The organism is Mesorhizobium sp. M0816, assembly GCF_040320005.1.
Taxonomy (GTDB): Bacteria; Pseudomonadota; Alphaproteobacteria; order Rhizobiales; family Rhizobiaceae; genus Mesorhizobium.
Genome location: NZ_JAMYOT010000035.1, coordinates 1 through 49,774, shown reverse-complemented (window position 1 = coordinate 49,774; position 49,774 = coordinate 1). Strand labels below are relative to the sequence as shown.

General features: G+C 59.2%; 42 protein-coding genes and 6 pseudogenes. 11 read left to right on the top strand and 37 right to left on the bottom strand.

Annotation, left to right across the window (positions count from 1 at the left end; all coding sequences use genetic code 11):
• The 4 genes and pseudogenes from NKI17_RS31785 to NKI17_RS31770 all read left to right on the top strand — a co-directional run.
• The coding region (locus tag NKI17_RS31785; protein WP_352907369.1) for a TCP-1/cpn60 chaperonin family protein at window positions 1-602 on the top strand (602 nt) is incomplete at its 5' end.
• 459 nt (window positions 603-1,061) lie between these two features.
• The gene (locus tag NKI17_RS31780; protein ID WP_352642819.1) at window positions 1,062-1,373 is read left to right on the top strand and encodes an ABC transporter permease family protein; all 312 of its coding nucleotides are present in this window, start codon (window positions 1,062-1,064) and stop codon (window positions 1,371-1,373) included.
• A 677-nt stretch (window positions 1,374-2,050) separates the two neighbouring features.
• A pseudogene (locus NKI17_RS31775) lies at window positions 2,051-3,130 on the top strand (HPP family protein); the annotation flags it as partial.
• 413 nt (window positions 3,131-3,543) lie between these two features.
• A pseudogene (locus NKI17_RS31770) lies at window positions 3,544-3,678 on the top strand (biotin synthase BioB); the annotation flags it as partial.
• A 202-nt stretch (window positions 3,679-3,880) separates the two neighbouring features.
• Here NKI17_RS31770 and NKI17_RS31765 read toward each other — a convergent pair.
• The 9 genes and pseudogenes from NKI17_RS31765 to pdxR all read right to left on the bottom strand — a co-directional run bounded on the left by NKI17_RS31765 (window position 3,881) and on the right by pdxR (window position 12,495).
• Entirely contained in the window at window positions 3,881-4,573 is a 693-nt protein-coding gene (locus NKI17_RS31765; protein ID WP_352694549.1) for a B3/B4 domain-containing protein, read from the bottom strand.
• A gap of 150 nt (window positions 4,574-4,723) precedes the next feature.
• A pseudogene (locus tag NKI17_RS31760) lies at window positions 4,724-5,860 on the bottom strand (trans-sulfuration enzyme family protein).
• Window positions 5,861-5,864: 4 nt separating this feature from the next.
• Complete coding sequence (locus NKI17_RS31755) at window positions 5,865-6,071, bottom strand: hypothetical protein (protein ID WP_352579569.1); 207 nt, start codon at window positions 6,069-6,071, stop codon at window positions 5,865-5,867.
• Between the two features lie 118 nt (window positions 6,072-6,189).
• A complete protein-coding gene (locus NKI17_RS31750) occupies window positions 6,190-6,726 on the bottom strand; it encodes an ester cyclase (RefSeq protein ID WP_352579568.1) in 537 nt (178 codons plus the stop codon).
• On the bottom strand, window positions 6,723-6,845 hold the full coding sequence (locus tag NKI17_RS31745) for a hypothetical protein (protein ID WP_352579567.1): 123 nt from the start codon (window positions 6,843-6,845) through the stop codon (window positions 6,723-6,725). The genes NKI17_RS31750 and NKI17_RS31745 overlap by 4 nt, the downstream gene beginning before the upstream one ends.
• Before the next feature lie 99 nt (window positions 6,846-6,944).
• Complete coding sequence (locus NKI17_RS31740; RefSeq protein WP_352579566.1) at window positions 6,945-9,338, bottom strand: thiamine pyrophosphate-binding protein; 2,394 nt, start codon at window positions 9,336-9,338, stop codon at window positions 6,945-6,947.
• A gap of 53 nt (window positions 9,339-9,391) precedes the next feature.
• The gene (locus NKI17_RS31735; protein WP_352907368.1) at window positions 9,392-10,342 is read right to left on the bottom strand and encodes a PDR/VanB family oxidoreductase; all 951 of its coding nucleotides are present in this window, start codon (window positions 10,340-10,342) and stop codon (window positions 9,392-9,394) included.
• A 6-nt stretch (window positions 10,343-10,348) separates the two neighbouring features.
• A complete protein-coding gene (locus tag NKI17_RS31730) occupies window positions 10,349-10,840 on the bottom strand; it encodes an MOSC domain-containing protein (protein WP_352579575.1) in 492 nt (163 codons plus the stop codon).
• A 158-nt stretch (window positions 10,841-10,998) separates the two neighbouring features.
• Window positions 10,999-12,495: a MocR-like pyridoxine biosynthesis transcription factor PdxR gene (gene pdxR / locus NKI17_RS31725; protein ID WP_502894674.1), complete on the bottom strand. Its 1,497-nt coding sequence runs from the start codon at window positions 12,493-12,495 to the stop codon at window positions 10,999-11,001.
• Window positions 12,496-12,578: 83 nt separating this feature from the next.
• On the opposite strand from pdxR, the gene NKI17_RS31720 reads away from it, so the two are divergent.
• From NKI17_RS31720 to NKI17_RS31710, 3 genes are all read left to right on the top strand, one after another.
• Window positions 12,579-13,811, top strand: a complete 1,233-nt coding sequence (locus NKI17_RS31720; RefSeq protein WP_352907367.1) for a trans-sulfuration enzyme family protein — start codon at window positions 12,579-12,581, stop codon at window positions 13,809-13,811.
• Window positions 13,812-13,863: 52 nt separating this feature from the next.
• The gene (locus NKI17_RS31715) at window positions 13,864-14,766 is read left to right on the top strand and encodes a dihydrodipicolinate synthase family protein (protein WP_352785598.1); all 903 of its coding nucleotides are present in this window, start codon (window positions 13,864-13,866) and stop codon (window positions 14,764-14,766) included.
• Between the two features lie 125 nt (window positions 14,767-14,891).
• The gene (locus NKI17_RS31710; RefSeq protein ID WP_352785596.1) at window positions 14,892-15,110 is read left to right on the top strand and encodes an FMN-binding negative transcriptional regulator; all 219 of its coding nucleotides are present in this window, start codon (window positions 14,892-14,894) and stop codon (window positions 15,108-15,110) included.
• 391 nt (window positions 15,111-15,501) lie between these two features.
• On the opposite strand, the gene NKI17_RS37170 is transcribed toward NKI17_RS31710, so the two are convergent.
• Window positions 15,502-15,657, bottom strand: a complete 156-nt coding sequence (locus NKI17_RS37170; protein ID WP_502894676.1) for a recombinase family protein — start codon at window positions 15,655-15,657, stop codon at window positions 15,502-15,504.
• Window positions 15,658-15,690: 33 nt separating this feature from the next.
• Here NKI17_RS37170 and NKI17_RS31700 point away from each other — a divergent pair.
• Window positions 15,691-16,179: pseudogene (locus tag NKI17_RS31700) on the top strand (Tn3 family transposase); the annotation flags it as partial.
• Here NKI17_RS31700 and NKI17_RS37165 read toward each other — a convergent pair.
• Window positions 16,172-16,510: pseudogene (locus tag NKI17_RS37165) on the bottom strand (Tn3 family transposase); the annotation flags it as partial. The pseudogenes NKI17_RS31700 and NKI17_RS37165 overlap by 8 nt on opposite strands.
• A 1,501-nt stretch (window positions 16,511-18,011) precedes the next feature.
• On the opposite strand from NKI17_RS37165, the gene NKI17_RS31685 reads away from it, so the two are divergent.
• Window positions 18,012-18,785 (top strand): MurR/RpiR family transcriptional regulator, encoded by a 774-nt coding sequence (locus tag NKI17_RS31685; RefSeq protein WP_352529055.1) that lies wholly within the window; start codon window positions 18,012-18,014, stop codon window positions 18,783-18,785.
• Between the two features lie 128 nt (window positions 18,786-18,913).
• On the opposite strand, the gene NKI17_RS31680 is transcribed toward NKI17_RS31685, so the two are convergent.
• From NKI17_RS31680 to NKI17_RS31635, 9 genes are all read right to left on the bottom strand, one after another.
• Window positions 18,914-19,252, bottom strand: a complete 339-nt coding sequence (locus tag NKI17_RS31680; RefSeq protein WP_352624969.1) for an IS1096 element passenger TnpR family protein — start codon at window positions 19,250-19,252, stop codon at window positions 18,914-18,916.
• A 101-nt stretch (window positions 19,253-19,353) separates the two neighbouring features.
• Window positions 19,354-20,637 (bottom strand): IS66 family transposase, encoded by a 1,284-nt coding sequence (gene tnpC, locus NKI17_RS31675; protein WP_352624957.1) that lies wholly within the window; start codon window positions 20,635-20,637, stop codon window positions 19,354-19,356.
• A 1,367-nt stretch (window positions 20,638-22,004) separates the two neighbouring features.
• Window positions 22,005-22,598: a hypothetical protein gene (locus NKI17_RS31665; RefSeq protein WP_352624959.1), complete on the bottom strand. Its 594-nt coding sequence runs from the start codon at window positions 22,596-22,598 to the stop codon at window positions 22,005-22,007.
• Window positions 22,595-23,275 (bottom strand): methyltransferase, encoded by a 681-nt coding sequence (locus NKI17_RS31660; RefSeq protein WP_352529059.1) that lies wholly within the window; start codon window positions 23,273-23,275, stop codon window positions 22,595-22,597. Before NKI17_RS31660 ends, NKI17_RS31665 begins: the two co-directional genes overlap by 4 nt.
• Window positions 23,272-24,099 (bottom strand): nucleoside-diphosphate kinase, encoded by an 828-nt coding sequence (locus tag NKI17_RS31655; protein ID WP_352785592.1) that lies wholly within the window; start codon window positions 24,097-24,099, stop codon window positions 23,272-23,274. Before NKI17_RS31655 ends, NKI17_RS31660 begins: the two co-directional genes overlap by 4 nt.
• Complete coding sequence (locus NKI17_RS31650) at window positions 24,099-24,854, bottom strand: amino acid kinase family protein (RefSeq protein WP_352529063.1); 756 nt, start codon at window positions 24,852-24,854, stop codon at window positions 24,099-24,101. Before NKI17_RS31650 ends, NKI17_RS31655 begins: the two co-directional genes overlap by 1 nt.
• A 36-nt stretch (window positions 24,855-24,890) precedes the next feature.
• Window positions 24,891-26,159: a DegT/DnrJ/EryC1/StrS family aminotransferase gene (locus NKI17_RS31645; RefSeq protein WP_352529065.1), complete on the bottom strand. Its 1,269-nt coding sequence runs from the start codon at window positions 26,157-26,159 to the stop codon at window positions 24,891-24,893.
• A 465-nt stretch (window positions 26,160-26,624) separates the two neighbouring features.
• Window positions 26,625-27,131, bottom strand: a complete 507-nt coding sequence (locus NKI17_RS31640; RefSeq protein WP_352624963.1) for a transposase — start codon at window positions 27,129-27,131, stop codon at window positions 26,625-26,627.
• A gap of 40 nt (window positions 27,132-27,171) precedes the next feature.
• Complete coding sequence (locus tag NKI17_RS31635; protein ID WP_352907364.1) at window positions 27,172-27,552, bottom strand: hypothetical protein; 381 nt, start codon at window positions 27,550-27,552, stop codon at window positions 27,172-27,174.
• A 521-nt stretch (window positions 27,553-28,073) separates the two neighbouring features.
• Here NKI17_RS31635 and NKI17_RS31630 point away from each other — a divergent pair.
• Window positions 28,074-28,931 carry a sulfotransferase domain-containing protein gene (locus NKI17_RS31630; RefSeq protein WP_352529071.1) on the top strand — a complete coding sequence of 286 codons (858 nt, stop codon included), beginning with the start codon at window positions 28,074-28,076 and terminating at the stop codon, window positions 28,929-28,931.
• 413 nt (window positions 28,932-29,344) lie between these two features.
• Here the strand turns inward: NKI17_RS31630 and NKI17_RS37160 are convergent.
• The 14 genes and pseudogenes from NKI17_RS37160 to NKI17_RS31550 form a co-directional block, all read right to left on the bottom strand.
• A pseudogene (locus tag NKI17_RS37160) lies at window positions 29,345-30,289 on the bottom strand (IS630 family transposase).
• A 626-nt stretch (window positions 30,290-30,915) separates the two neighbouring features.
• A complete protein-coding gene (locus NKI17_RS31610; protein ID WP_352625358.1) occupies window positions 30,916-31,626 on the bottom strand; it encodes an HAD-IA family hydrolase in 711 nt (236 codons plus the stop codon).
• A complete protein-coding gene (locus NKI17_RS31605) occupies window positions 31,623-32,432 on the bottom strand; it encodes a phosphodiesterase (RefSeq protein ID WP_352625356.1) in 810 nt (269 codons plus the stop codon). Before NKI17_RS31605 ends, NKI17_RS31610 begins: the two co-directional genes overlap by 4 nt.
• Before the next feature lie 60 nt (window positions 32,433-32,492).
• Window positions 32,493-33,749, bottom strand: coding sequence for an ABC transporter substrate-binding protein (locus NKI17_RS31600; protein WP_352625354.1), 1,257 nt, complete (start codon window positions 33,747-33,749; stop codon window positions 32,493-32,495).
• Window positions 33,750-33,789: 40 nt separating this feature from the next.
• On the bottom strand, window positions 33,790-34,623 hold the full coding sequence (locus NKI17_RS31595; protein ID WP_352579683.1) for a carbohydrate ABC transporter permease: 834 nt from the start codon (window positions 34,621-34,623) through the stop codon (window positions 33,790-33,792).
• Between the two features lie 2 nt (window positions 34,624-34,625).
• Entirely contained in the window at window positions 34,626-35,576 is a 951-nt protein-coding gene (locus NKI17_RS31590; RefSeq protein ID WP_352579678.1) for a carbohydrate ABC transporter permease, read from the bottom strand.
• 1 nt (window position 35,577) lies between these two features.
• Window positions 35,578-36,726 (bottom strand): ABC transporter ATP-binding protein, encoded by a 1,149-nt coding sequence (locus tag NKI17_RS31585; protein ID WP_352625353.1) that lies wholly within the window; start codon window positions 36,724-36,726, stop codon window positions 35,578-35,580.
• Between the two features lie 75 nt (window positions 36,727-36,801).
• Window positions 36,802-37,641: a MurR/RpiR family transcriptional regulator gene (locus NKI17_RS31580; RefSeq protein ID WP_352579676.1), complete on the bottom strand. Its 840-nt coding sequence runs from the start codon at window positions 37,639-37,641 to the stop codon at window positions 36,802-36,804.
• Between the two features lie 135 nt (window positions 37,642-37,776).
• Window positions 37,777-39,255, bottom strand: a complete 1,479-nt coding sequence (locus NKI17_RS31575) for a sulfatase family protein (protein WP_352579675.1) — start codon at window positions 39,253-39,255, stop codon at window positions 37,777-37,779.
• A gap of 80 nt (window positions 39,256-39,335) precedes the next feature.
• Window positions 39,336-40,637 carry an ABC transporter substrate-binding protein gene (locus NKI17_RS31570; RefSeq protein ID WP_352625352.1) on the bottom strand — a complete coding sequence of 434 codons (1,302 nt, stop codon included), beginning with the start codon at window positions 40,635-40,637 and terminating at the stop codon, window positions 39,336-39,338.
• 24 nt (window positions 40,638-40,661) lie between these two features.
• On the bottom strand, window positions 40,662-41,486 hold the full coding sequence (locus NKI17_RS31565) for a carbohydrate ABC transporter permease (RefSeq protein ID WP_352625350.1): 825 nt from the start codon (window positions 41,484-41,486) through the stop codon (window positions 40,662-40,664).
• Between the two features lie 2 nt (window positions 41,487-41,488).
• A complete protein-coding gene (locus tag NKI17_RS31560) occupies window positions 41,489-42,367 on the bottom strand; it encodes a carbohydrate ABC transporter permease (protein WP_352579672.1) in 879 nt (292 codons plus the stop codon).
• A 138-nt stretch (window positions 42,368-42,505) separates the two neighbouring features.
• Complete coding sequence (locus NKI17_RS31555) at window positions 42,506-43,519, bottom strand: SIS domain-containing protein (protein WP_352625349.1); 1,014 nt, start codon at window positions 43,517-43,519, stop codon at window positions 42,506-42,508.
• Entirely contained in the window at window positions 43,516-44,526 is a 1,011-nt protein-coding gene (locus NKI17_RS31550) for an N-acetylglucosamine kinase (protein ID WP_352625347.1), read from the bottom strand. The genes NKI17_RS31555 and NKI17_RS31550 overlap by 4 nt, the downstream gene beginning before the upstream one ends.
• Window positions 44,527-44,719: 193 nt before the next feature.
• Here NKI17_RS31550 and NKI17_RS31545 point away from each other — a divergent pair, with 193 nt between their 5' ends.
• A complete protein-coding gene (locus NKI17_RS31545; protein WP_352625345.1) occupies window positions 44,720-45,547 on the top strand; it encodes a MurR/RpiR family transcriptional regulator in 828 nt (275 codons plus the stop codon).
• Here NKI17_RS31545 and NKI17_RS31540 read toward each other — a convergent pair.
• The 3 genes from NKI17_RS31540 to NKI17_RS31530 all read right to left on the bottom strand — a co-directional run.
• Window positions 45,544-46,761, bottom strand: coding sequence for a D-arabinono-1,4-lactone oxidase (locus tag NKI17_RS31540; protein WP_352530989.1), 1,218 nt, complete (start codon window positions 46,759-46,761; stop codon window positions 45,544-45,546). The genes NKI17_RS31545 and NKI17_RS31540 overlap by 4 nt on opposite strands.
• Before the next feature lie 1,331 nt (window positions 46,762-48,092).
• On the bottom strand, window positions 48,093-48,875 hold the full coding sequence (locus NKI17_RS31535; RefSeq protein ID WP_352530991.1) for a metallophosphoesterase: 783 nt from the start codon (window positions 48,873-48,875) through the stop codon (window positions 48,093-48,095).
• Between the two features lie 390 nt (window positions 48,876-49,265).
• Window positions 49,266-49,774: IS66 family transposase (locus NKI17_RS31530; RefSeq protein ID WP_352907362.1), on the bottom strand; the 509-nt coding region annotated here is incomplete at its 5' end.

The window sequence follows — 49,774 nt, the reverse complement described above, 5'->3', positions numbered from 1 at the left end:
AGATCGAGGAGACCACCTCGGACTACGACAAGGAGAAGCTGCAGGAACGTCTCGCCAAGCTGGCGGGCGGCGTTGCCGTCATCCGCGTCGGCGGTGCGACCGAGATCGAAGTCAAGGAAAAGAAGGACCGCGTCGATGACGCCCTCAACGCGACCCGTGCGGCCGTCGAAGAAGGCATCGTGCCCGGCGGCGGCGTCGCCCTGCTGCGCGCTTCGCTGGCCATCACCGTCACCGGCGCCAACTCCGACCAGACCGCCGGCATCGCCATCGTGCGTCGCGCGCTGCAGGCTCCGGCTCGCCAGATCGCCGCCAACGCCGGTGCGGAAGCATCGATCGTTGCCGGCAAGATCCTTGAGAACAAGGGCGCGACGTTCGGCTTCAACGCCCAGACCGGCGAATATGGCGACATGATCGCCATGGGTATCGTCGATCCGGTCAAGGTGGTGCGCACGGCTCTGCAGGACGCGGCCTCGGTCGCCGGCCTGCTGGTCACCACCGAAGCGATGATCGCGGAGGCTCCGAAGAAGGAGTCGGCTGGCGGCGGCATGCCGGCTGGTATGCCCGGCGGTGGCATGGGCGGCATGGGCGGTATGGATTTCTAATCCAGCTATCAACCTACAGATACGGAAAAGGGTGGCAGCAATGCCGCCCTTTTTTGTGTGCCGAGAATGATCGACAGCTTTAGACGTGCAAGTCCTCTTACCCAGCCTGATGGCGGCGAAGGGTTAGCGAAGCGCAACGCGTCGTCGTAAGGGGGGTCTGGCCGTGTCCTTTCGTTCAGCCGCTGGTCGAAACTCACGATGATCGTGCTGCCTTCCGCCGTACCGTCGATCTTTACAGGGCTGCGAGAAGGCCTTCAACGGCTGGCAGACCCTGGTTGCGGTAGAACTCATCGCATCGTTCGAAGGGCTCCGATACCTGATGGCCTATGGTCGTCAGCTCTTTCAATTGGAACCTCGTTCTTTCGGCCATGATCGTGGTCGGCCTGACCGGATTGGTGATCCACGGCCTGCTCACGCTTGCCTGAAACCATCTGCAACGCTGGCGTCCGGAGACCCACGATGAGCCTGATCACGATTGCAGGTCGGGATAGGCTGTCGCACGGCGCTTCCATCGCACCGCCGCCCTTCCGCTCCATCGGCCGACATCTGCGGCCGCTTGCGGTGCCGATGGCGATGCTCGCGATTTGGGAGTTGCTCGCCCATGCCGGCGCTGCTGACCCACGTTTTCTACCGCGGCTGGGAGAGGTGGCGGCCCGCGGCATGGCAGAGTTCAGCCGAGGTGGCCTCGGCTCCAATCTTCTGGCGAGCCTGGAACGTGACCTGATCGGTTTCGTGTGTGGCAGTGTGGCGGAATCGCGCTTGGTCTGGTGATCGGATTTTCCCGCCTCATCGAACGCCTGAGAGGCTCATGGTCGCGGTTGTATTACCGCTATTACGTGACCTGATCACGTTGACGATGCCAGCACCTTCATTGGCCACTTTCTGGACCATGTACGTCACATCAGGCTCCTCCGCCCGATCGACACGAGCCGGCTCTGTAACCAAGCCGCCGTCATATGGCGGTTCCACGACGGCACTGGCGGCAGTCGTCTTCTCAGCGGCTACAGGTGGACGTTTCAGCATGACGCAAACGAATCCGATGGTGGCAAGGACAGGCAGACCAAGCACCGCGTAGAAGCCGTACTCCGCTGGAGTGCGCCTCGGAAGTGGAGCGACAACGGCCTGATTTGTCTTGCCGTGCCGACATTGTCAGCACGCTTTTCGAAGCCTCTGAATTTCTTAGTGTCCATCCCAGCTCGACTTCCGACCATCCCCATTTCCGGCTGCCCGCGGCACGGCAGCCCTTGGCCTCTAGCTGCGCTCGAGCGGATCAGCGTGCCGTCCGCCTCCTCTGGCTGATCAAAATGTCTGCACCCATTTGGCAATGGCCGCTTCGCGCAAAAGTTTTCCCCCGTGAGCCGACTTTCCGAATTGGCTTAACTTCCAAATCTGTGGCTTTGCCTGCATTGCGGAGCGCGGAGTTCCGACCACTCGCCCAAGGGTATGCCATGGCGTTTCGTCTCTTTGTTCCGATCCTTGCCGGTGCAACCCTGCGCGAGCGGCTGCTCGCCTGTATGGGGGCCATGATCGGCATCGCATTGACTGGCGTGATCAGTGCGCTGGCGAACGGGTCTGGCCCACATGTCGCACTGCTGGTTGCTCCAATGGGAGCATCGGCCGTGCTGCTCTTTGCCGTACCTTCAAGCCCGCTGGCGCAACCTTGGTCGATTATCGGTGGCAATACGATTTCGGCGCTGGTCGGGGTGATCGTGGCGCATTTCGTGCATGAACCCGTCCTTGCTACCGGCATTGCGGTGGCGCTGGCCATCGCCGCCATGTCGTTCACGCGCTGCCTGCATCCGCCGGGTGGCGCCGCCGCCTTAACCGCGGTGTTCGGCGGACCGGCCGTCTTCAGCTCGGGCTTGCTGTTTCCCTTCGTTCCGGTAGCGCTGAACTCGATCGTGCTGGTCGCACTCGGCTACGGCATCCATAAACTGTCGCGGCGCAACTATCCGCATGTGGCGCCCCCCGCCCTTAAAAGCGTGCATGGAACCATCGATCCGCCGGCGCGGGAGCGGGTCGGCTTCCAGCCCGAGGATATCGATGCCGCGCTCGGCGCGCTGGAGGAAACCTTCGATATCGACCGCAACGATCTTGAGCGGCTGCTACGGCAGGTCGAGTTGCAGGCGATGGTGCGCTCCCACCGGACCCTGCTGTGCGAGGACATCATGTCGCGCGATGTGATTTCGGTCGATGAACATGCGCCTGCCGACCAGGCGCGTCATTTGCTGCTCGATCACAACATCCGGACGCTGCCGGTGACCGACGCCGGGGGCGGGCTGGTCGGTGTAGTTGGCCTGCGCGAGCTGACGAAGGCGACCGACACGGTGAGGGCTGTGATGTCGAAGGCTGGCACCGCCTCTCCCGATACGCCGGCGATGAGCCTGCTGCCGGTGCTCACCGACGGCCGCAGCCATGCCGTGGTCATCGTCGATGCCGAGCGACGCATTATTGGGCTGATCACCCAGACCGACCTGCTGGCGGCGGCAGCGCGCGTGCACATGGCCGACACAACGCTGGCAGCGGCACAAAATAGTTCCGCTGCTCAATCCGGGAACCCGATGGGGCGCCGGGATAGCGGTATTAAGTGCGGCCTTCCGCCTAAGACAATTCCTTTTTACGAGTAGATCAACCCTGAAACGCGACCGCGTGCTCAGGCATCTGGTTCACGTAGGCCAAGTACGACTGCAACAACGGAACACTCTTCAACCTTGCCGGTGGCCAGAGCCAGTCCGCTATGTCGACCAAAGGCGCGGACTACAAGTGGGTCAAGTGTCCTTTCCGATCGTCGTCACAGCAAACACCCTTACGGCAGAACCGGAGGAACAGCATGGACATGCAAACAGCCAGTTCAATGCAGACATCGCCACAGCCTCAATCCCCTGACCCTGGAGCGTGGACCCTGGAGCGTGGACCCTGGAGAAGGCTCAGGCCCTTCACGATGCCCCTTCAAAATCTCCTCTTCCTTGCGCAAACCGTGCACCGCCAGAATTTCGATCCCAACAAGGTCCAGCTCAGCCGGCTTCTCAGCATCAAGACAGGCGGCTGCCCGGAGGATTGCGGCTATTGCAGCCAGCGTATCAGAGGGCATCGCGATAAAAGTACGCCAAACAACGCTAAGGGAGAACAAACGGTGATCTGATTTCGTTCGACGCTCGTTTTCGAGAGCCGCTCTGGGTCGTTCGCAATCAACTGTGTAGGCCAGCGGAGCGAGCAAGGAGCGCCAGATCTGGACAGGGCTGAGTGGGGTGTTTTTCCCGAAAGGTGGGGGCCATGCCCTAAGGGACACGAGATGTAGTGGACTCGTCGATCCGCGCGGTTTCGATTCGCGCACCCGGGCACAACGCTTGGATAAGTCCCATCAGACGCTCTCCGGTGGCCGTCATCTGTTTAGCTGACATTGGGCCGAGGGCTTCCAGCACGAGCCACATGGCGCGGGTATTGACCGTGACCATGGTGCGCCGCCCCTGCCGCCAGTTCCAGCGGCGGCACGTGACACCGCCATCATCGCACCAGATGACTTCGCCCGGTTCGGGATGCTCGGTTACCATTTCACCTTGCTGGATCGTGTCGAATGGCTCCGCTCCCTTCGCAATTAAAAGTCTCGGGACACCCTGGTAAAGATCGAGATCCTCCCCGCCAACCGGAACGCCATACAACACGCTGACGGCATTGTAGGCATCAACCAGTGGGGATATCCGCGGGAGAGAGCCATCTTTCCGCACACGCTTGAGAAGCGCGGCGGCCGAGCACGGCGATCGATTGGCTTTTGTGCCGAAAGCCGCGTAGGCAACGGCCCACGCCGCAAGATGCGCGTCCCTTTGGGCGTCATCGCGAAGCGCGGCCTGTTCCGCCGCCGCAATCGTGTCGTTCAACGCCTGTGCATCCGGCACGTCGATTTCAGCGTTCCGTACCACAATGCTGATCAGATGAAAATCCGGGTAGCGGGCCTTGATCTCGGGGGCAATCAATGGGCGGGAAAGACATGGGATGCTCTTTTCTCATGGGGAGGCTTTGCGCTGGCGGTCGTTCGGGAGATGTATGAAGAAGGGTGCTTGTCGAGCGTCCAGATCTTCTGGCATCGGCGTGGTGCATGCCGCACCATGCGCTGGATAATTCCATCATTCGGCCGTGGACAAGGCCTGGTAGAGATCGACGATTATGTCTTGCGGGTGCTCGAGCCCGACCGAGATGCGCAGCAACCCCGCCGGAGCAATCGACTTTGGTCCTTCTACAGAGGCCCGATGCTCCATCAGCGAATGCGTGCCTCCAAGGCTCGTGGCCCGCACCACAAGATTGAGCCGCCCAGCGACCGTCATGGCTGCCTCGGCGCCGCCTCGAACGATGAAGGAAAGCATGGCACCGTAGCCAGACATCTGCCGCCCGGCCAACTCATGGCCCGGGTCATCGGGCAGGTCCGGAAAGAGAACACTTTCGACTGCCGGATGTTTGCCCAGCGTTTCGGCGACTTTCTGGGCGCCGTCACAGTGGGCTCGCATGCGAACCGGCAAAGACTGCAGCCCACGAAGTGCCAGCCAGCAGTCGAAGGGAGCCGCGACGCTTCCCTTGTGCCGCTGGATCATGCGCAGGGGGCGTTCCAGAGACGCGGCGTCCGGCAAGACGACGACCCCAGCCATCATATCGGAATGGCCACCTATGTATTTCGTTGCCGAATGCATCACGGCATCGGCCTCCAATTCGAACGGGCGCTGGAGGACGGGCGTCGCCCAGGTGTTGTCAACCACCGCAATCGCACCGGCCTCGTGCGCTTTGTCGCAAGCCGCCCGGATATCCACGACACGGATGAGCGGGTTCGAGGGGGTCTCGATCCACACGAGGCCCGTGGGGGCGGCACCCACGGCCGTGCGCAGCGCGTCCAGGTCGCGCATGTCGACGGCGACGAAGTCGAACCGGCTTCCGATATCGGTTTCGTCAATCAGCGATCGGATGCCGAAATACATGTCGTCCGGCACGACAATACGATTGCCCTTGCGGGGGTGCGCCTCGAACACCGCCGTAATGGCGGCCATGCCAGACTAGAAGGCGACAGCGGCGTGACCTCCTTCAAGCGCGGCCATCGCCGTTTCGAACGCGTTCCGCGTCGGGTTGGCATCCCTGATATATTCATAGCTCGACGGGTAGCCACCGTCCGCACTCCGTTCGAAGGTCGTACTGGGATGGAAGGGGATCGTGACGGCGCCGGTGAAAGGATCGACACCCCGACCCGCATCGCTTTGGTTTCCAGTTGCATGGAGCACCTCCTTAGGTGGATCTGAGAAGGAAGACGGCAGGAATGGCCAAAAGCAGACCGATTCCCTGTGTCATTGAAGGCCGCTCGCGCAGGACCTTAATGGCCAGCACGATCATCGCGACCGGATAGCGAGGCGACGGCCGCGGTTTCGGCCAATCCTCGGTGGCGAAAGCCACCATCAGCAACAGGTTTGCAATTCCATCGAGAAGGCTGGCCACGGCGGCAATGCTGAGGCCGCGCGGGCAAGACGCGTGGCTTCGGCACCCCGGGCGGCGACACCGCCAAGAAAGTCGCCCGCACCGAATGCGACGGCAGCGAGACCTGCAGCCATCACTCTCATGCGTGGAACACCGCAGGATGCGTGGGGCAAATCGCGGATGCGTGTCCACCCGCCCCATTGCGGGCCGTGGTTCCTGCTGAACGGCAATTGCTCCACAGACGATGAGCCGGCGCATCTTCATCGATCCCTGGGTTTGATGACGCGGTTGAAGGGTCCGCCCCGGTCGACGCCGCGCGGAACTCCGGTTGCTCGTGCGCGATGCCGTCGATCCGGCTGATCAGCCCGTGAATGTCGCCCAGCACCCAGAGGTCTCTCACCTTGCCGTCCTCGAATGTGAAGATCGGCATGCCGTACCACCACACGTGCCGACCGGTGGGCGCGCGACCGAACAGCGGACGGCGATGGATTCCGTGGAAGCGGAGCTTCGCCGAGACCCGATTTCCTTCCTCGATCATTTCCAGGATGTCGGATGTGTAGTGATCGAGAGAGCTTGTCACCCATCTGACATAGTCAGCGAACCCACTGTGCCCCACGAGAACCGGGCCGAGCGACCCGCGGAAAGTGAACCCCTCATGAAAGATTGCCGGGATCAAGTCGACGGCCGCGTGATCCCAATGTCCTTGTAGAACACCCGGACGATCTCCTTCTGCGGGCTGAGCTCGATGTCATCGAACGTCATCACCTTCTCGTGCTCATCGGGCGCGATACTCATGAATGCCTCCTTTTGCCGCTGGATATCGAGCGTTCGAACCGGAACGCCTGTGGAACCAGCCGATCCGCTACCGGCCACGGACCATCCGGTAGCTCATGGTCAGGGCAGCGCCTTCCGGTAGCGAATAGCCGGTCCCGCACTGACCGCCTGTGCCGCATGTACGATGGCGTTGGTGTCTAGGCCGTGGTGACGGTAGAGGTCCGCAATCGTGCCGGTCTGACCAAAGTGCTCGACCCCAAGCGCCTTGACGCGATGCCCGTTCACGCCGCCGATCCACGCAAGCGTCGCCGGGTGACCATCAATTGCGGTAACGATCCCGCAATCTCGCGACAGCGGCGCCAGCATCCGCTCGACGTGGCTAAGGGCGCCGGTCATTCCGCGCTGGCGGGCACGCTCCGCTGCCTGCCAGCCCGCGTTCAGCCGGTCGGCTGACGTGATTGCCATCAGCCCGACGTCGCGCCGGTCCTCTGCCAGAAGCCCCGTCGCTGCAATCGCCTCCGGCGCGACAACGCCTTGATAAGCGATCACCACGCTGGCGTTCGGCCCAGGCGGTCGCAGCCAATAGGCGCCATTGACGATATCCCGTGCCAGGTCCGGCCTCATGTCGCGGAGCGGCTGCTCGAGCGGCCGGGTGGACAAGCGCAGATAGACCGACCCTCCGGTCTGATCACGCAGCCATGTCGTCTCGTCCGGATCTCCTTCGCCGTTGCGCTGCATGTAATCGAACGCGAAGCGCATGATCACGGACAGCTCGTCGACGAAGGCCGGTTCGAAGGCGCAAAGCCCATCCTGCGCCATGCCGATCAGCGGGGTGCCGATCGATTGGTGCGCCCCGCCCTCCGGCGCCAGCGTCACGCCGGAGGGCGTGGCGACCAGCATGAAACGCGCGTCCTGGTAGCAGGCATAATTCAGTTGATCGGCGGAACGATAGATGAACGGGTCGTAGACCGTCCCGATCGGCAGCAGACGGACGCCGTTGATCGAATGCGATAGTCCGAGCGCCCCGAGCATGATCATCAGGTTTGACTCTGCGATCCCGAGTTCCAGGTGCTGCCCCTTCGGTCCGAACTCCCAACTGTAGGTGGAGGGGATGCGTTCGGCCTTGAAGGTGTCGGCCATGGTCTCGCGGGCAAAAAGGCCGCGCCGGTTGACCCAGCCCCCGAGATTGGTCGAGACCGTCACATCGGGCGAGGTGGTGACAATGCGTTCGGCAAGTGGACTCTGCTCGCGAGCGATGTCGGTCAGAATCTGACCGAAGCCCATCTGGGTCGACAGCGGCTTGCCGGGCTGTCCCGGCAACGGAAGGGTTGCGGGCACCGGCACTGACGGCGCTGACAACCGCCGACGCCCCTCACCGAAGAACGGCACCTTGGCGAGGAAGGCGTCAAGCTCCGCTTCCGGCAGGGTGGCGGCGGCCCATTTGTCCCACTCCTCACCCGGCTTGACGGCCATTTGCCGGCGGAAACCTTCCATGTGCGCAGGCGTCATCTGTCCCGCATGGTTGTCCTTGTGTCCGGCAAGCGGCAGACCGTAGCCCTTGATGGTGTAGCAGATGAAGCAGACGGGCCGGTCATGGCTGGAAGCCGCTTCGAAGGCTTCGAGGAGGCTCGGCATGTCATGCCCGCCAAGGTTCGTCATGAGTGCCTGCAACGCGTCGTCGGAGCGGCGTTCAATCAGGGCGGCGACCGGCCCCTGATCTCCGATCTCGTCGAGGAGCCGCTTGCGCCAGGCAGCACCCCCTTGGAAGGTCAGCACCGCATAGAGCTGGTTGGGACACCGCTCGATCCACTCACGCAGCTTCTCGCCCCCCGGCTCAGTGAAGGCTGCCTCTTGCTGCGCACCATGGCGCAGGATCATCACATCCCAGCCGAAATTGCGGAAAATCTGCTCGAACCGCTGCCAGAGGCCCTCCCGGATCACGGCGTCGAGCGACTGGCGGTTGTAGTCCACGATCCACCAGCAGTTCCGTAGCCCGTGCTTCCAGCCCTCGATCAGGGCTTCGTAGATGTTGCCCTCGTCCATTTCGGCATCGCCGATCAGGCTGATCATCCGACCCTCGGGGCGGCCCTTCATCCAGCCATGGGCCGAGACGTAGTCCTGCACCAGCGAGGAAAACAGCGTCTGCGCGACGCCGAGACCCACCGACCCGGTCGAGAAATCGACATCGTCGATGTCTTTGGTCCGCGAAGGGTAGCTTTGGGCGCCCTTGTAGCCGCGAAAGTTCATGAGCTTTTCACGGGTCTGGTTGCCGGCGAGATACTGGAGTGCGTGGAAGATCGGCGCCGCGTGAGGTTTGACCGCCACCCGGTCCTGCGGGCGCAGCACCGATCCGTAGAGTGCAGTCATGATCGTGCTCAGGGAGGCTGAAGAAGCCTGATGGCCGCCGACCTTGATCTCATCTCCCTCGCGGACGTGGTTGGCGTGGTGGATAGTCCAGGCTGCGAGCCAGGAAGCGCAGCGCTCGATCTCGTTCAAATATGCAAGTTTCGTCATTATTCACTTCCCCGAAAATCAGCGGTCGGACCGATGCCTCCCAGAGTAGATCGTCAAAGATCGAGCTTCAGCACGCCCGTCGCGCGTGACACGCAGGGGATGAAGCGATGGCCGCGTGCGTCTTTGGACAGGACGGAATCCCGATGGATCGGCTGTCCACTAAGCATAACGCATTCGCAGGTCCCGCAAACCCCCTTCTCGCATGAGGCCAGTAAGGGCACCCCGGCGGCGCGCAGAGCCGCGAGCGCCGTGGTCTGCGCCAAAACCTCAACCATCCTGCCCTCACGGAGTTCTATGACGAATGGTTCCGGTGGTGCGCCATCAAAGTCGGGAGGCTGGAAAGTTTCGAAATGAACCGTGCCCTCAGGCCAGTGTTCAGCCGCCCGCCCCACGGCGGCCATGAATCCGGGCGGTCCGCAATAGTAAACCTGTGCCTCGGCCGAACGGTTCGCCAGCAGCGCGGCGATGTCCTGCCGGGTCGCCGTCTCGTCGTCGAAATGGAGCCGAACATTGCCGCCAGGAAGATCGCCCTCGATCACCGGCAAGAGTGGCGTGAGCGCCCGGCTGCGGGTGAAATAGTGCAACTCGAAGGGCTTGGCCTGCCGGGTGAGCGCGCGCGCCATGGCCAGAACCGGGGTGATCCCGATCCCCCCTGCCAGCAGCAAAGTCGGCCCCTCGCCTGGCTTGAGCGCAAAATGGTTGCGTGGCGCGGAGACAGGCAGTGTGGAGCCGACGGCAATGGTTTCGTGGATCCACGCCGAGCCGCCACGGCCGTCATTCTCGCGCTTCACCGCGATGGTGTAGCGGCTGAGCTCGGTCGGGTCGCCGCAAAGAGAATACTGACGCACCTTCCGTTCAGGCAGATGGACATCGACGTGAGAACCCGCCTCGAACGGCGGCAGCACAGGTTTGCGCGGGTGTTTGAGGCCGATGACCAGTACTTCCCCCGGCTCCTTGCGGACAGCGGTCACGGTCAGCTTCATGACGATGCGGGGCGAGGCCATGGCGTTTCACTCGTCGATGGGCAAGATCAGATCACCGGGGCGGATCACGCCCCCGACCTCGATTGCGCAGTTCAGGCCGGAGCGGTTCAGAAGCCCGTCGTAGAGACCCGGAAGCCCCAGCAACTCCTCGATATACTTGCACGGGACATTCATCCGGGCGGCTCTAAGGATCGTTTCCCCGACCCGGAAGCGTTTGCCGACAAGATGGCCTAGCGGAGCGCCTCGTGTCGTCAGATTGCGCCGGTGATCTTCGGGCGCCAGCTTGGCCTTGAAGCCCGGTATCCTGGGTTCGCCCTGCGCGATGGCTTCCAGAACTTCAGCTTCGATCAGCGTCACCTCGCGAACGTCGGGACGCGCCGAATAGGTCCCCGCCCCCAGGTAGTAGCGATCTCCGACAATGCCTTGGCCGGCAATAAGCTGCGCCTCCGCTAGCTCCTCCATTTCATAGGAGGCAGCAGGCGCGATATGGATATGAAGCAGCTTTCCTAGCCAGGTCATCATCGCTCTCGGAAATTTGTCTCGTGGAAACCTGCTGCAAAACTGGCCTGATCAACAGCGCCAGTTGCATGGCGTTTTCCCGGTCCAGTTGGCTGTTGCAAAGAAATACGGGGCCCCCTCGGACCGTTTTCAGCGCCTGCTTTCGACCTCCCCCTGTCTCAGTTGTTCCGCGCCGGCATCGCGTCTTGCACCTGCTTGACAACCTCTCGCAGGACCTCAACGCCCTTCCCGATCTGCCTAATGCTCAAGGCGGCATATCCCATGACAAGACCGACGCGATCCGCGCGGCCTTCGTCCGATGGCTGTTCGTATAGCGGCGAGATCAGGTGTAGCCCCAAGCCCGCACGTCGGGCGGCTTCGACCAGTGCCGGTTCCTGCGATCGTGGCAGGTCTTTGAACCAAACGGCGACGTGCAGTCCGGCATCTGCTCCCTGGACAGCGATGCGATCGCCGAAGCTGTGCCGCAAGGCGCCCAACAACGTCTCCCGACGCTCGCCGTTCAGCCTGCGCACACGCCGCACATGGCTTTCGTAGCCGCCACTCTCGATCAAACAGGCCAGAGCCTCCTGTTCAGCCACCGGCGAATGCCGGTCCGCGAATTGTTTGGCGGTTGCGAAGACCTCCTGCAATTCCGTCGGGACGACGAGATAGCCGATACGCAGCATCGGCGAGAGCGTTTTGGAGATCGTGCCGAGGTAGATGACAGCCCCGTGGTCCTCAAGACTGTGCAGCGGAGGGACCGGATTGATATCGTAGCGATATTCGCTGTCGTAGTCGTCCTCGATCACATAGGCGTTGTTGTGCCGCGCCCATTCCAGAAGCTGATGGCGGCGCGCGATCGGCATGACGCCGCCCAGCGGAAACTGATGCGATGGCGTGACATAGGCCAGTCGCGCCCCGATCCCCGCCAGCAACTCCGTCTTCATCCCGTCCTCGTCGACGGTGACCGGGATGGGCGAGGCACCCGTACTGGCAAAGACCTGACGCGCCATCCTATAGCACGGGTCCTCGATGACAAAGCGGTCGGCGGGATCGAGAAGCAGGCGCGCGCACAGGTCGAGGCCCTGCTGCGAACCGTTGACGATGATGATCTGCTCGAGGTCGCAGCTCAGGGTTCGGGCGCGCCAGAGATAGCCCTGGAGCGCCTGGCGCAGCCGGCGCGAGCCGCGCGGATCCTCATAGGCAAGACGCAACGGGCGCTGCCCCATCGCCTCGTTCATCGCACGTTTCCAGACCAATGCGGGGAAGTCTGACGGCGCCAGGTCGCCATAGCGGAAATCGACCTTCAGCCCAGTCGGCAGATAATCCGGCCAGGGCGGCGTAACGCGCAGTCGGCCCCCATAGGCGGACAGAAGAACCGGGCCGACCCGTTTCGCAGGCGTGCGGCTTGTCCCAGGACCGATCAACGAAGATGCAACGCGGGGTCGTGCGCCTTGACGGACGTCGATGAAACCTTCCGCAGCCAGTTGCTCATAGGCGACCGTCACCGTCGTTCGCGAAACCCCAAGGTCATTTGCGAGGCCTCGGGAGGACGGCAGCTGACTGCCGGTTTCGTAGACACTTCCGAGGATCTGCTCGCGAAGAGCCTCGTAGATCTGGCGTGCACCCATCGCGTGCGTGCGACCTGCAGAACCGGCACTTGAAGACTGGACCATTTCATTCATCGCCAACTGGATATTTCACATTGGCCAGTTTGCCGGCAATCTTTCGGAAACCCAAGAAAGATCTTAGAGGCCGAATGACCCGCTCCTATCAATCCGAGACCGATGCTCTCACGCGGTCGCTCAACGACACCGGTCCCGGATTCGCCACTCGGGCGATCCATCATGGCTACGATCCCGCCGGCTTTTCCAATGCCGTTCAGCCGCCAGTCTTCTTGACCTCGACCTATGGATTCGAAAGCGTGGCAGCGAACGAGGCCGCCGCCGCGCTTGGCGGAAGGCTCTATGCGCGCGAATACAATCCGACGACGGAGATCCTCGAACAACGGCTTGCCAATCTGGAAGGAGCCGAGGCAGGTCTGGTCGTTGCCTCGGGGATGGCGGCTTTCGGGACGCTGATCCTGTCGCTCCTGTCCCAAGGCGATGAACTCATCGTCCACAGGACGCTTTATGTGAACACGCTTGCCATGGTCGAACAGGCGGTCCCCCGCTTCGGCATCAAGGTCGTCGCGGTCGACCTGTCCGATCCTCACAATCTCGATGCCGCGATTGCCGAGCGGACCCGGCTTGTTTTCTTCGAGACGCCGGTGAATCCGCTGAGCCGCATCCTCGACATCGCTGCCATTGCCGAGCGCGCCCACGCGCGCGGTGTAAAGGTTGCAGTCGACAGCACCTTCGCCTCCCCCGCGCTCCAGCGGCCGCTCGAACATGGGGCAGACCTCGTGCTCCACTCGCTGACCAAATACATCAATGGGCACGGCGATGCCCTTGGCGGGGCGATTCTCGGCGACGCGCAAACGCTCCGCACGCTGCACGAAACGGGCCTGCGCTACATCACCGGCGCAGCGCTCTCGCCCATGTCAGCCTTCCTGATCCTGCGCGGTCTGAAGACGCTCACGCTGCGCATGGAACGGCACAGCGCCACTGCCCTTGCGGTGGCTCAGGCGCTCGAGGCGCACCCGGCGGTGGCATGGGTGAGTTATCCCTTCCTCGACTCGCACCCTGATCAGGTGACGGCGCGAAAGCAGATGTCCCAAGGGTCCGGCATGTTGGCCTTTGGCCTCCACGCTGGGTTCGAGGGCGCGCGCCGGATGATGGACCGGCTCAACCTGATCACCCGGGCTGTCAGCCTCGGCGATGCCGACAGTCTCATCTATCATCCGGCAAGCCTGACCCGTGCTCGTCAGCCGATCCGCAAGGATGCGCATCTGGCCGATGGAGTCGGCGAGGACCTCATGCGTCTCTCGGTGGGCCTTGAAGACGCCGATGACCTGATCGCCGACCTGCGGCGGGCTCTGGACGCCTTGTGATGACCTGTCGTCCGGCCAGTCCTGCGCTCACGCACAAACCTGGAGCCTTGCCATGGCATTCCTGAGCGGTCTTTCCGCGTTTCCCATCACGCCCGCCGATCGTGACGGCCGCGTCGATACCGTTGCTCTGCGCAGGCTGATTGCTCGGCTTGGCGCCGCTCAGGTCGACTCCATCGGTCTTCTCGGCAGCACCGGCACCTACATGTATCTGTCGCGCGAGGAACGGCGACGGACGCTCGCCGAGACCTTGGACGAAATCGCCGGGCGAACGCCGGTCGTGGTGGGTGTGGGCGCGTTGCGCACCGATGAAGCAGTGAGGTTCGCGCAGGACGCCAAGGCCCTTGGAGCTGCCGCGGGGCTGCTTGCGGCCGCCTCCTACACCCCGCTCACTGAGGACGAGGTGTTCGAACATTTCTCGACGGTGGCGTGCGAGAGCGGCCTGCCGATCGTCGTCTACGACAATCCAGGAACGACGCATTTCCATTTCACCCCAGCACTCATCAGCCGCCTGGCAAAGGTGGGTGGGATTGTCGCTATCAAGAATCCGACAGACAAGGGCGATGCGATCAAGAGCCATCTGGCCGACCAGAGGCGCACTGTGCCGGAAGGGTTCTCGATCGGCTACAGCGGCGACTGGAACGCTGCAGAGGCCATGATCGCCGGCGCCGACACATGGTACAGCGTCCTCGCCGGCATCCTGCCCGAGGTCTGCGTGAAGATCGTCACGGCGGCGCAACAGGGCGATGCGGCCGAAGCGCGACGGATCGATGCCACGCTTGCGCCGCTCTGGAGCCTCTTCAAGGAGTTCTCGAGCCTTCGCGTCGTCTATGCACTTGCCGAATTGCTCGACATTTGCCGTGCCGACCCCCCGCGTCCCATCCTGCCTCTGCCCTCAGCAGCGAAGCGCCAGATCGCCGCCGCGTTGGAACGCTTGCCATCGGATGCCAGCCGGTGAACAGCGAACCCGGCGGCCAGTGAAAGGAACTGTCATGTATTTACCCGCTCATTTCGATGAACCGAGCCGAGAAGTCCTTTACGAACTGATCGAGAACAACGCACTCGGCGTTCTGATAACCATGGCTGGAGCGGTCTCGACGCCGATCTCCCTTCGAACTCGACACGTCACAGGGGGAAAACGGTACCCTTCGCTGCCACGTCGCACGCAACAATCCAGTTTGGCAGGACGTGGCGACCGGCGATGAGGTGCTCGTGGTGTTCCGCGCCGCCGACGCCTACATTTCGCCGCGGTGGTATCCGAGCAAGCAGGAGTTCCACAAGCAGGTGCCGACCTGGAACTAGGCTGAAGAGCGTGGCCCATCGCACTTTGATGAATGTCAGCAAAGCTTGCCCTACTGGATGGTACTGCGAAAAGCCGAGCGAACGATAAGCGCCTGGCACACGAAATTGCACGCCGCCTTCCAGAGACCGGTCCAGCCGACCCAGCAACGTCAGCCTTCCAGGCGTAGCGGTCGGCCCAATTGAGCAGTCAACGACGAAAACGGGTCACGCTTTGCCCTTGAAGTTCCCAGAGCGAGAGTTTGCAAAGCGTCGGAAGTGATCACTGCGCTGGCCGACTGATGCCCAGTCGCCTCATTTCGGCGATAGACGGTCGATCGGCCGAGACCCAGTGCCTCGCAGCTTCGGTCGGCGACATGTTGGCCTTGATCAGCTTGATGGCGGCCTCGACCTTTTACATGTCGAGCGGTTGCCGACCGGGTTGTCTCCCTTTCGCCCGTGCTGCAGCCACGCCATCTTTCGTGCGCTCGGAAATCAGCCGTCGCTCGAAATGAGCGATCGCACCGAATACACGGAACACGAGCTCGCCTGCGGCTGAGGATGTATCGATCTTCTCTTCCAGACTGAGCAGGTTGATCTGGCGTTCGCCTCGACGCTGATCGAGGCCTTGGAATTCAAAGGCGGGCGGAGAAGCGCCCGCACGATCGCCGGAATCCGTATGCTCCGCGAACTGAAGAGATCGGGCAAACGCGATGTTCCGCCCGATGCGCCGATGCCGTTCAAGAAGGACTGGCGCAAGCTGGTGATCGGCCCGGATGGCAAGATCAATCGCCGGCTCTATGAAACGGCAATGTTTGCCCATTTGCGCAACAAGCTGCGTTCTGGGGACGTGTGGGTGGAACGGTCTTCCGCGTACCGTCGTTTCGACAGCTATCTCCTGCCCGAGCCGGTGGCCGCACCGATCGTTTCGAAACTTGGGTTGCCGTCAGCCGCCGACGAATGGCTCGATCGGCGCGGCCGGAAGCTCGATTGGCGGCTGAAAAAGTTTGCGCACCGCCTCAAGCGGAACAAGCTCGACGGCGTGCGCCTGGTTGAAGATCGCTTGCAGATTTCTCCTGCCAAAACCACGGCTCTTCGCGGACGTAGGCATCCTGCGTCCAGACGAGTTGGTCGCAGGTGACTCCTTGACTTGCGGCAGCCATGCGGGACAGGCCGAGATTCGTGGCATCGGCAAGGATGGTGGCCAACAGTGCGCTCTCGTTGGGACAGTTTTCGCCGGTGCGCAGATTGGTGAACGCCGTCATGAAGCCTGTTTCGCGGGCGACTTCGTGCAGAAGTTCGGTGATGCGAATGCGTGGCATCATGGCCGAGCCGGTCGGCGAGCGCTTCGGCGTCGGCGGGACCGTGGTTTTGGCAGGAGAAATCTGCAAGCGATCTTCAACCAGGCGCACGCCGTCGAGCTTGTTCCGCCGGGCAGCCGATGCGTCTCAAGGAACTGGCTGTCGCATTCGGCAAGGCAACGTCGCGGTGCTCGGCGGCGTCTCGTCGGCCTTCATGCTGCTCGCATGGGCCCCCTTTTCGATGTGGGAAGTCGCGGGTCGCCTGTTGATCCAGGCCGGCGCCACGGCCCTGCACAAGGCCAAACCGGCGTGCTGCTTGGCGGTCAGTTGAATAGGTGTTCTCCCAGTTGCGCGGTACGAACCTGGTTCTGCGGAATCGGGCGGTGTGATCTTCAAGCAGCTCAAGCGGCTCGGCGCATGCTGCGACTGGTCGCGCGAGCAGAGGCAGAAGACGCTCAGCCATGCTCAACGATATGCCATTGCGGGACCGCTCGGCGATACCGGCAATTCAAGCGGTCGCGTGCCGCAGGCCTCCATCCCTCAACTGGGCTCATCAAGGGAAGCACAGCCGCCGCACGCCGGTGGCGGCGGGGCGATCTTGGGCGCCTCGGCGCTGCAGCCAGGTCGTTCAACAACAGTTTGCGTAGGTGCCGATAGGGCGTCCTCTTTACTCCGAAGATGCATCCCTTATCGAGGGTCTCAGGGCGGCACTCGTCGACCGGGGGAACAAAGAGGTAAGACGATCCGACTGTTTCGCCGCGTGGGCGGAGAAGAATTCGTCCTGGTGTTGCCAAACACATTAGCTGCTGCAGCGGAGCTGATCATCGCAAGGATGCTCAACTGTGTTCGCAACTCACGGCCGCTCAGGGAGAAGTTAGAATTTGGATACACCTTCTCGGCTGGAGTCGCTACTGCTCGCGCGGGCGACACCACCACCGAGATATGCTGGCTCGGGCTGATACGGCTCTCTATTCCGCCAAGATGGCGGGGCGCAATCGCATCCATCTTGCAGCTTGAACCAATCTGCGCCGATACTGCGTTACATAGGTGAAGAACGCCAAGGTGGGTTCGTCTTCGTAGCCGTGGGAGTGGCTCAGACCCAGTCAATCGTAAGAGTGCACAAGACCTAAAGCGCTAGGACCAACGGAGGGCTCAGCGGAGCAGGTTGGCCCCCGAAAGGTGCGACTCCGGCCTCGTCCGGGGGACTTGCGCCGCTGGAGAATGCGATGTTTGGTCGATCTGGCTGCCACACAGCGGGCCACCTTGGCTGGCTTACACAAACTTTGCCATCAGGTCGGCATGAACCTGTGCTCCAGCTGGAATGCGTGTACCAGAAATTCGCGGACACCGATGGAGAATCCGGTTTTTGGGTCGGAACGCCGTTGTCGTCGGAATCCGCACTGACATCTAAAGCGTGGTGCTCGGAATGGCTGCCGCCGCGAACGAAGCAGGCCGGAAATCCGGCATCGAACTTGTCTTTGATCTGCGTCAATGCACCTGCAGCAGACTCGAGTTATTCAGGGGATTTCCCTTGCCTTCGGGTAGGGGAGTTGAGTTCCAATTGAATCGAACACCTTAGGACAGTATGCAAGAGCCCCGACGGACACAGCAATCACTGCTAGACATGATCCATGATGTAATCAATACGGCTCCGAATGCGCTCGCACGTATAGCTCTGTATATTGAGCAAGATCCGAAGGCTGTTCTAACGATGTCCATCGCCGACCTAGCGCACGACACCGCAACTGGGCCTGCTTCAATAATAAGATTTTGCCGAAGGCTGGGACTCTCGGGATTCCGCGAGTTTAAGATTGCGCTCAGCGGCGACATTGAGCGGGTAACGCTGATTGAGCTGGCTGAACGCGCCGCACCAGAAGATATAGACGTAGCACCGGGGGTCGCCGCTCTCAGTACTGCTTTACAAAGCTCAATTGCCGCGTCCGCTCGAGGTTTTGACGATCTTCAAATTACTGGGCTTGCCAACCGCGTCCGAGCGGCCCGTCGCGTCGAAGTGTTTGGCGCGGGGCCGTCTTCAGTCTGCGCTGATATTTTGGCCATGCGGCTGATCTGGCTAGGGTTCCCCGCGCATTCCTCGGGGTCCGCCACCATGTCTCACGCTCTTGCGCGGAGACTTGGCTCGTCGGGCCTTGCTCTTGGCGTTTCCTCGCTTGGCCACACTGAGGAAACCAGGGCTTTTCTGGCAATTGCGCGCAAAACCGGAGCATATACGATTGCCATTACGACCCGCGCGGACTGCCCGATCGCTCAGACTGCCGACGAGGCGGTCTTGTTTACCTCGGCTGGAGCTTGGCCACAGTCCGGGTCGGCGATGCATGTTCCGCCTGTAGTATTGCTGAGCGAATATCTCTGCCAGTGTCTGCAGGTGAGGGAAGTTTGAACGCCTGACTAGGCTAATCCGGCCAGTTTCGACGCCATACCCGAATCTCACCTTGGGCACGTGCTCGAGCCAGAGGCGGCGAAGTAATTACCCACGCCCTTGCCCTCTCGATGCGGCACGGTGCGTCGTCACTCGTCGTCGATGTCCGGGTACTGCGGGGGAGCCTTGCCGATCTTGCTGACGATCCTCGGGTAATTGGCATCGGGCTGCGCCTGCCCTGTTCCAATAACTTCAACGCGGAAGCGCCACTCGTCACCGTAGTCGTACAAGAAGGTCATTGCCGAGCCCACCTTCTGGAAGGCTATGGTGACGCGCGTGCCCTTCACGCTGCGAGAGCCGCTCCCCTCTATGTCGGCGAAGAGTTCGAACCGCTGGGGCGAGTCGAACAGCTTTCCCGTCAGTTTTGAACAGAAGCCGTAGGCGTGGTCCATGTCGAAGCCAAAAGCCGCTACGATGGCTTCGGCCAGATCCGCTAGCGTGCTCTAACTTGACACCTCGATGTCCCGATAAAGCCGTGCCCGAAGAGAGGCTCGGAAGATCAAGGTCGCGGGCTCAGTCATGGCGAATTTCAGGCGCTGACGGTTTGAAGGATGATTTTGAAGGGGTTCGTGCCTGGCGCGAGACGAGCCGTGTCGACGACGGTTCGAATGTCGGCTTCGCCCTTTGCGGCCCACATGGCGCGATAGCCGTTGGTGATCTTGCGTTGAACGACGGCGGGTCTCAGCGCGCGTTCGCAGGCGTTGTTCGTCGCGTCGACCATTCCTGGCCATTGGGCAAAGGTCAAAAGTTGATCGCGAGCTCGCCTGAACTTGTTTTGGATATCGCGGGCCAGATCGCACGACGTTGTGGTGGCGAAGATATCGTCCAGACTTCGCTCCAGGGCGCGACGTTTACCGGCGACGGTCGAGGCGGCGAAGGTTTCGATACCGTCGGCTAGGGCGAAGGCTCTCTGCAGCCAACGCTTGAGCCGTGAGGGCAGCATGTCCTCACTTGCCTCGTCCGCATAGGCGACGTCGCGGGCGAGATGCGCCAGGCAGGTCTGATGCGCATCTGCATGACCTTGTTGCGCGGCATAGCGATTGGAACACCAGACGTCGGGCCGATGGCCGTCCATCAGGGTCCGGACCACGACGGCGCCGCGCGTTGGCGCCGCTTGATGAACAACCGCTTCGGCGCAGCGAAACACCCAGTGGTAGGCGTTGCTTCCTTCGATCCGCACGCCGGTCTCATCGGAGGCGATGACCTTGGCCCGGCGCAACGTCGCGACCGCCTTGTCGCACTCGGCCGCGAAGGCGCCCTGCGCACGGCGCAACATGTTCATCAGTCCGCCCTGGCTGATGGTGAGACCGAAAAGGTTCGCGAACGCGCCCTGCAGCCGCTCGTAGGACAGGGCCTGGAAAGTCTTGAGATAGGTCGCTACGGCGTGCACGCGTGGCCCGAACGGCGTCCCCTTCGCCGCATCTGGCACAGCCGCGACGACCAGTGTGCCGCAGGACGGGCAACGGACTGCCAGACGCCGATGGCGCTCAATCAAAGGCCTGATCGCGGGAAGCTCAATCTTGTCGTGCTCGCTGACGGTTTCGGCAGCAATATCGCTCGACAGGCTGGCGCGGCAGCAAGGGCATTGGTCGGGATGATGATCGATGATGCGATCGGCATCCTCAAGTATGGCGCGGCTGTGACCTTTATGACCCGCCTTGGCGCCGCCAGGCTTTGCCCTGTCCCGACGCTCCTTGCGATCGCTCGACGGTGGCTTGGACGACGTGCGTGATGTCTTCTCTGGCCGCTGCATCCGCAGCACCAGATCGATCAACTCTTCCTTCGTCAGACGCTGCAAATCAGTGCGATCCATAACCGCATAGATTCAGGGATTCTTGCCCCTGACAAGGGCGTGGGTAATTACGCGGCGAACATGAACCGCCGCGTTTCCTGCGAAGGTCGAGCCGCGCCACCTGGTGCTTGCTGCCAGCCCCCAGCACCGGAGATGAGATCAGGCAAGGGGGACGAGCGTGAGTAAACTCGACGAGCACCCGCCGCAACAGACATTTTAGCCTATTTGGCAAGCCACGGCCTAGCCGGAACGGTGCTGGGTCCAGACGGTATCATCAGCGCAATAGCTCGAGGATGCGAAGCGACCACTTTGTTGATCGTGCCGTGGCTCGAAAGAGGGTGTCAACTGCTGTCGGGCCTTTTCGATTGCCGGCAATCTGCGCATTTCGCAAAAGCCGGACAGGGGTGGGGTACACTCCAGGGCTGTGTCCGGGAATTGCCGAAACACGCAGGCAATCTGCACTATGGGTCGGCGAGTCAAGCAGCGGGGATTGGTCAAGCCCCGTCGTCATGACGCGGATCAAAAGACGATTTTGAGCTGATTCCGAGTTCGCGGGAGCGGTTGCGCAGGACCGACTACGCTTCTCATCCTGTTGGAGGTTCTTTACGAAGCCCTGTCCGAGCAGTCCTCGAAAACAGATGTGCAGCCGCATGGTATTGAGCCTTTTGCGATTCCTTTCTAACCTGGGCCTGATTTGCCCCGCAGATGCGCACATCGCCTCGAGCGGGGGCTTGCGGACCTTAATCGGGACCTCGTCTTGGAGACGATGTTTCCTCTCCGCTTAGCCCGCGTGTCGAAGGAAATTCTCGACTTCCGATTCTTACTTCCGGAGCCCGATGTGATGGTGAAATACCCAGACGTTGAACCAGGCCTTAAAGAGGAAGTCCCTTGGTCCGACAGCCTGACCACCTACGATCGGGAGCACTTCAGGACCTATCTAAGGTTTGTCGATGCATCTGCCGACAACGCCAGCTATGAGGAGAGATGGCTTAGATCATCCTCGGCATCGATCCGGTGGAAGAACCGGAGCGCGCGCGGAAAGCCGCGCGAAGCAATCTCGAGAGAGCGAACTGGATGGCGACCGCAGGTTACAGGGAATTGTTCGCCGACTGAGCCGAACAGGCGGCAACACCCTGCTCTTGTCAACGGCAGATATGATCACGCGTAAGGGGAAGAGGCGACGCAAAAGGGAGCGCCCCAATCTGGCGAAGCCGGAAGCTTGCGGAAAGCCGGAAAGCCAATGAATGGTTCGGTGAGCGACATGATGGATGAAGGTTCCGCTATCGGATCAAGCCGTGGACGAAGTTCTCTCGTCCGTCAGGAGTTCTGTCAGAGCGGCCGAGCAGACCTCATGTGCCGACCTTTAGGTTCACATGTATAGTCTTAGTCTAGTCTAAGAAAGATCGTTCCGTGACTGGCCAAATGTGGTCAGATATCCATCTGTGCGGGCAAGAAGATTGGATTTGACCCGTGTCCTGCGAGCCCTGGACTAGCGCGGAAATAATAGCAACCAATTTGTCCCGGCTGATTTCGGGAGCCATTAAGGCGGAATGATCCAGGAGTGCAAGCAGATCATCCCGATGCTTCGAATGATGGCCCTCCAAGTACATCTCAATCTTTCGCGCGATGACGTCCGCGAAGCTCGCCCGTGTCCCAAGAAGCGGATCATTAACTAACGCCGTTGGTCGTTCCTCTTCGAGAACCCAATTCAGCGCCAAGGTCCCGTTCGACCTCAAAAACACGATCTCCAACTCCGCGCCGGCAGGTCGCTGTGAAGCGATGGAGAACCCGGCGTACGCCAGAGCCCTTGTATCCTTGTCCACAGCTTCCGTAAATGCGTCCAAATTGACATGATGAATGTCAACATCACTCGGCACACGATGGATGAATTGCGAAAGGACGCTGCTGCCGGCCACCCAACTATCTTTGCACCGATTGGGCGAAATAGCGACAAATCCAGTGTGCATCAGGTCGGAAATCATATCCTTATATCCTTCTTGGATATTGAGAACAGCCTGTAAACTACCTTCACGTGGGGATAGGTTCCGGACCGCAGCATCACAGTTGTGAGATCATTCGAAGCCGCAATGTGTTCAAGGAGATCGTCACGGGCATTAGTCCCGAATCCTAGAACGATACGACCTGTTTTTGTAAGGAAATTTGGGCCTTCCGACAAAAAGCGCTTGAGCAAATTATACCCTGGATCAATCGCGCCACATTCGATGTCATCCACATACTTGTAGTCTTCTGCAGCGAAGTTCGACGGGTAATTCCAAAATACAATGTCGAATCTCCTGCGACGGGGGATGTTTGTGAATAGATCGCTTTCGATAGCTTCCACGTTCTTGATGCCGTTTCTTTTCGCATTCTCCAATGTGTTCGCGACCGCCCTCTGGTTGATGTCGCAAGCTACTAACGACCGCGCACCACTTTTTGCCAACAGAAGGCCGGGAAGACCGAAGCCGCAGCCGATTTCCAATATGGTCTTCCCGGCGAATGGGGGGAAATTCTCGCTGATCCAACGCCAACCCTCGAAACTCTCAGGAGGAAAAACCCCTTCCAGTACGATCAGATCAAGCCCGAATTCCTGCAAATGGCGCGGAAAGTTGCCTTGTTGGCTTGTCCGAAGCATTGTCCTGATACTATCGAGTTCGCTCATATGTGCTCCCCCAGATGGATACGGTAGTCGTCGCTACCTGATTCAGGCTCGACGGCATCGACGGTTCGCTTCAGCAGGGAATGCCAAAGAGGCATTGAAAACAGACCGGCCTCAAGAACGAGGCGATCCCAAGATGAGCGGACAGACGCATGCTGAACAATACCTTCTAGACCGGCTCGATCCCCCTGAAGGTACCGGTGGACGGCCGTTGTCAGGCCCCTCTTTGATGCGAGTAGGAGTGCTTTGCCGTAACTTGATCTCGCGTGAGCAAAGGCGCTACCATCACCCCCATTGTCCGGCATCGGCACAGATCCCCTGTCGCCAAGAACGTGTAACAACATCTGGAAAGATGAATGGGCGATTTGGCCGGTATCGAGGGAATTCCAAGCGGCTACTTCGTTGCCCAAGAATTGGCGCCGAAGTATTGTCAGCTCGGCCTGCATTACTTCTGGACTGTCGCTCACATGGAGGAGGTTCGTCACGGGATTGTCGCAAAAAAAGAGACTCCGTACGGTGCCGCTTCTAGCATGGGCCGGCTGTGTATTACCCTTTAGTCCTTGCGATAGGTGCAGCGCATTAGGTCCGCTCCAGATTGTGGCGCAAACCGGACGCATGTCGAACAAGTCCAGCACCAATGGCCAATGGTTCCCGCCGGTGGAATGTGTCAGGGTATAAAACGCATCGATCGATCTACGATTGTGGATTGAAAAGAATCGCTCCGCGAGTTCCAAGCCGGTTCGCCTGCGAATAAACTCGTCGAGCAGCCACGTGATTCCGGAGCGAGCGACTTCTGGGCCATAAACTAGTAGTGCCGTGGAGGGCATCATGCCGCCCCCCCCAGATCCTCGGTTCCGATATAGGCTTTCCTGCTTCCGACGGTGATATTGGTCGCTTTAACGCGCTTCCCTTCGAGCCAATCGGAGAGACGAGAAGAATGACGAGCGTTAATCACCACGCCGGGGAGGCGTTTCTGTGCCATGAACTGGACCGCGCACGCGTCAACCGACGTGTGGCCGAGAAGGACAAGATCTTGAGCAGCGATCTGCTCTATAAGTGCAGCGGGATCTTCGGTTGCTCCACCACGATACACGCCGTCAACATCTGTCAAAATCACCAGCCGTGGTGCCCCGGTGAGCCAAGCGACCCACGCGGCAACGGCGTCGGATGTAACATCCCAACTCCATTCCACTGGATCAGCTGCAAACAGCAAACGGGAAGGTAGCAGGACTGGAATCTTTCCGACTCTCGCGAGAGTTCGGCACTCACCTAGGCTGGCCGATGGAACAAGCTTGGAAGAGAAGGCGGCGTCCGCAAGCAAATACCCCGTTTGGTCCTGTGCTAGCGCACACGCATGATGCGCCGTAGACGACTCCAATGGCTTGGCCGCATCAATCATTTCAATTGCTTTGTCTGGGATGCCGCCGCCCGGAACAAGTAGTATTCGATGGCCGTCACCGGCGAGACGCTCAAGTTCAGCCAGTGCAAGCTTACACACCGCAAGATCACGCATGATGCTCCCGCCGAATTTCACAACAATTGAAAAGCCATATGGCAGAAAGCCCTTTATTAAGCTGTCCATCGTCTCGCCCTCCTGCCCTCTGGCCAAACACACGATCTAAGGGAATTTTGAGGTTAGATTTGGAAGCGCTGCCCAGACCTTTTGAAATGCGGCTGCGTACAATTTCATCACTTCTGCGCCGTTTGGCGGAGCGATCTCCGACACGCAAAACATAGTGTTCAGTAGCATCATCGTGTTTGGGAAATCGGTCCTTGACCATCTTTTGCTGACATCCGGGAGATAGTCAAAAACGGGCTTCGTCAACCAAACCATGACCGGAACTCCCTCGGCTTGAAGGAGCTTAACGATGAAATCCCTGGCCGAAGGGCCAGCTAGAAAACCGAGCTTTTCCGGCTCAAGACGCAGCGGGAGACTAAGCATTGATTGTTGATCAACTGCTGGATCGAAAAGAGGCAGAAGCCCTGAGAGATGGCCAATTTCCTGCCAGAGGAACATTGCGTTGCTTCGCCTCTTTTTGAGCTGCCGGTCTAGGCGCTTGAGCCTGTGATTGGCTATAGCAGCAGAGAATACGTTGGGTCGGTAATTGTAACCTTTCGAACTCGGGGAGAAAATTCTAGCTCCACATCGCGACGAGCTTGTCAGCGAAACCTTATCGACATGGTGAATCAGAGCAGGGTCCCTTGTCAGAACAAACCCAAGCTCACCCGCTCCGAGGTGTTTGGCCCCATTTCCTGAAAGAGCAAGTGCGTCGGTCTCTAAGTAAGATCCATTGACAATGTTTTTCGCAACGCCAATCGATTGACAAACATCGTCAATAATGGCCACGTCACTCGCTCGCGCAGCCAGCCTAAGATCCGGAACCAAAATGTTATTTCCGAACAGATGAGTTATGAGCACCACCGCGTCGCCGGGCTCGATGAGAGCGGCCGCCATCTTCTGATCAACTCCCGCAAGGTTTGGCTCTACATCGACAAACACCGGCTCGAGTCCGCTGATCGCGATGGGGCCGACGGCTCCTGGCCAGTTCAAAGCCGAGGTGACAGCTCGGCGGCCTCGATTCCGGTAGTAGTCGAGGGCCACGTGAATAGCGGCTGTGCCGCTTCCAACAGCGCGCACAGACCAGTTGCCCGACCACTCCGCTAGGCGCTTTTCGAGCTCAGTGACAATAGGGTGATTAACTCGATGATATTTGCCGCTTTTGACAACACTGGCGAGCGCCTTCAGATGCTTGCGTTTGGCGGCTGGCCAAGGGACAACTCGCCCGGCCGGCACTGTAGGAATCCCTCCGAAGAGGGCGAGAGAAGTGTCGTTCTGGTGAATGCGCGTTGCATTTGCTTCCGAGACTAAGCTTCCATGCTTGTTCATATAGTCCTCCAGACGCCAACCTCACCGTGGTGTCGGCCATCGGCCACTCGCGAATGCAGAGCCGAACCAACCCACCTTTCGATCGCTTTTACGCGTCCGAGCGGAGGCTCGGCCCACGGCGGAACGCTCAAGAGCTGAGAGTTCGCCCCTGAGAGGAAAACCGGGTGCCGTGACACCCTCGGCACGTTGAGTTCAGAAAGGCGGCTTCAAACTCGTGACCGGCGTTTGTGTGGTGAGAATTATCCTCACAAGGATCCGTATCAGATCTGACATGCTGTCTGCTTTCCTTCATTTCATCCGTTGCGTTTCGCACCACAGGAAGCTATTCGGCAGCTTCCCTTGCTTTGTACCCGGGCAGATCAAAACTCGTGCCACCTTGACTGGCTCTGTCCCAAAGTTGGTGCTCTCGGCGAAGTCAGCACTTCGGGCTCGACTGGTGGAGAGGGCCGTTGATTTTCTGGGTATTCAACCGACCCGAGGGGTATTGCCGCTCTCGTCCGGCGACCCCGTGAGGCCGGCGTAGCGCGCCACGGCGCGGCGGTCGCGCAGCTTGCGCGACAGCATCTCGTTGACCAGCATGTCGGCGGTCTCGACGCCGATGCCGATGATCCGCGCGAGCAGGCGAACCATCGCGTGCGGGCCGTTCGCCGCAGCCGGAGCCGCCGCCAGCCGGCGCAGGCGCTCCTGTTCGATGGCGCGGATCTGCGCGCGCACGAGGTTGAGCCGCTCAAGGAAGCGGTAGAGCTCGGCGCGGGTGTTGTCCGGCAGCGGCGTTCCCTCCGCCGTTCGGATGCTCTCCAGCCTGTCCGCCGCCTGCGCAGGCTCAGCCGGAAGCTGCGGACGCCGAAGCGGGCGAGGATCGCCTTGATGCGGTTGATGAGCCGCGTCTGCTCGCCGACCAGGGTCCCCCGCTCGCGGTTCGGCCGCCGCGCGTCCTCCTCTTCGAGTGTCGGGATTGCCGCCATGGAGCAATGGCGCTTCTCGCCACGCAGCCAGCCGAGAAAAGCGCGCATCAAAAGCTCGGTGTCGAGACGATCGGTCTTGGCGCGCTGGTGCTCGCGCACACCGGAACGCTTGAGGGATGGATGGCATAGGCCTCGATGCCGTGCGCCCGCGACCAGCGCGCCAGCCAGAAGCCGTCGCCGGCCGCCTCGTAGGCGACGGCGATCCGCTGGACCGTGTGCCCGGCCCGGCCGGCTTCGTCGCGCCAGCGCTGCAGTAGCTTCAACAGTGCTGGCGCGACGGCATCGATCTTCTTGAGGGGCTGGCGCTTGAGACCTGGAATAAGCGCGGCGACGAGCCACTTCGCCTTGCTCATTTCGATGACGGCGATGATCGTGTTATCCTGTTCAAGAGCGGTAAGGGAGCGGCTCGTGTCAAAAGATTGCGACATGGGACGCCTCCTTCTGATGGTGGTTGAAACAGCGAAGGATGCCACACCCTCGCCGCTCCCCCCATAGCATCTACTCGGCGGGCAAGATTCACCGATTGCTTGCTTTCTCCTGGAAAGAAGTTCACGGTCCGATCCAAGACAGAGGCAGGACAATGAAAAGCCGGCTAGATCCCTAGTGAACGCGGAAGTGTCGTCGGTAATTAGCTCATCGGCAGCTTTCGTAGGCGTCTTCGGGCGACTCTGAGTTTTGACATGACGTATGATTGTCTCTCAGCGACGATCGCCAAGCGGGGCGAGCCAACGGCGTGCCGATCTCCTTCGCTCTCAGCTATCGGAATACCAGCGCAGCGAGCTGGCCAGAATCGTCGCACATGGCCGACGCTCTCAATAATTCCGTCACTCATGGGCGGCGACAACAGGGCGCGACTGCCTGGGGCCAAGCTGGCAGTCTCCGAATGTATCCACAGTCCGCATTTGCTACCTTGATTGCTTAACACCTTGCAAAAGTGAGAAGATACGCAATGGTCCACCCGCTTCCAGAAGAGCTGCGCGTTATCGCGGGTCAAAATTTTCCGCTTTACCCCTGCTCAAATGAAGCTTGGTCAATTAAGCCGACGGGCGGCGCCACAAGCGCGCGGGTTATGATTTGTTCCATTCCGAAGGCGGGCACCCACCTATATGCCCGTCTGCTAACCATGCTCGGGCTTGAACAGTCCGATGTGTTCTTTAATAAAGAATATCTGGGAGACTTCCGCTTTGTGGATGTCGAGAGAGCTCGGTTCACTCATTCTGAAAACATCCTGTGGATACCGATCGAGATATCATCTCGCTTTATTCAGCCCGGTCAGTTTGGCTATGGGCATCTGCCGTGCGACATGGGCATTCGCCATTGTTTGGCGGATTTCAAAGTTATCTTCCTTTCGCGTGAAATGCGTGCGGCAATTGTGTCGCAGATGCGATATGTCGGGAACAGCGACTGGTGCCCGCCTGGGAGGGCTGAGATCAAGTGGCGCCATGAGCCGAACGGGCCCGAGAAAATGCTGAAGTACTTTGATGAGATTGCGCCTTTCATTTTCAACGAACGCTGTCACCCGTTGGTGCCGTGGGCAGATGAGGAGGATGTTCTTGGATTGACCTATGAGCAGATCATAGGTGACCAAGGGCACGAAGTTCAGCTCGAGACCATTCGCAAAATTGCTGAGTTTTGCGAGATCCAGTCACCGCAGAAGCCGGAGCTGATCTTGAACCAACTAATTGGAGAGCAGACCTTTACCTTCTCCGGCAGGCGAACTTCGTGGGAGGCTTGCTGGAGTCCGGAGATTGAGGCGCGGTTTACCGCGCTCGGTGGGTCAAGACTCAACGAGCGATTCGGATTTTGATCTGGAAATGGCCGACGAAAATGGAAACCCCTTTCCTTGGGAGAACCATGGTGGCCTGTTGCTGCTGGCCCGGCTAATTGATGATCTTTATCGACGATTGCCGGAACGATCACCGCGCACCTACGCTGCGGCTCGATCGCGTCGCTCACCCTTTACGAGCCTCGACTCAACGACGCGACTGCGCATACTCTCTGCGGCGTGGACCCGGATGGGCGGCGGGCATGGAAGCCTGGCTTGATAGCTCAGTGCCGCCGGTCGGCGCGAGCAACACAAGGACACGCACGAAAGGCTTTGGACCCTGGCTGGCTTAAGAATGTTGAGGCGTCGCATCACTCCAACAGGATTAATTGAAGGCGTTCATCGGCGTCAGACGCCGACCGCAGTGCGACGGTTTTGGCTAGAGCGGGATGAATTTAGGTTGGCGCATAGCCGGCCTCGATGAAGTAAGTTCTGCATTCGGTTGAAGTGACGGTGCCGGGGATATGTCCAATGGCATCGCAGACGGCCTCGACCGTTCGCTTGGCAGCTTTGCGCAGCCAATGCTTAAGCTTGGCGACGAGCTTCTCGATGGGGTTGAGGTCGGGCGAGTATTTCGGCAGAAAGAACAACTGGCGCCGGCCGAGCGGATGGCGCGGCGCACTGCCTTGCTCTTGTGCGAACCGAGATTGTCCATGATGACGATGTCGCCGGGCTTGAGGGTGGGGACGAGAACCTTATCGACATAGAGCTTGACACGCTCGCCGTTGATCGGTCCGTCGATGAGCCATGGTGCATCGACACGGTCGTGGCGCAGCGCCGCCAGGAAGGTCATGGTCTTCCAATGGCCGTGCGGCACCTTGGCTTTGATTCTCTCGCCGCGCAGCGCCCATCCCCTGAGCGGTGCCATATGGGTCTTGGTCCATGTCTCGTCGATGAACACCAGGCGGGAAGGATCGATACGGTCCTGATACTTTGCCCACTGTGCCCGCCGGCGCGCTACGTCCGGGCGATCTTGCTCAGCCGCGATCAGCGTCTTTTTTTGTGACTGAGCTTGTCGGCGTGGACGAACTCCCACACCGAGCGGTAATCGACCTTCAAGCCGCGCTCGCCAAATTCGGCCACCAGTCCACGCAGCGTAAAATCGGCGGCTCGGCAGCGCACCAGCAGCCAGTCCCGATGCGGGCCAGCAATCTTCTTCGGCCTGTGCCCACCCATTTTGCCCGGCGCAAGACTGTTCGTCTCGCGAACCGGCTCACCCATCTGACCACGGTGCTGATACCAACCCCATAGCGCGCCGAGGCTTGCCGTCGTGACAGCCCCTCCTGCTCAACCGATGCAACAACCCGTTCGCGAAGATCCATCGAGTAAGGTTTGCCCATCCATGCTGACCTCCTTGCCCAGCAAGAAGGTTGAATCAGATTTGCGCGTCTAAGGGAATCTCCCGCCGATTCAGCCTCAATTCATTTCGCTCTAGTCGCAGTGGTCGCCACCGGCTTTGGCATTTGGGCGAGGCATTTGCTAATGTCGGCCTCCTGGCCCACGTTAGGGAGCGGCTATAAGATCGCTTCGAGTTCATGTCGTTGCTGGTCGCGATCCCTGGGGTCTCACGATCGACATCTCGCCACGCGTCCACATGGGTGGTGCGCTCCTGGTAGGCGGCATCGCGGCGACGCACTACACCGGTATGCCCGCATTCGAGACCGCTGGCTGCTCGTTTGGGATGTGCCGCTCGTGGCCGCCTCGCTCATTCTTAGTTACCAGGCTTGTCCGGCGGTGGCGAACGGGGATCTGGATATTTCCTCCCCTCCCCTACGCTAACCTTCAGATCTGCGTTGCCGCGATGCTCACATAGCGCGTCAAAAACATTGCTCGGGAATAATAGATATGGTCCAGCCTCATCCTGTCGCGCTTATTAGCCGTTCCGGGGTGCAATGAGCGTCGAAAGGTGGACGTTCGTGGAGGCCGAATGTGTTCCCTAGCCACGAAGGCGTTGCAGCACATGCTACTACCGGGTCCCTTCTGCGATCTTTGAACGCGGCTGAACCTCGCTCGTCATCAGCAATACGCCAAGTTCTTCAGCTGATCGCGCGACGACAGCAGCGCCGGCTGAGAGCAATCGTTGACCGTGGTCCTCGAAACAGTGGCCGCCCGCCGTGAAACCGATCACCGTCATCCCAGCGGCCACACCGGCTCCGACGCCGGCAATGCTGTCCTCCACCACGACGCAGCGCGCCGGCTCAGTGTCCATTTGAGCCGCAGCGAACAGGAACAGGTCCGGTGCAGGCTTGCCCGCCTTTACCATGACGGAGCTGAACACGTACGGATGGAAGTGCGGCCAAAGCTCCGTCAGTTCAAGCCCCAGTCGCAGCTTGTCGGGGGCGCTGCTTGAGGCGACGCAGCGAGGTAACGACAACTGATGCAGGAGCCGGTCAATACCGCTGATGGCTTGCAGTTCCGTCCGGTAGCTTTCCTTGATCCGGGATTGCACGATGGTGTCGAAGTCGCTGGGGAGAGGGCGGTCCCAGTCTTCTTCGATCATCTTCCGCATGGTGGCTGAGGACAGGCCGGTAAAGCGCAGAACCACATCAGAATACGACGTGGGATAGCCGATGCGGGTAAGTTCCTCGGCATCAATGCGACTTGCCAGCGTCTCGCTGTCGATCAGAACGCCGTCGCAATCGAAGATGACCAGTTCATAAGGGTTCTGTTGTTTCATTGCACGTCCTTCGGAACCGGGCCCGCAACGGAGACCTCAACCACATGTCGGTCGTTGACTTCGAAACGGTGCACAAGGACGCTATCATCGTCGATCAGTGCGACGTCGAAAGCCGGGGCGTCCTCGACAAAATCCGCATCCCTGCGCGCTAAGTGTGGTATGATCTGATGTGCAACCCCACGGCTTGCGCTGAACGGAATGCCGCTCCAGGTGCCGCTGACATCGACGTGCACATGACCATGGAAGACGTGCCGCACATTGCCGGCCCCCACCATCGCCCGCATAGTCTGGCGCCAGTTCTCCGTATTCCAAGGCTCAAAGTGCGGCAGGCCGATCGGCTGTAGCGGATGATGGGCGAAGAGGTACGCCGGCGCCTGCGGCCTCTCGGTGAGCCGCTCTAACAGCCATTCCAGTCGTCCCTCGTTCAGCGCGCCATGCCCAAGACCCTCCACCAGGGTGTCGAGGAAGATGAGGCGCCCGACCGAGGTGTCATGGACTGACTGGACAAAACCGTTCCTATCGCGCGGCTCGCCGGGGAAAGCGCGTAAGAAGTTTTGACGACTGTCGTGGTTGCCGAGCAGAAGCCGGATGGGCACGCGCATCTCCTGAAGCAATTCGCGTAACAGTTCGTAGGAAGCGAAGTCTCCCTCGTCGGTGAGGTCGCCGGTCACCACGCAAAGCTCGGCATCGGCGTGATCGCGGTTGATGCGCTCGATGGTCTTGCGCATTCGCTCGGCCGGATCGAAGCCAAAGAGCATAGCGCCGGCCGGCACAAGGTGGAGATCAGTCAAGTGGATCAGTTTCATTGGTAAATCCGCGAAAAAGGGAGAGACGCCGCACGGCGTGCAGCGTCCCGGACGAGACGATCAGTTGGTTTTCGGCAGGAGTGTGCGAACCTGGGACGCCATGTCTGCGAGGGCGGCCTCCGGTTCCTTGGATCCAAGCGCGATGGCCGTCATTTCGTCGCGTAGGACCTCGCCGATCTGAACACCGTTGTCACCGGGCCAAGAGAACCACGGGCGGGCGCGGGGCGTCTGGAGCACGCTGGTGTACCAATTCGGATGCTTGTCGTAGAACGCGCCGAGATGATCCTTGTCGAGGGCAAGCGTGTTCGTCGGCATATATCCGGTATTAGGTACGACAATGCTCTGGCCTTCAGGACCAGTCGCGAACTTGACGTACTCCCAGGCGGCGGCGCGCTTGGCGGGATCGTCGGTGAGGATTACTGCGACCATGCCGCCCGTCGGCATCGTCGCATCTTCAACGCCTAGCGGCTGCTTGGCGGTGCGGAGCTTGAACCGGTCTCCAACATCAGCTTCAAAGCCACTCACACTGCCGGCAGAGGCGAATAAGAAACCAAGTTTGCCGGAAGTGAAGAGCTGCTGGGCAGCGCGCGAGTCGATCGTCGGCTGAGCACCAGCGGTATGGAATCTCTTGAACAGCTTGACTGCGGCCTGGCCGGCAGGACCGTCAAAAGCGATGTCGCTTTGCTTGTCGTTCATCATCCGTCCGCCGAAGCTGCGCACCAGGTTCTGCGTGGTCCAGTCGTCCGAGCCAAGTTGGTAATACATGCCGGACGTTCCATTGCCGAGCGCTCCAATTTTGCCGGCAAATTCGACGAAGCTATCCCAGTCGCCTGGGATCTTGTCAGGATCGCCACCCGCCTTCTTCACGAGATCGGCATTGTAGTAAACAACCGGCGTCGACATGGCGAACGGAAGACCGTAGAGATGGCCGTCGATTATTGCGAGAGAAAGGACCTGATCCGTGTAGCCTTTCTCGGCTAGGTGATCCGCGGCAGCGAGATCGTCGATGGGCTTCACGAGCCCACGCGCCACGAGCGGACGCAACACATTGAAGCCGACGTAGTGGACGTCCGGCAACTCGCCCGCCATGCTCTGGCGGATCAACGTTTGGACAGCCTCATCATAACTCGGCGCGGCGACGCGGAAGTTGATCTTGATGTCCGGGTGGTCCTTCATGAAGCGATCGGCAATCGGCTTATGGATTACTTCGTGTTCGGGCCAGGCGTAATAGACATCGAGTTTTGTGTCGGCTTGCGCCGGCATGGCTGCCAGCGCGGCAGTGATGCCGGCGGCGAGGATCATTGCAAGGGTTTTCACATTGCTCTCCTGAGGTTCGAGATGAGGTTTGGAAACGGAGCTAGTGTCGGCCAAGCACCAGGCCCCGGATGAAGTGTTTCTGCATGAGAAGGAAAAGAGCGACTAAGGGCGCGGTCACGAGAACGCCCCCGGCCATAAGCGCACCGACATTTCCGGCGCCTTCGCCCGCCTGCCGGAAATAGGCAATTCCAAGGGAAGGCGTCATCATGTCGGGAGTGGTGATCACCACCAGTGGCCAATAGAGATCGTTCCAATGGGCCACGACAGAGAAGATCGAGAAGGAAGCGACGGCCGGCCATGCTGCAGGCAGCATGATCCGCCGGGCGATCGAGAGCTCGCTGAAACCGTCCAGCCGCGCCGCGTCGAGCACCTCGTCGGGAAAAGTCACGAAGAACTGCCGGAACAGGAAGATGGCAAATACCGAAATGATCCAGGGCAGAACCAGCGCGGCATAGCTGTCGAGCAGCCCGGATTTCGCCAGCGCTATGTAGATCGGGATCGTTGGTATCTGCACCGGCACCAGAAGACCGAGAAGGACGGCCGCAAGCAGAATTGGGCGGCCGGGGAAGGATAGCTTGGCCATCGCATAGCCACACGGGATGGCGATCGCGACCTGCAACACAAGAATTGTCAGGCACACGACAAAGCCATTTCCCATGAACCGAAGAAGCGGAATTGCCGAAAGCGCGGTGCTGTAATTGTCAATCGCGCCGTTAAGGGTCGGGGTTGGCAGCAGGCTGCCGTCGAAAATCTCGCTCTGTGGAGTCATAGAGGCAAGGATCATCCACACAAAAGGGAAGACCATTATGATCGCGCCGGTCACAAGCACGGCATGCAAGGCAATGCGGGATGCGGAAGATTGCGCCAGGATCATCATCATCGACCTCCACTTGCTTTCCAGCGCGCCCGGCGCTCGGAGACGTGCATCTGGACGAGCGACAGGAAAGTCACGAAGACGAAGAAAGACACGGAGATCGCTGACGCATACCCCACCCGGAAAAAGCGGAAGCCCTCTTCATAGAATGTGTAGAGAATGACGGAGGTGGACTTCATCGGGCCGCCCTGTGTGAGGACTGCAACCGTTTCGAAGACCGAAAAGGCGCGGATGATTGTCATTACGGTGACGAACAGCGTCACCGGCGCCAGCATCGGCCAAGTCACCAGCAGGAAGCGCTTCAGCCCCGTGTCCGCTCCGTCGATCGCCGCGGCTTCGTAGAGCTCCTCCGGAATGGTTGAAAGACCGGCCACGAAAAGTATCATGTTGAAGCCGACCAGCTGCCAGACGCCGATCGCCGAGAGCGCATACATGGCCGTCGAGGGATCGGACAGGAAGCTGACCGGCGATGCGCCCAAAAGCTGCAGCAATGAGTTGGCGAAGCCGAGACTTGGATGCAGGATCGCTTCCCACGCGGTTGCGAGAGCGACCAGGGTCGCGGCCACCGGTAGGAAGTAGGCGGTGCGATAGACGATGGCAAATCGTGACCGCGCGATCAAGAGAGCAACCAGCAGGCCCCACCCGATTGATGTCGGCACGACCACAACCACATAGAGCGCGGTGTTGCGCAGGCTCTGAGCAAAGCCTGGGTCCGTCAGCATGCGCGTATAGTTCGCAAGCCCGATGAACCGGACACCGGCCAAACCAAGCGAAGCATCTGTAAAAGACAGAAAGAAAACTAGAACGGTGGGCCCGATGACAAGAGCGGCAAGCAGCAGCGTCGCGGGTGTGGCCAGGATCATTCCGGCTTGTGCCTGGGCGCGAGCAGGGCGGTAGCCGCCTGAAATGTTCTGAGCCAAGCGACCGATCGGATTGTCGTCGACCACGGCCATATCAGGCTACCCTGCTGTGATCGCGACTCTGGCGCGAGCCGTCCCAAGGAAAGAACCATGCCTTTTCCGAGTCGATGGTCAGTCCCAAGTTGTCGCCGCCACGCAGTGATTGTGCTCGCTCGGCCGAAATCCGGGCGACGAACTCAGCGCCTGCCCCGGCATGGACAAAGACGTGAGCGTCCATCCCTGCATGCTCGATGCGCGTGACGCAAACCGGCAGGGCGCCCGGTCGGTCCCTGTCGACGAGGGATGCATGCTCCGGCCGAAAGGCCAGCGTTCCGGCCTGTCCGGATCCGAGCGCATCGCGAATGATGATCCTACTGCTGTCGATGATGAGCGCGCCGCCGACAGGGGCGGCCACCTCGACCTCGTTCAGGAATGGCTGGGCCAGGAACCGGGCAACATCGAGATCGACGGGTTCGCGATAAAGATCGGCAGGGGCTGCAACTTGGCGCAGCTCGCCGCCAAAAACGACGGCGACACGGTCGGAAAGTGCGGCCGCCTCGGCCTGGTCATGGGTAACGAAGATAGTCGTCGTTTGCATTTCCTTGTGGAGCCGCGCGATTTCGCCACGCGTATGAATGCGCAACGCTGCGTCCAGATTTGCCAAGGGTTCATCCATCAGGAAGATCTTCGGCTTGCGCACCATAGCGCGTCCCAAAGCCACGCGCTGGCGCTGTCCACCCGAAAGCTCCGCCGGCCGGCGGTCGAGCAGCGCATCGAGCTTGAGCAGCGCCGATGTTTGACGGACCCGCTCCTCGATCGAGCGATTGCGTTGGCCGGCCCCTGGCAGCAGGCCGCCAATCACCGGAAGCCGTTCCAAGCTGGTCAGCTCGCGCATGACCAGCGGGGCTGCGATGTTGTCGTACACACTTAGATGCGGATAAAGGGCGTAGCTCTGGAACACGAAGGCCAGGTCGCGGTCCTTCGGCGCCACGGTATCCAGCGCCTTGCCCCCTGCACGCACGTGGCCCTGATCCGCCCGCTCCAGCCCTGCTATTATGCGAAGAAGCGTGGACTTGCCGCAGCCGGAGGGCCCAAGCAGTGTCACAAATTCCCCGGCAGCAATCCTTAGACAGACGCCGCGAAGCACATCAGTCGCGCCATACCGCTTGCCGACATTGTCAATGTGGAGATCCAACGCAGCCATTCCGAGTTCCCTTTCGGTTGGCGACAGGGCTTAATGGAGCTTTATTTCATTTTCATGACAATACGGAGTTTAATTTCATTTCGCAACCGATTTCTCCATCGCCTTTCCCAGTGCCAGCATCAGGCTTTCGATCACGAAGATCTTGCCGATCATCGGGGTCAGCGTGCCGCCGATCGGATGGTCGTCAAGGCCGGAGGCCTGCAAGATGAAGTCCGCCGACTTGCCGAGCGGGCTACGGGCGCGGTTGGTGATGGCGACGGTCAGTGCCCCTGCGGAGCGGGCGCCCTTGAGGAACTGAACCGTATCAACGGTGAGGCCGGATATCGAAAGGCCGATCGCCACGCATCCGGGACTGAGTCCGTTGGCGACTTCGTGAGCCATGTTGGAGTTTCTGAACGCCAGCGCCGTAAGCCCAACTCGCAAGAGCCGATAGGCGAGCAGTTCTCCCGTCACGCCCGACATTCCTGCTCCGTAAAGATCTATCCTTCTGCTCGCCGCAATCACTTCTGCGAGCTTCTCGAGGGCCTCGAGATCGGCATTGCTGTGTGCGATCCCTAGATTCCGAGCCATCGTGTCGTGCAAGGTTTGCAGGGCGGCGTTGGGCTGCTGCGCGGCGGTGGATGGAGGCCTGGGGCGGCCAATCTCTGCCGCCAGCGCCAGCTTGAAATCGCGAAAGCCGGAAAAGCCGATCTGGCGGCAAAGCCTCAAAATGCTGGCTTCCCCACTACCCGCGAATTCGCCTAGTTCCCCGACCGAGTGGTGCAACACTTTCTCAGGGTTTTCCAGGATGTATTTGGCGATCCGAGCGAGCGCATTCGGCAGATGATCGATGTCTTCCTGCAAGCCAGATAAGATGCTCTCGCGCTCTGCCGCTGTCGCGGCGGGTGAGTTAATGCTCATCGTCATGATACCCATACCTTATGAAGCCGCAGAAAAGAGAGCCAGATGCCATCGACCCGTCCGACGATTGGCTTCCGAAGCGCGCGCGACCAGGGGCCGACTTCGAGATTGGGAGAACAGGACTAGCCAGTGCTCGCCCGACTGGGAAGACTAGTAGTCCTCAATTCTGTTCGGGCCGGATCCACTTCTGAGCATCATAGCGGAAAAGCTGCGCCCTAAAAGGTCGCATTTCAAGCCCCTCTGATGGGCGCTATCCCAGAGATCATAGTGCTCATTGGGGTCTTCTTTATGATCGAACAACTCTCCTATTCCAACATCATGATATACATTTAGCTTATAGCGTCCATCATAGTACATTGATGCGCGTGACCCCCGGCTCCCGTGGAATCGGAGAGAATTGTGATACTCGCTGACCACGTACGGCTTGTGGTATTCCAATGAGGTGTTGCCAAGCAGCATCTGGTCGAGTGACAGCCCCTGCATAGCGCTGGGGATCTCAAGACCCGACAACGAGAGCAATGTGGGTGCAATATCAACCAGCTCGACGAGTGCATTCGACACCGATCCTTGGGCTGAGCTGCCGGGCACGGAAATCATAAGCGGGACATGCACCAGACCCTCATAGAAACGGCAGCCTTTGTAGAGCAGGCCGTGGTCACCCATCATGTCACCATGATCGCTCATGAAGACAATGATGGTGCGATCCAGCTGGCCGGTTTCCGTCAAAGCGTCCAGTACCCGGCCGACTAGATCGTCGACTTGAGCCACCTCCGCATGATATGCCGCTCTCATCTCCCAAATGTCGAAGTTCGTGGGTGGCGCTTCATGCGTAGGCCCGGCGATCTCGTCATTGTGCGCCTGACCGACGGCTGCTGCGGCCTGCCACGGATCCACCGCGAATTTTGCCTGCTGATCGACTCGTTCAAATTTCTTCTGATGCTCGAGATCGATCGGCCTGAAGACAGGATCAGGCATATCACTTGGGTTGAAACGCCTGAGGTAGTCAGGCGGGGGATTGAGAGGCGGATGAGGTGCGTCGATATTAATGCCTAAATACCAATTACGACCAGAATGCATCTTGATGAAACGCTCTGCCCGATCGCCTGCCCAACGCGCCTGCCGATATTCTGCGGCCGGTCCCGGGCCATAATGTTGGTCAAGATACGGTTTGAAGTAGGCTACGGGATCGACCCCTTTTGACCACATCCACGCATGATAGTCATGGTTGCCTGACCACTCCGGAAATGGCTCAGGGCTCCAGTAGAACTCGGCAAATCCATCGTCGGGGCGCTTTTCTATCATGCCACGAGTGGCAGATAGGTGCAGCTTCCCTATGTGCCCCGGGTAGTATCCGGCATTCGCCATCAGTTTTGGGAGCAAAACGAGATGCGAAGGAAACGTGCCGGCGCCGTTTTGATGCACTTGGTGTGCGATCGGATACAACCCCGTCAGAAAGCTCGTTCGGCTCGGCGTGCAGATCGGGCTTTGACAATACGCACGAGCGAATGCTGTACCCCTCGCGGCCAGACGGTCGATATTGGGAGTTTGCGTGCCCTTGAACCCGAGACACCGCAGCGTGTCCCAACGTTGTTGATCACTGCAAATCCAGACAATATTAAAGTTGCCCAACTCTGATCCTCAAACGCAATAGAGGTCTAATTCGTTCGCCACCGGCGCGTCAATCGCGCCGGTGGCCGGGTGCGTGAAGACTACTTCAAATATCCAGCCCGTTTTAAGATATCCACGGCCTCAGTCTGAGCATCATCCAAGGCGGCCTGGGCACTTTTGCTGCCAACAACCGCCTCCTGCAGGGCTCGACCGAGGCGGTCGCCGATCTCCTTGAATTCAGGGATTCGAGGATAATACCACTCCGGCGCGACCCGAAGAGTTTCAGCATATGTTGCCGCGAACGACCCGTGGCCATAATTGTAGTCGTGCTTGGCAAGTATCTCCGGATCGTTCCACAGGGACGATCTCGTGATCGCGACAAAGGTGCTATCGAGTGAAATGCGTTTCATCACATCTTTACTTGTCGCCCACTGAAGGAATGCGGCTGCGGCTGCCTTGTTTTCTGATGCCGCCGGGATGACATAGGCCTGTCCCGCAAATGGCGGGAACCTCCCACTTACTCCGCCGGGCGGCAAAGCGAATCCAAGCTTACCTACGACTTTCGACAGCTTGGGGTCGAGAATGCGGCCGGCAGTAGGAGCGCCTTCCACCGTCATTGCAATGCGGCCCTGCTGCATCGCAATGACGACGTCGTCAAACGTTGCTGAGGTGCTGCCAGGCACGGTGAACCTGGTCATCACGTCTGTGTACCATTTCAGCGCCTCCACAGCGGCGGGTGTATTGACCGTGGGCGTCAGATCCGCCGGTTCGTGCGCGAAATATTTGCCGCCGAAAGCATACAGGACCTGGCCCCAAAACCAGATATTCTCACCGGTGTCGGGTTGCCCTCTTAGTGCGGTGCACTGAATATCAGCCTTTTTCAACAGCTCGCAGTCATCGCGGAATTCCTCCCACGTTTGTGGTGGCTGTTTGATACCGGCCTTCTCCAATAAGTCGGGACGATAGTAAAGGAGCTGCGTCGCCGCGAAATGCGGCAATGCCAGTTGTTTGCCGTCCTTATTGTACAGGCGAAGCACGGGAGCGATGAAATCCTGTACATCGGCACTCTTCATGTCGACGTAGTTGTCGAGCGGCTCCAGGATATCGCCAGATGCGTATCGCCCGAACTCCTCGCTCCCTAAGTAGACCACGTCGTAGCTATTTGAACGTGTCAAGAGCTCGACCGACACCTTCTGAACGGTCGGCGCATAACCGAAGAGATCAAACTGCACTTCAGCGCCGGTCTTCTCTGTGAACTCGTGCGCAAATTTTTTGAGCTCAAGATCGTATGCTGAGTTTGTCGATAGGATCTTTATTTTTACGCCGTCGTACCGCTGCTGAGCCGATGCTCCCCCGCCGATGGCAACACCTAATGCAACAGCAATAATTCCGATGTACCTCATTGCTTCTCTCCTTGAGCTAACGTTTCACCCTTTCACGGAACCGGTCGTTGTTGAGCCGGCGACGTACTTTTTTACGAACGGCACGAACACTACGATCGGAACCAGCATAAGCACGCAGGCGGCTGCCGCTTTGCCCCAATCAGTTCCCTCAAACGGCATGAAATTCAGTATTGCGACGGCTGCAGTTTTTGCGTTATCGCGTGTTAGCGTCAGCGCGAAAAGAAACTCGTTCCAAGAACCGATAAAGGCTAATATAGCTGTTGCTAAGATGCCGGACCTGGCAATAGGTATCGAGATAAGCGTCATCACCTGCAGTGTTGATGCGCCATCTATGATAGCGGCCTCTTCTATTTCACGAGGAACTTGGTCAAAAAACGCCGATAAATACCAAATCGCGAGCGGGATAGCGAACGTGGTGTTGACGATGATCAGCGCAATCTTCGTGTCGACCAAATCTACTTGGCGGAAAAAGAGAAAATAGGGGATGATGTAAATCATCGCTGGCGCAGCCCGGAGCGCCAATACCAACGTCAACAGCCTGCGCATGGAAGTCTTCTGCAGATGGGAGATGCCAAATGCCGCCGGGACCGAAAGCGCCATGGTCACTACAATGGTGCTGCATGAGACCACAATTGAATTGATGAGCGCCGAAGAAAAGTCCTTGTCGGCGATTATCGCGGTATAGTGCTGAATGGACGGCTCTCCCACGATCACCGGCGGCCATTGAAACATCTCTGTCGGCTCTTTGAGAGATGTCGAAAGTGTCCACAGGATTGGAGAGAATAGGAATAGCGCGAATGCAGCACAGATGACATATCCGTAGATGTATCGTCCAAGGTCTCGATGCATGATCAGCCCCCGACTCGGCCAGCCGAGATTCGGCGAACAAACCAAAAGCAAGCCCCGACGATTGTGGCTGTGAACGCCACGAGAATTGAGGCGGCATAATCGAGGTCAAGATATGTAAATGCGGTCAGGAAAGCGTAGAAGTTAAGGGGCTCCGTCGCCCCTGCAGGCCCGCCTCCAGTCAGCACGAAAATCACCGGGAAAATGCCGAGGACCTCCAAGGCTTGAAATACTGCAACGGCTCCCATTGCAGGTAAGACAAGCGGTATGGAGATATGCCGTTGGGCCTGAGCCCAGCTTGCACCGTCGAGGCTGGCCGCCTCATAAATCTCGTCGGGGATTGAATCCAGGGAGGAAAGAAGCAGCAAAGCAACTATAGGAACCCCAAACCAAACCGACACGATGATCACGGTAGCAAGCGCTGAGGCCTTGCCTCCCAGCAAGTCGGCGTCGAAATTGTGGCCGAAGAAGCTTGCGAAATAAGACAGGCCGCCCACACCAGGAATGACAAACAATTTCCACACAATTCCGCCTACCGCTGGCGGTACTACGGAGGGAAGCAGGGAAGCTGCTCGCATCCACCGTGTACCGATGAGCTTCTCCTTCAAAGCTAATGCCAGCGCCAACCCACACAGGAGTTGAAGCGCGACGGGCATAACGACTAGGGCAAAAGTCACGAAAGCAGCGTTGATAAATCGGCCGTCGGACAAGAAGCGTGTGTAATTGTAAATGCCGATGAAGGTCGTCTTTCCGGGGAAGGCGATGTTGAAATCCACGAATGAGAGCGCAACGACAGCCGCAATCGGGACGAACGTCGCAAGGCATAGGAACCCGATCGCGGGGGTAACCAGCGCCCAGGACACATTAAGCCGGGAATATGCCATGGGTCCGTTCCTCCTTGATGTCTATGCCCATGTTGAAAGCCTGGCCTGGCTGGCATTGGCGAGCTGAATGGGTCCGAGTGCGTCAAAAGTCCGGCTAGGAAGGAGGTCCGGAACGTTGTTATGTCCGGACGTGCGAGCTCAGATCTGCGTTTCCGTTTCGTCCATCGCAACCTTTGTGTCCGTTTGGCTATAACGGAACGGGACATCCGTAAGTCCGGCCGCGTCGGACAGCTCGGCCGCCAGCAGCTGGGCGGGCAGAATGTCTACGATGGCCCGGGCAACACGGTTCTGCAGTGGAGGCACTTTCACAACTGTCAGGGTTTTGTGGTCGTGAGGCAATTCGCTCGCGGTTACTAGAAGAACTGCACAGCCGATTTCGGCTAACTCCTGCGCCAACCGCACTTCGCGACCATCGCCGAATATCAATATCCCAGTCGCCTGATCCATAGATTCCATCGGACCATGCAAGTAGTGCAGCGTGTCGCTGGCGCCTGCCGGAACCCTGACAGCCTCACGAATAAGCAAACAAGCTTCGCCCGCTGTACCAAAGGCGGATATTGCGCCAACGCAGTCGATGGCTCGCTGGTCACGGAAAATTTCGCCAGCACGAGCCATTTTCTTCGCCGAGGTCTTCAGGACCTCGCTTGCGATGTGGGGAATGTCGTTCCAATTAAAGCTCTCTCCACCGCCAAGAGCATCAACCAGCAGCCCGCCTGCCAAAAGCGACCCTGTGAAGCCGGTACTTGATGGCAGCGAATCCAGCCCGGACTCATACCGAATTGCCGTTGAAGCGGCGCGCGATAGCGGGTCATTGCCTTCATTCGTGATTGCAAGGGACGGCAACTGACTGTGCACGTTAAGCGCAGCAATGGGCTCGACGCTCCTTCCTCCGACAGAAAGCACGATAATGGAATCGCCAGGATCTCCCGGCTCAACGAGATCGACAGCGCGCCAGGTATTTGCCCGCCTACCGCGACGCTGAAGTTCGCCGGTCACCACCGCCGCAGCTTCGTAACTCGCGCCTATCCCTGTAACGACCAAAGTTCCGTTTTTGAATTGGGAAAGATCAAGTTTCCGAAGCTGCGGTCGGACAACTTCCAACGCATGGCGAAACTGATCAGGCTGACGGGCAATCGCCGATCTGTAAGTCATTGAACATCCTTGTGTTGAGGCATGATTGGACCTTCAGTGCTGGCCCCACCCGTGCGAAGTTGCTGCGCCATGAGGCAGGCTCCCAAGACCGGCGGCCTGTTAAGGAAAGTGACGGCTACTGTGGCCCCGAAGCGGCTGGCAATTTCGTGAGAAAATGCGTCGGCTAAAAGCGGTTGAGCAAGAATGACCCCACCGCCCACCACAACATGTTTGTCGTGCACGCCGCCTAACATCAGATGGTGGACCAGCTGAGCCAAGGCAGAGGCACCCTCGTTGATGACGCGTTTGGCCAACAGCGAACCGGCATTGGCTGCCTTGAAGACTACGGGTGCGTGGCGGCCCAGAGCGGACGCGCTGCCTTCCTGCGCGATTGAAGTGCCGATGTTTGTGGGGCTGGTCAGCCCAAAGGTTTCACAAAGTGCCTCTACAAGGGGCTCCGTCCTGGCGCCCCCCAAATCAATATGTAACCGCACCGCACGGCCCGCTTCCCGCATCAAACCAGGTGCGCTCCCTTCGTCTCCGATTGCCCATCCCCAGCCGCCTGCGACATGCATTTTGCCGCTATCGTCGCGAGCGACTGCGATCGAGCCAGTGCCCGCGACGACACCTATTCCGCTGGAAAATCCCATGGTGACGGGCAAAAGCTCCGCATCATTGACGACCTTTAAGGGACAGGCGAAATGATTCGACAGTTGCTGCTGAAGCAGGCCGCACTCGGCATCGTCATCGCATCCATGAGAGCCAATCGCGATGCTGTTGGGCGTGGCGTCAGCAGCAAACCGGCGGACTAGCGCGATGAGTCCAGGGATATTGTGGTCACAGGCACCAGAGCGCCACTCACTGGTTGGCACGATCAGGTCGCGGGCCGTACCCTGGTCCGAGCACCCCCTCAAATGCGTTTTGGTGCCACCGATATCGACACCGATCGAGATAGAACACATCTCTTCATCTCTGTTCATAGTCGCGTGCATCAACCGCGTTTCCAGTTTGGCGGCGGAGAATATCACTATCTCAACTCTGATGAAAGATGATTTTTTTCATCATAACGACGTCCGGTGATTGGGGTCGGTCGGCAGTCCGGAAAAGGTAAGCGGACGGTAGCGGCTCCCTTACGAGAGGCTGTTCACTGCTTGGCTTTCTGCTGAAAATTTCCTATAGCCAGCGGACCTGGACCCTCGTGATGCACGGGATTCGTTTTTAATGCAGGAAAACATTTTAGCGCGATTGCGATCGTCTCGGCCGAGCCTCAGTCCGGCACTCCTTCGCATCAGTGAGTACGTCCTCAAGGATCCCGCGAAGGTCGTGCACCAGACCATCACGGAGGTCGCTGACGGATCTGGATCGAGCGAAGCGAGCGTTTTGCGGTTCTGCAGAGACATCAAATTTTCGAGCTTTCAGCGTTTCAAACTGGCATTGGGAATCGAACTGTCAACTAACCAGACAATCAGACATGCCAGCCCGTCCGGCGACATCATCGACGATACGCTGTCTATGGCCGTCACGGCACTCAATCAGACAAAGGACCTGTTGAACCAGGCCGCCCTTGAATTGGCGGTAAAACATATCATACGAGCGAAAAGTATCGATCTCTACGGTTTGGGCGGCTCTGCGAATGTGGCCCGATATGCGCATTACTTGTTTATTAGATCTGGACTGATGTCGCGCGTGCTGGACGACCCGCATCTCGCCGTCATGAGTGCGGTGAATCTCGGACCCAAGCACGTGGCACTGGCAATTTCGGAATCTGGCTCGAGCAAGGATACCATCAACTCACTCATGGCAGCCAAGGCTGCTGGCGCGTTCACCATAGCAATCACATGTCACATACGCAGTCCAATCGCTGCCAAGGCGGACGCTGTGCTGGCAGCATCCTCGACGGACACCCCCATCATGCGAGGAGCGTTCTCCCGGGTCGCTGGACAATATTTGATCATCGACATCCTCGCCAACATGATCGTTAAAGATGGCAGCAAGTTCCAGGCGGCTATGCAGCGAACCGCAGAGGCTACCATAGATAAAAGCTTTTAACCGAAACGTTCGCGCAGGTAGTCGTTCAGGAAACGACCGTCCGGATCAAAGCGAGCCCTTTGGGAAACAAAATCGCGGTACCTTGGGTACAAGCCTTCGATCTCCGGCCGCCCCAGACTGTGAAGTTTGCCCCAGTGCGGACGACCGTTCGCGGAAGAAAAGATTGTCTCGCAATCACGAATGAAATCCCAGTAATCTTCTCCTGCTGCGCCGGACACGGATATCATCGCAGTCTTTCGTTCAAAGTATGGACTCAGCCAAATGTCGTCAGCCGCTACAGTTCTATACTCCACCGGAAATATCTGCGACGGGTACTTTGTCTTTATCAACTTGCGGATTTCGCGGAATACCGACGGACCGTCCCCGTAAGCCACCGCGTACTCGCATTCATTGTGGTTCGGCATCGGAATTGAACCCGGAAATATCCGGTAGCTCGGCCCTATTCTCTCGCCGACCCGATCTTCGACAGACTCCGGCGATTGAGCCGTGACGTTCAGCGTCCTCAGTTCGCAGACATCGGATTTGCTGCGAGTACGTCCCATGCCAAACGTGTTGGGCAGGCTGTATAACGAGGCCGAGTGTTCGGTCGGGCACCAGAAAACGCGGAGACTCCGGTTTTGTTGGCATAGCTGATCCAGGTGATCCATGCATTCTTCGAAATCCTCACGCCATATTTTGTCATGAAGATCAAAGGCGGGAACAAGCTTCATCGTGACGGAAAGTACTACGCCGAACATTCCGATGGAGACTTTTGCAGCGTTGAGGGCATCCGCGTCCTGTGAAGCATCGATATTGACGATTGATCCGTCGCCAGTAGCTATTCGCATTCCAACTATCGGCCCCGCTAAGCATTTTAAACTGTCACCACTGCCATGCGTACCCGTCGATACGGCCCCGCTTATGGTTTGCAGATCGATGTCGCCTTGATTCGGCAACGCCCAACCTGCAGAGCGCAGTTCAGAGCCGACGTCACAAATCCGCGTTCCGCCGCGAAGCGTCACCCGGCCGTTGGCATGGTCGATGTTTTCGATCCCGGATAGGCGCTCCGCGGAGATCAGAACGCCGTCCGTGGGGACAATTGGCGTATATGAGTGCCCCGTACCAACAACGCGAATTCGCAGGTTGTTCAAGGCTGCTGCCTTTATCGTACTGCAGACGTCATCGTCCGAGCTTGGCATCTCGAAATGCTTTACCCTGCAAACCTGATTGCTCACCCAGTTCCGCCAAATTAAGCTCGGGCCGAGTGTCGGCGATCCCGGTTGTGAAGAAGGCAATGGAGTTCTCCTGGTATGTGTTACTGGGTCCTTTGACGGATACGAGCACGGGCGTGATGGGTATCATCATCGTGCTGTATATAAAAGACGATTTTTTTCATTCTTAATCGAATTGCACCGAGGCGGAAATCCGACTCTCATGCGTCACCAATCGAAAACCGTCTTGAACGGTTTCCAAGCCTCATCGGAGCCGGGCTCTGCTCATCTCAAGCCTTGATGGCTCCCGAACTCAGGCTCGGAAACTAGAGCCCCGCATTATGCGCGGAGGCAGCGGCAGTCGATGGACCAGTGTTGAATTTCGGCTGCATGCGAGCTCAGAAGGGAGGTATCCAAGGGAGCAATAAACATCCACTGTCGTGCCGGACCGAACCTCAGCAGATGTTCTGCCAACCGCACGTATAGGGCTTAAGCGTCATGTGCTTGCTCGTTGTCGAACTTGATTTACTCTAAGACATCACGATTCATCCTTTGATGACCTGCCCGCGCTTTTCATTGCATGCAGGATACCGTGGCTCCCGGAGGTAGCTTCAGTGCGTCACCGTGCCTCATGCTAGGGTGTTACCCCCACAGGTGCGGGCGGAACTCGTCCACGCCGCTGCTAAACCTTCAACATTGGGCAAAGCAAGCCTCTAAGCTCCTCCAACGATGCCTTGGGCTCAAACATTCCTCAGCTGACTGTGATGATGGCGCGCGCGCACTAACGCGCATTAGCGCATATTTGCATTTCGCGCAGCATTAAGGCCGATGAAGCCGTCCTGAATGAGAACGCGCTCGCTCGCAGACACGCCCATAACTTCGCGGCTATCAGCAGCACGGAAGGGTGGGGCTTGCGGACACCGATGTTATCGGAGGAGAAGAGCCGTGGGCTTGCAAGCCCCAAATGTCAGCGGCTCTCATGCGGTGGATGAGTCGAAACTGATGTACTCGATACGACACAAAGGGAATGGTAAGCCAGTGGAGCAGTTCAATTGAGCAGGTGTCGCCAACAGGCTCATCGAGGGGCCAGCTGGATCTCAACCTCGACTGTTTCCATTAAGTGTTCCGGCCAGCTTACACGCCATGACGGTTAGTATAGGCGGTTGTTGATCGTCTCGCTCAATTCCGGAGAGCGTTGCCTGATTCCTTCCGGATGTACCGGGACACCTTCTGCGGCGAGTTTTGTCGAACACCTCGGATGCTATGATTTTCGTCTCCGCAAGGGTGCCCGTCAAAATCGAAGATGATCAGTCCAGGCCGAGGCCGATCGGAGGTCGTGATTGAGGATGCGACACTCATTTCGGGTCACCCGGACGAATAACGGGCAACAAATCAAGTCCCTCGTGACGATGGACGACGACATCCGTTCCGTCCAACATGATCACGTCGTATGAGGGTGCAGCCGCGACGAATATGGGCTTGCCATATTGTTCCCAGTCCAGAACGATATGCTGCGCCGTGCCACGGCTGGCAGTGAAGGAGATTCCTGACAGACTGCCTGCTGCAGCGACATGCCGATGACCAAAGAGCATGTGGCGGACCGATGCGTTTTTCTTAACAATGGAAAAGAACCGCTCGGTCTCCTTCATGTCGCATGTCCTAAAGCAGGGCACATGCAAGTCCGATGGTGAATGGTGCATAGCAACCACGACTGGTCGGCCGGCGCCACGGACAAGCTGCTCTTGGAGCCATTCAAACCGGCCACCGTCGAGACAACCGCCAGGACTAATGTCGTCCTTCGAGTCGAGCAAGACGAGGAGCCACTCGTGCAGGTCTACAGCCGCCTGAACGAAGCCTTCTCCGCCGAAGACGCCTCGAAACGCGGTGCGGTTGTCATGGTTGCCGATGGTCAGATAGACGGGGAGCCGGACGTCCGACAAAATCTCGCGCAAGAGCACATAGGCGGCCGGATCCCCCGTGTCAGCAAGGTCGCCGGTAATAAGGATGAGTTTCGCATCTGCGTGTACGCGCGAGACGTGGTCCAAGGTGTCGCATAATCTCTGCGCCGGATCGATGCCGTAAAGCATCTTGCCAGGTGCGACAAAATGGGGGTCTGTTATATGAATGATTTTTTGCATTGCTCCACACTTACATAAGCCCGACTCCGGAAGGAAATGGGGCAAGAAACAGGTCTTAGGTTGGACCAGTAAATGACCATTCGTTATGGGGACCATTTATCGGCCACAAAAGCGACGATTTCAGCGGCGCTGACATGGACCGGGCGCCGCAATATGTTGCCTTGAGGCCCATTATGCGACCGCCTTCGTCGCTTCGTTACACAGGCACCTCAAAATTTGTGCCATTTCCGCCCGTTCAGAGTGGACGGCTGCGTACCGCTTGCAATCGTTTCGGCCGGGCCGGTAGAATCCTCGACCTCCCGCTAGGTCACCTTGATTCATGGAGTGTCAGGCGAAAAGTTTCCATGCGGAGCCGGCCCCATTCGAGCGTAAGCGGGTAGCTGATGCCGTTCAGCGGTGGTAGTTCCAAGGCATGAGCGCCTCGATAGCGCTGTTTGGCCAGCCATTGGCGATGCGCTCGAGGGTCTGGGTGAGCCAGGCGTGCGGATCGACCTGGTTCATCTTGGCGGTGGTCAGCAGCGTGGCGATGGTGGCCCATGTCCGTCCGCCGCCGTCGCTGCCAGCGAAGAGGCTGTTCTTTCGGGTAATTGTCTGTGGCCTGATGGCGCGCTCGACGGTGTTGGAGTCGATTTCGATGCGGCCGTCGGTGAGGAAGCGCTCCAGCGCGGCACGCCGGCCGAGCGCATAGCGGATCGCCTCGGCGGGCTTCGATTTTCCCGACAGCTTCGGCAGCTCCTTTTCCCACAGCGCAAAGAGAGCGGCAACGACGGCGGCGGATTTCTCCTGACGCGCAGTTATCCGTACTGCCGGGTCCTGGCCGCGTACGGCCTCCTCGGCGGCCCACAGTGGGGCCATCTGCGCCACCGTCTGCGAGGCGATAACGGAGGAGCCTGCGGCAT

Excerpts from the sequence above, each read along its gene's own strand:
- NKI17_RS31660 (WP_352529059.1), bottom strand. The coding sequence starts at position 23,275 with ATGAGCGAACTCGATAGTATCAGGACAATGCTTCGGACAAGCCAACAA.
- NKI17_RS31610 (WP_352625358.1), bottom strand. The coding sequence starts at position 31,626 with ATGAAACAACAGAACCCTTATGAACTGGTCATCTTCGATTGCGACGGC.
- NKI17_RS31565 (WP_352625350.1), bottom strand. The coding sequence starts at position 41,486 with ATGCATCGAGACCTTGGACGATACATCTACGGATATGTCATCTGTGCT.
- NKI17_RS31715 (WP_352785598.1), top strand. The coding sequence starts at position 13,864 with ATGGCATTCCTGAGCGGTCTTTCCGCGTTTCCCATCACGCCCGCCGAT.
- NKI17_RS31730 (WP_352579575.1), bottom strand. The coding sequence starts at position 10,840 with ATGACCTGGCTAGGAAAGCTGCTTCATATCCATATCGCGCCTGCTGCC.
- NKI17_RS31745 (WP_352579567.1), bottom strand. The coding sequence starts at position 6,845 with ATGAGTATCGCGCCCGATGAGCACGAGAAGGTGATGACGTTCGATGAC.
- NKI17_RS31720 (WP_352907367.1), top strand. The coding sequence starts at position 12,579 with ATGACCCGCTCCTATCAATCCGAGACCGATGCTCTCACGCGGTCGCTC.
- NKI17_RS31595 (WP_352579683.1), bottom strand. The coding sequence starts at position 34,623 with ATGATCCTGGCGCAATCTTCCGCATCCCGCATTGCCTTGCATGCCGTG.
- NKI17_RS31570 (WP_352625352.1), bottom strand. The coding sequence starts at position 40,637 with ATGAGGTACATCGGAATTATTGCTGTTGCATTAGGTGTTGCCATCGGC.
- NKI17_RS31665 (WP_352624959.1), bottom strand. The coding sequence starts at position 22,598 with ATGATTTCCGACCTGATGCACACTGGATTTGTCGCTATTTCGCCCAAT.
- NKI17_RS31650 (WP_352529063.1), bottom strand. The coding sequence starts at position 24,854 with ATGGACAGCTTAATAAAGGGCTTTCTGCCATATGGCTTTTCAATTGTT.
- NKI17_RS31580 (WP_352579676.1), bottom strand. The coding sequence starts at position 37,641 with ATGGGTATCATGACGATGAGCATTAACTCACCCGCCGCGACAGCGGCA.
- NKI17_RS31535 (WP_352530991.1), bottom strand. The coding sequence starts at position 48,875 with ATGCAAAAAATCATTCATATAACAGACCCCCATTTTGTCGCACCTGGC.
- NKI17_RS31545 (WP_352625345.1), top strand. The coding sequence starts at position 44,720 with ATGCAGGAAAACATTTTAGCGCGATTGCGATCGTCTCGGCCGAGCCTC.
- tnpC (WP_352624957.1), bottom strand. The coding sequence starts at position 20,637 with ATGGATCGCACTGATTTGCAGCGTCTGACGAAGGAAGAGTTGATCGAT.
- NKI17_RS31740 (WP_352579566.1), bottom strand. The coding sequence starts at position 9,338 with ATGACGAAACTTGCATATTTGAACGAGATCGAGCGCTGCGCTTCCTGG.
- NKI17_RS31585 (WP_352625353.1), bottom strand. The coding sequence starts at position 36,726 with ATGGCTGCGTTGGATCTCCACATTGACAATGTCGGCAAGCGGTATGGC.
- NKI17_RS31735 (WP_352907368.1), bottom strand. The coding sequence starts at position 10,342 with ATGGCCTCGCCCCGCATCGTCATGAAGCTGACCGTGACCGCTGTCCGC.
- NKI17_RS31630 (WP_352529071.1), top strand. The coding sequence starts at position 28,074 with ATGGTCCACCCGCTTCCAGAAGAGCTGCGCGTTATCGCGGGTCAAAAT.
- pdxR (WP_502894674.1), bottom strand. The coding sequence starts at position 12,495 with ATGGTCCAGTCTTCAAGTGCCGGTTCTGCAGGTCGCACGCACGCGATG.
- NKI17_RS31555 (WP_352625349.1), bottom strand. The coding sequence starts at position 43,519 with ATGACTTACAGATCGGCGATTGCCCGTCAGCCTGATCAGTTTCGCCAT.
- NKI17_RS31635 (WP_352907364.1), bottom strand. The coding sequence starts at position 27,552 with ATGTCGCAATCTTTTGACACGAGCCGCTCCCTTACCGCTCTTGAACAG.
- NKI17_RS31685 (WP_352529055.1), top strand. The coding sequence starts at position 18,012 with ATGATCCATGATGTAATCAATACGGCTCCGAATGCGCTCGCACGTATA.
- NKI17_RS31560 (WP_352579672.1), bottom strand. The coding sequence starts at position 42,367 with ATGGCATATTCCCGGCTTAATGTGTCCTGGGCGCTGGTTACCCCCGCG.
- NKI17_RS31605 (WP_352625356.1), bottom strand. The coding sequence starts at position 32,432 with ATGAAACTGATCCACTTGACTGATCTCCACCTTGTGCCGGCCGGCGCT.
- NKI17_RS31590 (WP_352579678.1), bottom strand. The coding sequence starts at position 35,576 with ATGGCCGTGGTCGACGACAATCCGATCGGTCGCTTGGCTCAGAACATT.
- NKI17_RS31645 (WP_352529065.1), bottom strand. The coding sequence starts at position 26,159 with ATGAACAAGCATGGAAGCTTAGTCTCGGAAGCAAATGCAACGCGCATT.
- NKI17_RS31655 (WP_352785592.1), bottom strand. The coding sequence starts at position 24,099 with ATGCCCTCCACGGCACTACTAGTTTATGGCCCAGAAGTCGCTCGCTCC.
- NKI17_RS31780 (WP_352642819.1), top strand. The coding sequence starts at position 1,062 with ATGAGCCTGATCACGATTGCAGGTCGGGATAGGCTGTCGCACGGCGCT.